This is a genomic window from Hamadaea sp. NPDC050747, from assembly GCF_040654195.1.
In the GTDB taxonomy this organism is placed as follows: domain Bacteria; phylum Actinomycetota; class Actinomycetes; order Mycobacteriales; family Micromonosporaceae; genus Hamadaea.
On record NZ_JBFAHM010000024.1, the window covers coordinates 1 to 55829 of the forward strand.

The window sequence follows — 55829 nt, forward strand, 5'->3', positions numbered from 1 at the left end:
ACCAACGACGTCTACGTCGCCCTGTCCACCGGAACCACCTTCACCGCCAGCACAAAATGGCACGACTTCTTCGGCCTCACCGGCGAAACCACCCTCTGATCTCCTCGGCCGGAGCCGCGACCAGCGGCTCCGGCCCGCAGGCCAAGGCTGATCTCCTCATTCCGCCGTCGCGGAGGTGGCTGCATGCTGCGCCGTCACTCGCCATCCGTAGCGCCGCATGCCCGGATAGCGTATTGGCGGTACAGTGCAGACGGTGCGGATTGAGGAGCACCTGACCACCATCCCCGATGCCACCGACGTGGTGCTCGATCTGTCGAACGTGGTCCGCCGGACGGGATTGTGCAGCGATCGGAAGGCCGATCTGGCGCGCCTGCCCGCACTGATCGAGGGTCTGCGAACGTTTCTCGGCGACGCCACGGTCAAGGTGCACGCGGTGACCGATTGGTCGCTGTGGCGCAATCGTGATCTGCTCAGCGAGCCCGAACGCGCCACGCTCCTGCGCTGGATCAAGTCGGGGCGCATCGAGGCACGCGACGGCGCCGACGACCGGGTGCTGGAGATCGCCGACGTGACCGGGGCGAAAGTCGTCAGCCACGACAACTACAAGGACAAGCATCGGATCTTTCCCTGGATCCCGGGCAACACCGACCGTTTCCTCGGCATGCAGCCCGACGGCGCGGGCATCAGGGTCATCGCGCGCGAGATCCCGGTCTTCCCGGAACATCAGCTGTCCAGCGCGGAGGAGCACGACCTGCTGCGGGCGGCCGGTCTGTACGACAGGGAACGCCGCCTGCGCCGGGAACCGCTGACGCGGGCGTGGCGATGTCCTGAGCCGGAGTGCCCGCTCTTCGGCGCCGAACGCACCCACGACCAGCCACTACCCGCATACCGCAGCGGGAAGGTGTGCTGCCCCACCCACCGTCGCACGATGGTCGAGCTGGGCCCGCTCATCCGCCCGATCCAGGTGAAGGTCTCAGTGAGCGGCAAGGTCGTCCAGCGCCTTCTCGTGAGCCCTGACAAGTCGTTGATCGTCGGCCGGCCGCTGCTGGCCGGACACGTGCCGCCGGGCCTGCTGAACGAGATCAGCCGCCGCCACGCGGAGGTCGCCTGGGACGGGGTGACGTTGACGGTGATGGATCTGCAGAGCAGCAACGGTGTACGCGTCAAGGGCCGGAAGCTGACTCCCGGCGTATCCGAGCGGTGGAACCCACGGGACGCGGTCGCCCTGCACGACAAGGTGAAGCTGGTGGTGAGCGGGAGGCATTATGTCTTCGACGAGTCGCCCGAGCCGCGTCCGGCGCCGGTGCCAGGGCCGCCGCTGGACGCACAGACCAGAGTTGTGCGAGTACGCCGATGAAAGGCACCTGTCTGGACGACCGCTATCTGCTCGGGGAGTCTCTTGGCGCGGGCGGGCACGGTCAGGTCTTCCTGGCCCGGGACACGAAACTCGGCCGCGACGTGGCGATCAAGATGCTCAAGGAGGAGCCGCATCCGGCGTCCCTAGCCCGGCTGCGGCGCGAGGCTGCGGTCCTGGCCGACATCCAGCACCCCAACGTGGTGTTCATCCTGGACGTCGGGGCCGACTACGTCGTCATGCAGCGACTGAGTGGGCCGAGCCTGGCCCAGCTCGCGTACGACCGCCGACCGTTCCCGTTCGACGAGGCGGCCCGGCACGGCGTTGCGATCGCTGGTGCGCTCACCGTGCTGCACACGCGGCCGGACCCGATCGTGCATCGCGACATCAAACCCGGCAACCTCGTCCTCGACGGGGACGTGATCAAGCTCTGCGACTTCGGCCTGGCCCGCAAGCCGCTCGGCGGGCTGACTCCGGTCACCCAGACCGGGCACGTCCTGGGCACGCCCGGGTACATGTCACCGGAGCAGCTCGACGATCTGGATCCGGCGCCGCCGGCTGACGTCTATGCGCTGGGCGCGACGCTTTACAACGTCCTGTGCGGCAAGCCGCCGTTCGGCCTGGAGGACGGTCTCAACGCCTACCTCCAGCGGGTCACCGCCGAGGAACCACCGTCGCTGCTCGATCGCCGGCCCGATGTGCCCCGAGACCTGGCGAACCTGATCCACCGGATGCTCGCGATCGACCCGGCCGACCGGCCCGACTCCGCTCAGGTCCGCGACGCGCTGGCAGACCTTGGTGGGGCCGGTGCGGCGGCGGAGGCGGTCACGGCCCGGCTCACCGAGCAGTTCGCCCAGGTTCAGGCCCTGTTCGCCGAGGGCAAGGAGGCCCGCGCGGCGTTCGCGCTGGTCCGGTTGCTCGGGCGGGCTCAGGCCGCGTTGGGTTCCGAGCATCAGCTGGTACGCCGGATGAACGCCTACGCCGATCTCAGGCGAACTCGGTAGTCGCCCAGACCGTCGCAGTCGCGGTGTCCCCGTAGGTGAAGCCGCCGGTGATCTTGGTAATGGTGGCGATGCCGAGCAGACCCCTGTCCGTCTTGAAGCACAGGGTCGAGCCCTTGCGGACCTGGACACGGTCGGTTCCGACGGTGGAGATCAGGTCGTTGCACGTGCGTGGACTCGCCGGGGTGCCGTCCGGCAGGATCGCCACGCTCGTGTAGTTCCCGCTGCTGATGCCGTCGATGGTGGACTCGGTCGCGTTGGTCAGCCCGAGAACAAGATCGATCGTGCCGCCATTGGGATCCACCACGGGTGGCACGACGTCCAGGTCGACGCCTTCTCTGTTGATCCGGATGGTGCCGGTCCATTGCACAGTGTCCGTCGCCGGCGAGGGCGACGCTGACGGCGAGGACGACGGCTGCCCGGACGTGGCCGCGCTGGCAGTGGCCTGCGAGGCCGGTGTCGGCGAGGGGGTAGCCGTCACGCCGGTTCCGGTGCCGGATGTCTGCTGGGCCGCCGAGCCCGAACCTAGCTTCACGCCGACGAGCAACGCGGCGGCGAGCGCCACCACCACTCCCCCGGCGATCAGCCACCGCCACGAACCGTTGCGTTGTCTGGACAACCCCACAGTCGTGCCCGCCGACGGCGCGGGCTGAGCCGCGATATGCGCCAGCTCGGCCGCACGCGCGGCGATGTCCATCGTGATCGTAGGCGGCAGCCAGCCTTCCGCCGGCCGTGGCGTGCCGCCGCAGGCGGTGACGATCTCGTGCGTACCCGGCCGATCGAGGGGATTCACCGAAAGACATCGCTGGACCAGGTCGCGGAGCTCGGGCGGGCAGCCGGCCAAGTCTGCCTCGCCCCTGGTGACCCGCAGCAACTGGCTGGCGAACGTCCCGTCCCCGTACGCTGATCGCCCGGTCGCGGCGAAGAACGCGATCCCGCCCAGGGCGAACACGTCGGAGGCGGGTAATGCGGGCTGCCCGAGTGCCACCTCGGGCGCCATGAAGCCGGGCGTGCCGAGCGGCGTACGCGAGACGACCGACTGGGTGACGTCGGTTGCCCGGGCGATGCCGAAGTCGATGACCTTCGGTCCGTCGGCGGTGAGGATGACGTTGCCCGGCGAGAGGTCGCGGTGGACGACGTCGCAGGCGTGGATCGTCTGCAGGGCGGTGGCGACCGCGGCCACCAGCGATCGCACGGTGGACAGGGGCAACGGTCCATGGGAACGCACGGCGTCGAGCAGCGTCGGGCCGGTTACGTACGCCGTCGCCAGCCACGGCACCGGTGCGTCCGGCCCCGCTTCAAGCACCGGCGCGGTGAATCTGCCGGAGACGTCCTGGGCCGCCCTGATCTCCTGGGCGAACCGGGCGCGGAAGGCCGGATCGTCGGCGTACTCACGGCGGACCACCTTGATCGCCAGCGGCCGCCCGCCCGGGGCGAAGCTGAGATAGACCTCGCCCATGCCGCCGACCCCGAGCCGGGCCCGCAGTCGGTAGCCGCCGATCTCCGCCGGGTCGCGATCGCTCAAAGTGGACACCACGCGCAGCAGTTTAGAGCACGGTCGCCTGGTGGCAGTGTTCGCAGGGATGGGCCGGTTGACCGGCTGGATGGTGTGGGAGATTCGTTCCTGAAGGCGCCCACTGTGAGATGCGCTATCCCATACCAGACATTGCTCTTATAACCGACCTAGCGGCCAACGCTCCATCCGCACGATTGTTAGCGTTGACGGCTGAGCGTTACCAGGGGAAAGGTAGGGGATTGGTGAGGTTCGCGGAGCACGTGGGTTCGCTGGCGGCGCCGGCGGTCACGGTGCCGGCGACGATGACCGCTCGGCAGCTGGCCTCTGTCTTTCGGCTGCGAGCCGAGGCCTCGGCTGCGGTCGTGCGCGACGGCGATCGCTTCGGGATCGTCCCCCGCGCGCATCTCAGTGAGGCATATTCCGACGTTGAGCCTGTCGGGGACGCCGCCGCGTGGGACGTCCTGCGCGTGGCTTGGGACACCAGCCTGGCGACGACGGCCCAGCTGGTGCTGGCCGACCCCGCCGCCGACCGACATGACGATCTGCTCGTCGAGCTGCCCGATGGTGAGATCGGAATACTGCCGATCAGCAAGCTGTTCGGCGAGCTCGCTGAGCGCGCCGCTCGCCCCGGTAGGTCTGGTCGCCTGGACGACGCGAGCTTTCACGAAGCCGCCGACATCACGATCGACACCGGGCAGCTGCGCGTCTATTACCAGCCGATCATGAGCACGCGCGACGGTTCGATCGTGTCAGCGGAGGCGTTGGTGCGCTGGGAGCATCCGACTCAGGGTTTGCTGACGCCGGACCGGTTCATGCCCGCGTTCGCTCGCGAAGGCAGTCTTCCGACGCTCGATCGGTGGGTTCTCGGCCAGGCGTGCCAGGACCTCGCCGCGCTACGCACCAAACTCGGCGCGCAGGCGCCGCAGTGGATCAACGTCAACCTCTCCCGCGCGTCCCTACGCACCGACTTCGACGCCATGATCGGCGATACGCTCGCCGCCACCGGCCTCGCACCGGACCGGCTGCGCATGGAACTGCCCGAGGACGCCGATCTCCCGGCGTTGGTCGAGGTGGCCAACCGGCTGACGCGGCTCGGAGCCGACGGAGTCCGGTTCACCCTGGACGACATGGGCACCGGCGCCACGAACCTGCGGTACATGTCGACATTGCCCATCCACGGCCTCAAGATCGACCGCATGTTCGTCGCCGGGATGGCCGACAGTCACCGGGATCGCACGATCGTCGAGTTGCTGGCCGATCTGGGTCAGCGCCTCGATATCCGGGTGACCGCCGAAGGCGTCGAACACCCCCGGCAGCTGGCGATGCTCGCCGAACTGGGCGTCGCGTACGTGCAGGGGTATCACATCTCGCAGCCGCTGCCACGCCACGAACTCGCCGAGTTCCTCACGCGTCACCCCGTGCCGCAGCCGGCTTGACACCCGCCACGACACGGTCGTCGGAGACCGTCCAGCTATCAGCTCATCCTGCTGTGACAGCCTTCGCTCGGGCGCTGCGGATCCACCCGTACGCGGTGTGCCGTGGGACGCCGTAGTGGTCGGCGATCACCGCGGCGCTCTCCCCCGCCTGACGGGTCACCTCGGCGAAGTCTTCCGGCATTCTGCGGTACGTCCGGCTGCCCGACTTCGCCGCATCAGCCGCCTTCGTCGCCGCCGTCTTCTTCTTCGCAGCTCGTTTCGCACCTGGAGCTGTGTCGACAACGGTCTTCGCGGCCGTAACCGATGCAGCTGGGCCGGCTGCGGATCCGGTGGCCGCCGACTTCTTCCGGAGGGCCGGGGGAGCGACATCTTCAGAGGTGGATCGACCCTTACGCTTTCGCATGCCACCGCCCGCGTCAGCCCTTCTCGGCTGCGCCTTCCGCGTCTGTGGCGCTACTGAGGTCTGACCAGCCACCGAGCTTGGTGCGACTGCGGCGACCACTGCCGCGACAAGCTGATTCATGTCCAGCACCGGCAACTCGCCGGGCGTCAGACCGCCCGCCGTGCCGGGAATCAGCCGCAGTTCGCGGATCGACGCCGCGGCACCCGCCACATCCAAGCGGATGGTCGTCGTCGGCAGATCAGCATCGTCCGGCGCGATCGTCACGGTGTACGAAGTCATCGAAGAAGCCTTCCCTCGGGTGGCAAGCCTGTGCGCGGCCACAACAGCAGCCCCCGTGGCACACAAGCTAACCCATCACCAATTCACCCGACCCGGCAGGGCGGCTGCCTTGATCGCCACACGCGTCGGCCCGCGCGCTGACCCCGCAGTCGATCACGACTACCAACGACTTCGTCTACAATCCTTGCACCTCAACGGATCCGAACCTGAGCAGCGGCTGGTACAGCCTCACCTTCACCGCCGTCTTCTCCTGCCTTCGGTGGCAGTGAATCAATGCTCGGCGTGGCTCAGGACCAGCGCGGTCATTGCGCGTACCGCTTGTGCTTGCGTGAGCCCTTGACCTACGCACAGGGAGCGCCACGTCCAGAACGACGTGGCATGACCGATGAGCGCGCGGACCAGGCGGCGGTCGGCGGCCGGTCCAGTGAACGGCTGCGCGATCAGATCGGCGAGGGCCTCATCGCGCGTTTCGAGGCCGACGCGAAAGGCAGCGGGCACCGAGGCCTTGTCGCGATAGATGTTGGTGAGCATCGGCTCGCCGTCGGCATAGAAGCGGTAGAGGTCGGCCAGTGCCGTCTGCAATCGTTGCGCCGGGTCCTCGATGGCGGTCCAGATGCCGGGGTTGGGTGGGACACGGCTGGCCAGCCAATGCTCGGAGCAGGCGGCGAACAGGGCCTCGTCGTCAGCGAAGTGGCGGTAGACCGTCAAGCGGGTGACGCCGGCCCGCTCGGCGATGGCCGAGATGCCGCCCGCGGCCGGACCAACGGTGCCGTGGACCTCGACTGCGGCTTCGACGATGCGCTGCCGCGTCTGGTCGACCTGCTCGGCTCGCTTCGTCATCCGGTACCCACGCGATTTCGGAGAACGCGCCTGTTCACTCAACTCTTGACACCTCGACCTGGCACGGAGGATGCTTTCACTAAACACCACTGTATCTCGAAATTCAGAGGACAGGTGATCATCATGACCCAGATGCAAACGCCTCCGCTGACCGTCGTACCGCCCGGTCAAGGTCAGACTGGCGACCTTGGCACCATCGGCGTGGAGTTCAAACTGTGGGGTCGCGACACCGGTGGCCAGATCGCAATCGTGGAGCATCCGTTCCCGGTCGGCGCGCTCGTCCCAGCCCACTTGCACACGCGCGAAGACGAGTTCTCGATCGTCACGGAAGGCGAAATCGGATTCCGGTCCGGCGACAGGGAGGTCGTCCTCGGCCCTGGCGGCTACATCACGAAGCCGCGCAATGAGATCCACACGATGTGGAATGCCGGCAAGGAGCCCGCGCGCATGATCGAGGTCATCACACCGGCCGGGTTCGAGGAGTTCTTTCACGCCATGGCCGACCTCGTCTCGGCCGGGCCACCACCGGTGCCGACGATGATGGAGCTCGCCGAACAGTTCGGCCTCGAGCTGCACCGCCCGGAGTGGATGTCCAGCCTGATCGACCGCTACGACCTGCGCGACCCGTTCGCCTAACCGACATCGCGTCGCGCCCGAGGCACGTTCGCGCGCCATGCCTCGCCGCAACGACCGCGGCGGCGGCGTGGCCACGAAGGAAATTCCTCGTCACGTAGGATCGCCGCGTGTTCCGCGTCGCCGGCCCCAACGACTTCAGAGACGTGTTGAGGCTCTATCAGCAGCTGCAGCCGAGCGATCCCGTCTTGGACGATGGCGCGTATGAGGCGGCGTGGGCCGCCGGCTGTTACAAGGTGACGCCGATGACCGGCTCGAGCAACGCGCAGTTCACGCCTTCTATCGGGCCTGCGGCTTCTCCGGCGACGCCAAGACGGCGTACGTCGCTCGCCCGTAGTGCGTGGCTGAGAAGGTCAGGCGGCACGCAGACGACGACGTCCGGCATCGTCACCGGACGTCGTCTACGCCGAGGCACATGATCAGAATCGGCTCATCGAATACCAGGTGGGGGCGAACACCAGGAGGACCAGCAGGGCGACGATCACCAGCGACAGAACTACTCGGCCACGGGTCAGGGGCGCCGGCGCGATGGGACGCTTGGTCCAGCGGCCGACCGCGACGACGGCGGCCACCGCGCCCAGCACGATGTTGTACGGCAGCAGGTCGAACTCACCGCGTACGACGTGGAAGCCACCGGCGAGGATCATCGTGAGCGTCAGGCCGGCCGCGGCGAGGGGCGTGAGGCTCGGCCGCACGCGGGTCATCGCCGGCAGGAGCACACCGACGCCGCCCAGCACCTCGGCGACGCCGATGAAGACGATCAAAGGCTGCGACACGGCGGCGTACCAGGCGACGGCCTGCGGCGCTGCGGCGTACAGGGCGTCGTCGTAGAGCAGCACCTTGCCGAACCCGCTCCCGGCGAAGAAGACACCCAGCAGCGCCTGGAGCGCCCAGAGCACGCCGTTTCCGGTGATCCGCGTACGCCGCCGCTCAGTGCCGACGGCGAGCACATCCGCGCTGATCTGAGAAGTCATGTCCGATCACTCCTTGAGTCGTGGGCTGGGGTGGCCCGATGTGTTCAAGGATCTCGACAGGGCGGCGGTCCTACATCCGTGACGGATACGGATCCGGTCACGGAACCGGCCACGGAGCCACCCCGCACACGGCCCATAGCGAGACGATGGTCAGGCGGCCTGGTCCTCGTCGTCGACGACCTTGGCGCCCAGGGACATCGCCAGCGCCGTCATCCGGCGCACCGTCGGCTCGTCGGCGTGCCGTACCTCGATCACATCGTCGTCAAAGAAGAACGGCCTCGGCCGGCCCGCTCGCCCGTGTCGGATCCGACGCGGGCGGGCGATGACGGGAAGAACGGGCGGGCTCCGGCCCGCGGCCCATCGTGCGGCGATGAGCGGGGCGGCGGCCAGGATCACGATCCGCGACCGGTGGTCCAGTCAGCGCGGCCTAGCGACCGAGTCGTAGATCTTCTCCAGTTCGGCGGTCTGCCGGACGAGGTCGAAGTGCTCAGTGACGAAAGCGTGGGCAGCTTCACCCATTGTCGCGCACAACCCGGGGTCGGCGAGCAGCCGCCGCAGGTTGGCCGCCAGCGCGACCGGGTCGCCTTCGGGACCGAGGAGGCCGGTTTCCTGGTGCCGCACTGCTTCGGGGATGCCACTGTGCAGAGTGGACACGGTGGGGAGCCCGTGGGAGGCGGCTTCGAGGATGGTCGTCGGCAGGCCTTCGCTGTCGCCGTCGGCCGCGGTCTTCGACGGGGCGACGAAGATCCGTGACTCGGCCATGCTGCGGCGGACGACCTCGGGCGGCTGAGCGCCGAGGAAGGTCGCGTCGAGCCCGAGATCGACCGCACGCTGCCGTAGCGAGTCCTCCAGGGGGCCGCCGCCGATCAGCAGCAGCCGGGGCTTGGTGTCGAGCAGCGACATCGCGGTGAGCAGGTCGTCGGCACCTTTCTTCTCGACGAGCCGGCCGACGAACAACAGGTCCCACCGCTTCTCCGCTGAATCGGTGTGCGGTGCGGGATCGAGCGCGACCCCGGTGTGGTGTACGCGTACCTTCCGTGGATCGGCTCCCAACTCGACCGCCTTGTCGCGGATGAAGCCGGAGACGGCGAGGATCACCGACGCGCGGGCGAACACCGTACGCAGATGCAGGCGGTAGCGGACGCCGCGTGGCCCGGCTTCCCGGGGTAGCCGGGTCACGTCGTACCCGTGGACGGTGACGATCAGCGGGATCCCCGCCTCCGCTGCGGCGCCGCTGATCATCCAGCCGTCTCCGGCGAAGTGCGCGTGCACGAGGTCGGGTTGCAGGCGCCGCAGCGCGGCACGTAGCAGCGCCGAGCGTCCGGTGAGCTTCAGCGCCACCAGCGCGCGGCGACCTACCGACGTCTCCGGGAACACGATCAGATCCGAGTCGGCCGCGACCGGCGAGTCGACCTTCACCGCACCGCCGAAAGTCGGCCGCCAGGAGGTCAGGGCGAGACCCTGCGCGCGGACGAAGGTTTCCGAGGCGGGCAGCATGCTGCTGCGCCAGATGAGGACCGAACCGCTCACACCAACTCTGCCTGAGGACTGGACGTTCTGGACAAGGCCTTGTCGCGGAGCGTACGCCGAAGGCCGGGCGGGATCAGCCAGATCTGCAGGAACGTCACGTAGTCGATGAATCCCGGGCGGCCCCTGCACTGGGCCTCGCGGAGCAGCAGCCAGAACACTTTGGGGCTGCGCGTCTGCGCCGCCATGGAACTGACGACGCTCAGCACGATCGCGGCGTACGCCTTCTTCGTCACCAGCGACTCGTTGCGCCGCAGCCAGTCCAGCGACTGCTGCCATTTCGCCTCGAAGCTGATCCGCGGCCGGTCCTCGTCCTGATGCCAGATCACCAGCGGCTCTTCGACGTAGAGCAGCTCGGTGCCCTCGACGGCCAGCGCCCGCAGGGTCCAGTCCAGCTCCTGCATCCTGGGCACTTTCGGGGCGAACGGAACCTGCCGCAACACCTCGGTCGGCGCCATGATCGTCGAGGTCTGGATGAAGCCCTCACCGTGGAACAGCCCCCGGCGTACGGTGAAGTACTCGCTCCAAGGCTCGCCCGGCTGCCGCAACCGGCGCGGCATGGCGTACTCGGCTCGCGGGGTTCGGTTCAGCAGCCGGCTCGCCACGATCGGGCGGGATGCGCCACTCGCCTCCGCGGCGGCGAGCTGCTTGGCCAGTTTCTCCGGCAACCACTCGTCGTCGTCGTCCAACATGGCCGTCCACGGCGCTCGCGCCTCGCGTACGCCGGTGTTGCGGGCGTTCTGCGCGCCAGCCTTCTCCGGCAGTTCGATCACCCGCACCCGGGGATCGCCGAGCCCGGCCAGCGCTCGGCCGGTCGCCTCGTCCGGGCCGTCGACGACCACGACGACCTCCAGGTCGGCCATCGTCTGGGCCAGGACGCTGCGCACCGCGCGCACCACCAGCTCGGGGCGGCCGAACGTCGGAATGACGGCGCTCACCCGTGGACTGACCTGCATTCGGCCGACGCTAGGGTCCGATCACGTCGCGAAGGTGAACGACAGGCTGCCCCGCGGCGTACGCGGTGCTGCTAAAGCGTGGCAAGCATCAGCGCGCTTCGCACATACTCCCAGGAGGCTTGCGACAGCAGACCCTTCGACGCCTCCGGCGCACCCCGGCCGTCGAGTTTGGCGTACATGCGCGCGACTATCGCCCGGTCGCCGCCGCTCATCTCGGCCATCACGGCGTTCCACCGCCGGACCAGCTCGCGCGCCTCCTCCGCGCTCGGATCGACTCCGGCCGCCGTGAGTTCGGCGGCCCGCTCGTCGAGGGCCGCGATCGACGCCATCCACTCGCCGAATCCGGCCGAGTGCCGCTGCTTCATCCGCGCCAGCTGCTCGTCGCTGAAGTACCGCTCCCGCACGATGACCTCCATGGTGTCCAGCAGCTCCTGTACCGGCAGGTCCGCCTGCCGAAGCGCCGCGTCGAGCGCGACCAGCCGGCGTCGCACGCGCTCCCAGCGGGTCAGCTCGGCTTCCGCGTGCTCCAGCTGCCGGCTCACCGCGTACGCGAGATCGTCGGGCTCGCCGTCCAGCGAGTGGCCGATGTCGGTCAGCGGGATGCCGAGCTGCCGCAGGGCGACGATCCGATACAGCCGGCGTACGTCGGCGGGGGTATAGAGCCGGTGTCCGGCCGACGATCGCTCGGCCGGACACAACAGCCCGATCTCGTCGAAGTGATGCAGGGCCCGCACGGTCAGGCCCGTGGCGGCGGCCAGTTCGCCGACTCGCCACCGACGTTGCTCCATGCCTCGGACGCTATGCCCTGACGCCGCGTCAGGTGCAAGACATCGGCGCGGCCACGTGGGCCGCGCCGACGGGCGTACGAGCGGATGTCAGGCCTTGAGGAAGGCCAGCAGGTCGGCGTTGAACTCGTCCTGGTGCGTCGCGGTCAACCCGTGCGGCGCGCCCTTATAGACCTTCAGCTCGCTGTTCTTGATGAGCTTGGACGACTTGTTCGCCGACGCCACGATCGGCACGATCTGGTCGTCGTCGCCGTGGATGATCAGCGTCGGCACGTCGATCTTCTTGCAGTCCTCGGTCAGGTCGGTCTCGGAGAACGCCTTGATGCAGTCGTATGCGCCCTTGAAGCCGACCGTCATGCCCTGGAGCCAGAAGTGGTCCCGAAGGCCTTGGCTGACCTGGGCGCCGTCGCGGTTCGCACCGTAGAACGGGATGCTCAGGTCGTGCCAGTACTGCGAGCGGTCGCGTTCCACTCCGGCGCGGATTTCGTCGAAGGCGCTGCGCGGCGTCCCTTCGGGGTTCGCGTCGGTTTGGAGCATCAGCGGCGGGATCGCGCCGACGAGGACCGCCTTCGCCACCCGGTCGGTGCCGTGGCGGGCCATGTAGCGGGTGATCTCACCGCCACCGGTCGAGTGCCCGACGAGCACGACGTCGCGCAGGTCGAGGTCGTTGATCACGGTGGCCAGGTCGTCGGCGTACGTGTCGAGGTCGTTGCCTTCCCACGGTTGGCTCGAGCGGCCGTGGCCGCGCCGGTCGTGGGCGACTGCCCGGAAGCCGTTGGAGACGACGTACCACATCTGGTCGTCCCAGGCGTCCGCCGTCAGGGGCCAGCCGTGGCTGAAGACCACCGGCTGCCCGGTCCCCCAATCCTTGTAGAAGATCTTCGTGCCGTCTTGGGTGGTGACCGTTCCGGTACTCATTCGGTTGAGCGTATTCGCAGGTCAGAAGGCATGTGGCGGGTTTGTGAGATCCTCGTCCGGTGGTTGATCTGCTGCTGATGGTCAACGGGCTGCCGGGCTCGGGAAAGTCGACGCTGGCGACCGGACTGGGCGCTGCGCTGGGCGTACAAGTGATCTCGAAGGACGTCGTGAAGGACGGCCTGCAGGCGCTCTTCCCGGCGGTTCCGGCGCGAGCCTTGGGCGCGGCCGCGATGGAGGCGGCCTACACGCTGATCGCGGGCATGGCCGGAACGGTGGTGCTGGAGTCGTGGTGGTTCCGGCCACGCGACCTTGAGTTCGCGCGGGCCGGGCTGCGCGGCGCCGCGGTGGTCGAGCTGTGGTGTGACGTCCCGGTCGAGATCGCCAGGCGGCGGTACGCGAGCCGCGAGCGACCGGCGCACTATGAGGACGACCGGCGTCTGGCGGAGTCGTGGCCCGATTGGGCGCTGCGCGCCGAACCGCTGGCGCTCGGCCCGGTCCTGCGGGTCGACACTTCGTCCGATGTGGACTTCGTGGCGCTGGCGAGCCGGATCGCGTCAGTCCGGCCAGGCCGGTGACCGGCCGAGATGCGCGACGATCCGATCCAGCGGCGCGGCCTGCGGATCGGCGGCCACGGCTCGGCTGAAGAACGTGCCGCGGTTGTCACCATCGGGAATGGACTCGGCGATCGCGAGTGACTCGGCGAGCACGTCGTCGTCCAGCTCGTACGACACGCCCAAGGTACGCGCGACGTCCCAGCCGTGCACGACGGCGTCGATCAGGTGGGCCCGGACGGCGTTGGGTCCCTTGATCGGCTGGCCCGTGGTGAACTCGGGGATCACGAAGTCGCGCTCCAGCACGCCGTCTTCGGCGATCGCCCGCTCGACGTCTGCGGCGGCCTCGGCGTAGCGGTTGATCGCCTCGTCGCCGTGATCCACCGGATGCCAGTCGTCGACCGTGGTGACCGCGCCGCGCGCGGCGCCGGCGAACCCGCGGTCCTGCACCGTCATGTGGGCGAGCAGGTCGGCCAGCGTCCAGCCCGCGCACGGCGTCGGGCGGCCCAGATCGGCCGGGGTCGCCTGCGCGACCGCACCGGCGCAGGCACGCATCGCCCGGCTGTGCAGGTCCTGGAGCTTCTTGATCGCCATGCGCCGAATGCTATCCGGGACATCCGACACGCAACGCCCCAGCGCGGCCGAGACCGGGCTGGGGCGTTGCGCAAACGGAACGGACTATCGGTCGAGTTCCTGGTCGGCGAGGACGAACTGGATCTCGCCGCCGTCGGTCATCGTGGCGTCGATCATCTTCTCGTCCAGCAGGAGCGTGGCATCGGAGTCCAGGAACAGCAGGGCGTCCCCGCTGGACAGGATCTGGTCTCCGTCGGCGGGCGCGGCGACGAGGCTGAGCTGCAGCGTGCCCGCACCCTCTCCGGACGAGATACGCAGCCCGGACCCGTCCGGGATCTGGGGTGCGTCGGTCAGCGCGCGGATGGCGTCCGCGGCGCGCTCGGTTACGGCAAGCATGTGGAGAGCCCTTCTTGTGACGACTCTGGGCAAAGCTCCAACGTGCCCGCATCCGGCCACCTATTCAAGCGTTTCGCCGGGTTTATCCGCCTAGCATCGGGGTAGGCAGCGCGGCTTTCACTTCAAGACGTCGTCCAGGAAGTCGATGCCGGCGTCGATCAGCCCGCCGATGTCGGCGTATCCGACGAAGCAGTGGTCACCGCCCTCGGCGGCCAGGAGGTCGCAGCGTACGCCGACCCCGCGCAGCGCCTCGGCCAGCGCGACCGACTGTGCGAACGGCACGACCTGGTCGTCGGTGCCGTGCACGGCGAGGAACGGCGGCGCGCCCGCGTGCACCCGATGCACCGGGCTGGCCGCCCGGGCGGTCTCGGTCACCGTCTTGAGCGCTCCGCCGAGATACATCGCGACGTTGTCGCCGGGATCGTCGCGGCCCCGCAAGGCGACGAAGTCGGAGACGCCGTACCAGTCGACGACCGCCTGCACTGCGGTGTCCCCGCTGCCCAGCAGCCCGGCGAGCGCGGCGAGCTGACCGCCGGCGGACTCGCCCAGCGTCGCGAACCGGTCCGCGTCCAGCCCGAACCGGCCGGCGTACGCCCGGACCCAGCGGATGGCCGCCTGGACGTCGTCGAGCTGCCCCGGGAAGGAGATCTCGCGGCCGAGCCGGTAGTCGACGTCGGCGACGGCGTAGCCCCGGTCCACCAGGCGCTGGTGGAAGCCGAACGGTGAGATCGAGTCCGGCAGCCAGACCCGGCTGCCGGACATCCACCCGCCCCCATGCACCCAGAACACCACCGGGAAGGGCCCCTCACCCGCCGGAATGTGCAGATCCAGCTGGAGCGGGCGGTACCCAGGCGGGTCGGCGACCACGATGCCCGGGTGCGTCACCGTAGGTCGGGGCATGAACGGCAGAAGATCCATGCCCCCAACCTACGCCCGGCAAGTCTCCCCAGTAGGTGGTGGCGGGCGCGGCGGCACGCACCGCACCGACACGCCCGCCGTGGCGGGGCACGGCCGCCGAGGGGAGTCGAACCGGAGTCTTCACCGAAGGAGCTACGGGGCGTAGAAATCACGTGTCATGCGGCGAACGCTAGCGGGATGATCGCCGGGCCGAGAGTTGTCACGGAGGTCTTATCGCGCGGGATAAGGCTCCGGATGATGCCGCAGCCATCGGGTGTACGCCGTGCTCCGGGCCACCGCGTCGGCGTACGCGGAGCGCGCGTGACCCACGACCTGATCGGCCGCAGCCGAGGCCGCCGACCCCGGTCGCCACCCGATCAGGTGACGCCACCGCAGCCCGTCGGAGCGCAGCGGCACCACCGCGACACCCGGCGAACCCCGGAAGGTCGGCTGGCACAGGGCGACCGCGTCCCCCGTACGCACGAGGTCGATGCAGCCGCCGACGTCGGTCTCGAAGATCGGGCGGGGAGCGAACCCGGCACGGGCGCAGGCGGCCGCGAAACAGTCGGCGAAGCAGCCGTCCCCGGGGGTGGCCGCCCAGAACGCGTCGGCCAGCTGAGCGAGATCGACCTCGTCGGACGCGGCCAGCGGATGGTCTGCCGACAACAGGATGAACACGGGCGCGTCGGCGATCAGCTCCCAGGACAGCCGGGCGCTCAGCTCGGACCGCGCCTCGCCGAGCGCGCCGCCGCACATGCCGACCAGGGCGAAGTCCAGTTTGTCGCCGAGCAGCATCTCCTGGAGTTCTACCGTGGACCACGACGGGTGGGAGGTGATCCGCGCGGCCGGCTGATCGGCGCTGAGCCGGGCGACGAGCCCGCCGATCAGCGGCCCGTTCACCGCCCCGAGCCGGTACGCCGCCGGTTCGGCCGGCTGCGACAGGCTCTCGGCAAGCCGGGTCGCCTCCTCCTCCAGCCCTTGCGCCGCCGGGAGCAGCACCCGGGCGCGAGCCAGCACCAGCTCGCCCAGCTCGGTCGGGCGTACGCCGGTGTGGTCGCGGTCGAACAGCCGGCCGCCGAAGATGCGCTCGATCCGTTGCAGCTGCGTGGTCAACGCGGGCGTGGCCAGCCCCAGCCGGGCCGCGGCCTTGGTGACACTGCCCGCGTCGGCGATTTCGCACACCGCCCGGAGGTGGCGGAGTTCCACCCGCATTGGATGATGCTACGACTCCAGCCACGGCCAGTACCAGGTCGCCGTTCACTATCGTGGGCACGTGGACTTCACGGACTTCGTCGTCATCCTCGCCGGGACGCTGACCGCGCTCACCGGCGGTCTCCTCTTCTGCTTCGCCGTCGCGAACAACCTCGCGCTGAAGCTCGTCGACGACCGCACCTATGTGACGGTCGTGCAGAAGACGAACCTGCGGATCGTGAACCCCGTCTTCCTGCCCGCCTTCCTCGGGCCGGTCCTGCTGCTGCCGCTCGCGACGATCCTGGCCGCCGGGACGGGCGCGTTCGGCTGGCTGCTCGCCGCGTCGATCGCGTACGTCGTGGGGCCGTTCGGCGTCACCGTCAGCCAGAACATCCCGCTGAACAAGCGGCTCGACGCGGTCGACGTGCCGACCGCGTCCGATGAGGAGTTGGCCGCCGCTCGTGGCTGGTTCGAGCAGCCGTGGATCGCCCGCCACACCGCGCGTACGGTGCTGGGCGTGATCGCGATCGTCCTGGTCTTCGTCGCCGCTGTCCGCCTCTAGCGGCCCCGGCTTGGCGCTGGATCAGGGTTCCGGGCCGAATCTTGAGCCAAGATTCGACCGAGAACCCTGATCCAGCGCCCAACGCGGCGAGCCGAGCTACTCGATGACGATCTGGACGGGGATGTTGCCCCGGGTCGCGTTCGAGTACGGGCACACCTGGTGGGCGGCCGCGACGAGTTCCTCGCCCGGTGCACCGGCGAGGTGGTCGGGCAGCTCGACACGCATCACCACGGACAGCGAGAAGCTGCCGTCCTCGTGGTGGTGCAGCCCGACTTCGGCGGTGGCGGCGCTGCCTCCGGCGTCGATCCGGCGGCGCCGGGCGGTCGCCTGGAGCGCGGAGATGAAGCAGGCCGCGTAACCGGCGGCGAACAGTTGCTCCGGGTTGGTGCCGTCGCCGTCGCCGCCGAACTCCTTCTGCAGGGCCAGCTTGACGTCGAGGCGGCCGTCGCTGGTCACCGCGCGGGTGTCCCGGCCGGCGGAGGTGGCGACCGCGGTGTACACGCTCATGAGACGCACCTTTCGGGAGAGGAACCAGACAGACCTGTCTGTTCGATGTTGGGCCGAGAATAGACAGACCTGTCTGGTAAAGTCAAGCCATGACGACCGTCAAGGAGAGCCCCGCCCGCCGGCGCATCCTCGACACCGCGACCGCGCTCTTCTACGGCGAGGGCGTCCACGCCGTCGGCGTCGACCGGATCATCGCCGAGGCGGGCGTGGCGAAAGCGACCTTCTACCACCACTTCCCCGCCAAGGACGACCTCGTCCGGTCCTATCTGGACGAGCAATACGCCCGCCAGCGGGAGTCGTTCGGCGTCGTCCGCGCCCGTGCGCTGACGCCACAGGAGACGATCGCCGAGATCTTCGAATACATGATCAAGTTCGGCACGGATCCGGGCTACCGGGGGTGCCCGTTCATCAACGTCGCGGCCGAGTATCCCGATCCGCGCGATCCCGTCCGCCAGATCGTGGAGCAGCAGCGCGCGTGGACCCGCGCGACCTTCCGCGAGCTGCTGGCCGCGGCCGGCGATCCGGACCCGGACCGGGGGGCGGGCGTCCTGATGCTGCTGCGCGACGGTGTCGCCGTGGGCAGCGATCTCGACGACACCGAAGCGCTGCGAGCCGTCACGCGAGACGCCGTCACGCGCGTACTGAATTAGGCTGACTCGGGTGGACCTGATCACCGTCGAGATCGACGGCGCCGCTCCGACGCCCGCCCAGCTTCAGACGCTGGCGTTGGCACCGTATGGGCACTTCACCGCGATGCAGGTCCGCGACGGTCGCGTGCGGGGTCTCGAGCTGCATCTGGACCGGCTCACCCAGGCCAACGCCGAGATGTTCGACGCCGGGCTCGACGGCGACCATGTCCGGGCGCTCATCCGGCACGCGCTCGGCGACCTCGCCGACGCGTCGGTGCGCGTACTGATCTTCGGTGAACAGCCAGGCGATCCGGTCACCACGGTGGTCACCGTCCGCCCGCCGTTCCACTCCCCCGCGACGACCAGCCTGCTGCCCGTCGACTACTCGCGTACCGTGGCGCATCTCAAGCGCACCAACGACTTCGGGCAGGCGTACTGGGGTCGGCACGCGGCGCGCGCGGGCTTCGGCGACGCACTGCTCGTCACCCCCGGCGGCGCGGTGGCCGAGGCCGGCATCGCCAACGTCGGCTTCTGGGACGGCGCGCGCATCGTCTGGCCGGAGGCCCCCATGCTGCGGGGGATCACGCTCCAGGTGGTCCAGCCCCGGCTCGCGCCTCCCCAGCTGCATCAAGTGATACGCCTGACGCAGTGCACCGATTTCACCAGTGCGTTCGTCACCAACTCGCGTGGTATCTCGGCGGTGACGCGGATCGGCGACCACGAGTACGCCGTGGACGCCGAGCTGATGCGCGAACTGCACCGGGCCTACGAGTCGGCGCCGGCCGATCCGATCTAGGTCAGGCGCCCTCGGCCCTGCCCTGCCGCCAGTAGCCCATGAACGCCACCGAGCCCCGGTCGAGGCCGAACTCGGTGACCAGCGCTCGACGCAGGGTCTTGATGACCCCGGCCTCGCCGGCGAGCCAGGCGTACCGGCCGTCCGGGACGACCTCGGGGACCTCCCAGAGCAGCTGCTGATCGACGTCGACATCCTCCAACGTGGACGCACCGGCGCCGACCGGCACCGGGAGCATCCGCTCCGCGGCCGCGCGGACCGCCGCGATCAGCCGTACGCCGTGCGCCGCGCCGTCGCGGGGCAGCCACGTCACGGACACTCCGGCCGGGGCGGCGATCGGCAAGTGGTCGCCGGAGACCGGCACCTCCATCAGCGCGACGCCTTGCGCGTCGGCGGGCAGCCGTTCGAGGATCCCCGCGATCGCCGGTACGGCGGTTTCGTCCCCGGCCAGCAGCACGCTGCCGAGCACGGCCGGCGGGTGGAAGTCGATCCCGCCGTGGACGCCGCCGTACAACGCGTCCGGGCCGTAGACGGCCAGTTCGTCGCCCGGCTGGACCTCGCCGGCCCAGCGGGACGCCGGACCGGTCACACCGTGCAGCGCGACGTCGAAGTCCACCTCCGCCGGCTCCGTACGCACGGCGCGAACCGTATAGGTGCGGATCGGATTCTGCCGCTCCGCCGGCAGGGCACGCCATTGCGCGTACCAGTCGTCTGTGACCGGAAGATCGCGCACCCCCCGGCCGGGCAGCGGCAGGATGAGCTTGAACCGCTGGTCGTAGCCGTTGTCGGCGAAGTCGCGCAGCGACTCGCCGCCGAGCGTGACCCGGACGAAGGAGGGGCTGAGGGGCGTGACCCGGACGACGCGGACCGGGAAGAGGCGGAACGGCACACGGTGAGGATAGGTTAGGCTACCCTCACCGTGTCAAGCGCCTCCGGTCAGATCGACTTCTGATAGCCGCGGAAGCTGCGGATCGACAGGCCGACCAGTGCCAGCGCGAGGACGAGCAGCCCGCCGCCGAGCCGCGCGGTCGCCGCCCAGTCTGGACTCGCGCTCAGCGCAGTGCGGCCGATCTCGACCGCCCAGTTCACCGGGTTCGCCGCCGCGGCGTGCTGGATCCAGCCGGGCATCAGATCCCGAGCCATGAACGCCGTCGACAGGAAGGTCAGCGGCAGCAGCAGGAAGATGCTGAGGCCTATGATGGTCTCGCGCTGGCGCACGGCCAAGCCCATCGCGGTCGACAAGCCGTTGAACACCGTCCCGAGCAGTACGCACGCCGCCAGCAGCGCCGCGACGCCGCCGACGCCGCCCGGGAACTGCGCCCCGGCGAGCCACCCGAGCAGCACGATGATCAGCGACTGGACGATCGTGCTGACCGCCGCCTCGATGACTCCCGCGTTGACGATGGCGCTCCGGCGGATCGGGGCGACCAGGAAGCGGTTCAGCGTGCCGCGATCGATCTCGTCGATGGCGGCCATGCCGGACCACATGTTCGCCGAGACCGCGTTCATCACGACGACCCCCGGGATCAAATAGTCCAGATAGGACGACGAGCCGAAGCCGGGCAGTTCGACGATCCGCTTGAACAACGCCCCGAACAGGAACAGCCACACAGCCGGTTGCACCAGCGTGATGACGAGCACCGCGGGCTGCCGGAACAGCGCCTTGAGCCGCCGGTGCGTCATCCACCAGGTCTGCGTCAGCAGGTTCATGCCGCCACCTCCAGCGTCTGCTCGCCCACGTGCTCGTCCGTCTGCCCGGCCGTTTTCGCGCCGGTCTTCTCCGCGTCGAACCGGCGTCCGGTGTAGCGCAGGTAGACGTCGTCCAGCGACGGACGGGCGACGGTCACCGCCGCCACCGGTACGCCCGCCCGGTCGAGCGCGGCGAGGATGCCGGGCACGGCTGCCGCGCCGTCGTCGGCGCGGGCGCTGACCGTCGCACCGTCCACGGTGGTCTCGCGCACGCCGGGCAGCTCGCCGAGCACCGTCGCCACCTCGTTTCCGGCGGGCTGCCGCAGCCGCAGGTGAACGGCGTCGCCACGGAGTTCGCCCTTGAGCGCCTCCGGTTCGCCTTCGGCGACGACGCGCCCGTCGTCGACGATCGCCAGCCGGGCGGCCAGCCGGTCCGCCTCGTCCAGGTAGTGCGTCGTGAGGACCACAGCCAGCGAGTCGTCGGCGGCCAGCCGGGCGATCTCGGCCCAGAGGGCGGCCCGCGCCTCGGGGTCGAGCCCGGTGGTGGGCTCGTCGAGGAACAGCACCTGCGGGCGGTGCACCAGGCCCAGCGCCACGTCCAGCCGTCGCTGCATCCCGCCCGAGTACGCCTTGACCGGCCGCCCCGCCGCCTCGGTCAGCCCGAACCGATCCAGGAGTTCGGCGACCCGCTTCTTCAGGCCGGCGCCGGACAGCCCGTAGAGGCGGCCCTGCAGCATCAGGTTGTCCCGGCCGGTGGCGGCCGGATCGGCGCCCGAGCGCTGCGCCACCACCCCGATCACCCGGCGTACGCGATCGGGCTCGCGCAGCACGTCGAACCCGGCGACCGTGGCCGTCCCGCTGTCGGGACGTGCGAGCGTGGTCAGAATCTTGATCGTGGTGGACTTGCCGGCGCCGTTCGGGCCCAGCAGCCCGAACACCTCGCCCGGCTGGACGGTCAACGACAGCCCGTCCAGCGCCCGGACGTCGCCGGGATAGGTTTTGACGAGGGCCTCGGCCACGACGGCCGGCCCTGCGGTGTCTCGCATCTTCTCCTCCGGTGGGTACGCGTACCGGCACCGGCGAGACGGTTATCCTTGCTGGTGCGACCGGGCAATCGGGCCGCCTCGCGGTTCGGTTCGCTCTGGTTTGCCCCGGCGAGGTGTTGCAGCACCGCGCCGGGGCGCTTTTCGTCAGGCCGCCGGTCTCCCTTCGGCCGTCAATTCCTCCATGACGCTCAGCAGCTTGCTCGGGTCGGCTCCGTTCTCGTGCCACTCCCGCCACTGCTTCGCGCCCGGCAGCGTGCCGTCACGCAGTTCGCCGAGCAGCCCTTCGATCCAATCGGCCTCGGCTCGGCGTACGGCGAGGTCGTATTCGGCCTCCAGCAGGAAGATCCGGGGAACGGGCGCGGCGTCGAGTGTGGCCTGCGCCGCCGCGAGCTGCTCGGTCAAGTCGGCCAGCCGCTGCTCCAGCAATGCGACCACCTCGTCCGGCGGCAGTACGCCGATCAGCGACAGCCCCGCCTCGAACCGCGGGATCTCCCGCTCGGCGACGCCGACGATCTCCCGCAGCCAGTCGGTCAGCTCCGCCCGGCCGGCGTCGGTGATCTCGTAGACCGTCCGCTCCGGCCGCAGGCCCTGCCGCTCACTGTGGACCGCGCGGATGAAGTCGTGCTTCTCCAGGTTGCCGACGACGGTGTAGAGCGAGCCCCACTTGATCGGCATGTCCCGGTCCTTGCCGCGTTCCCGCAACTCGGTCGCCAGCTCGTAAGGGTGCATGGGCTTGGCGAGCAGGTTGGCCAGGATCGCCAGGGCCAGCATGTTGCCGACCTTGCGCCGCTTCGCCATCGCCCGCCCCCTGCTCTCGGGATACTCGTTGGCGAGTATACGTTGGCGAGTAAGAGTGAGCAACATTGGCGAATCCCTGGACGTTTGAGCCCGGCGGGACGAGGCTACGGGTGGAGATCACACTTCGACTGGAGACCACGACCATGACCTCAGGACCCGGCCAGCCGCCGGCGACCAAGCACAGCCCGTGGCTCATTCTCGGCGTACTCTGCCTCGGGTTCTTCATGATCCTGCTGGACACGACGATCGTGAACATCGCGATCCCGGACATGATCGACCGGCTCGGCGCCTCGCTCGATCAGATCCTCTGGATCCTCAACGCGTACATCTTGGTCTATGCGGTGCTGCTCATCACCGCGGGCCGCCTCGGCGACCTCTACGGTGCGAAACGGCTGTTCATCCTCGGCCTGATCATCTTCACGCTGGCCTCGGCGGCGTGTGGTCTCGCGCAGAACCCGGGTCAGCTCATCGCGTTCCGGGTGATCCAGGGCGTCGGCGGCGCGCTGCTGACACCACAGACCCTGTCCGTGCTGACCGTGATCTTCCCGCCGGAGCGACGCGGCGCCGCCTTCGGCATCTGGGGCGCGGTCGCCGGCGTCGCCACCATCACCGGCCCGACCCTCGGCGGCTGGCTCGTCACCAACTGGGACTGGCGCTGGATCTTCTACGTCAACGTCCCGGTCGGCATCATCGCCCTGATCATGGCCGTCATCGTCATGCCCGACCTGCGGCTGAACCGCAAACACCAGCTCGACTGGGTCGGCACCCTGCTGATCACCCTCGCCCTGTTCCTCATCTGTTACGGCCTCATCGAAGGCCAGTCGCACGACTGGGGCGCGGCCTGGGGCCCGATCACCATCCCGGAGATCATCGGCGCCGGCGTCATCGTCCTGGCCGTCTTCCTGTGGCAGCAGTACGCCCAGCGCGACCGGGAGCCGCTGGTCCCGTTCCGGATCTTCGCCGACCGCAACTTCTCGCTGATGAACTGGGTCGTGGCGGCGATCGCGTTCGGCATGCTCGGCCTGTTCCTGCCGCTGATCATCTACTTGCAGTCGGTGCTCGGCCTCACCGCGCTCCAAGCGGGCCTCGCCGTCGCGCCGATGTCGCTGGTCTCGATGGTCGTCGCGCCGTTCGCCGGGCGGCTGTCGGACAAGACCGGCGGCAAATGGGTGCTCTTCTTCGGCCTGAGCCTGTGGGTCGTCGGCCTGAGCATCGTGGTCTTCTCCGCCCAGGTGAACTCCAACCGCGGCGACCTGATCCCGGGCCTGCTCGTCGCCGGGCTCGGCCTCGGCTGCACGTTCGCGCCGCTGCAGACCATCGCGATGCGCAACATCCAGCCGCAGGTGGCCGGAGCGGCCTCCGGCATGATCAACACCACCCGCCAGCTCGGCGGCGTCATCGGCTCCGCGGCCGTCGGCGCGCTGCTGCAGAACCAGCTGGTCACCCAGCTCACCAGCAGCGCCGAGGAGAACGCGACCGCGCTGCCGGCGGAGCAGCAGAGCCGGTTCATCGACGCCTTCAAGGACGCCAGCTCCGGCAGCCTCGAAGTGGGAGCCGGCCAGAGCGGAGCCTCGTTGCCGCCCAACACTCCGCAGGCCATCGTCGAGCTGGCCCTCAAGACGTTCCACGAGGGCTTCACCGCGGCCATGAAGAGCACCATGGTGCTGCCGCTGATCGTGCTCGGCTTGGCGGCGCTGACCGTGTTGTTCGTCCGCAACAACGGCAAGGCGGTGACTCCACCCGCTCCTACGGCGACCGGCGCGGCCTCGCCCGAGACGACCCGCGTCGACTCCTGAGAAATCTTCTTCCGGCGGGGCGATGAGTTTTCGTCGCCCCGCCGGTATATCCGGACGTCCACTTTCACCGGCCCACCCCGGGCCACCGTGGCGTACCGGAAGGATCATCACGATGACCACCACGACTGTCGCGACCGACGAGGCCGCGATCCGTTCCGTGCTCGGCCGGATGTACGAGGCGTGGTCGGCGCACGACGCCGACGCGTTCGCCGACCTCTACACCGCCGACGCCACCGTCGTCATGCCCGGCCTGCTGAACGACGGCCGGGAGGCGATCCGCGAGTTCATGGCGGCCGCGTTCGCCGGCCGGCTCGCCGGTACGCAGGGCGTCGACGTGCCGCAGAAGATCCGGATCACCGGCGACACCGCTATCGTGGTCAGCCACGCGGGCACGCTGATGCCGGGCGAGACCACGCTGGCCGCCGAGCGGGAACGCCACGCCACCTGGGTTTTCGTCCGCGACGGCGGCGACTGGAAGATCGCGGCGTACGCCAACGCGCCGGTCCACCTGTAGGGAGTGAGCACGTGCCGGACTTCGAGACACGGGCCGAGCCGCATCGCCGGGAGCTGCTGGTGCACTGCTACCGGATGCTCGGCTCGATGCCGGAGGCCGAGGACGCGGTGCAGGAGACGTTCCTGCGGGCCTGGAAAGCCTGGGACCGCTACGACGAGCGCACCGCGTCCGTCCGCACGTGGCTCTACAAGATCGCGACGAACACCTGCCTCACCTTGCTCGAGGGCCGGTCCCGGCGGCCGTTGCCGGCCGGGCTCGGCGCACCGGGCGACGATCCGCGGGCGCCGCTGATCCCCGCGTTCGACGTCCCCTGGCTGCAGCCGTTCCCGGACGCCCGGCTGGGCGATCCGGCCGGAAACGATCCGGCCGGCGCGGTGGTCCGCCGGGGGACGCTGCGGCTGGCGCTGGTCGCCGCGCTGCAGCTGCTCCCGGCGCGCCAGCGGGCGGTGCTGGTGCTGCGGGACGTGCTCGACTTCAGCGCCGACGAGACCGCCCGGCTGCTCGACACCTCACCGGCGGCGGTCAACAGCGCGTTGCAGCGCGCCCGCGCCGGGTTGTCGGCCGCCGGGCCGGTCGCCGAGGAGATGGCCGAACCGGCGGACGGCGTACGCCGGACCGTCGACCGCTATGTCGAGGCGTTCGAGGCGGCCGACGTCGACCGGCTGATCGAGCTGCTCAGCGCGGACGTCGTCCTGGAGATGCCGCCGGTGCCGCTGTGGTTCCGCGGGGCCGCCGACTACGGCCGGTTCATGGCGCGCGTCTACGACATGCGCGGCCGGGTGTGGCGGATGGCGCCGGTGGGCGCGAACACCCAACCGGCGATGGCCGCGTACTGCGCCGACGAGGAGGGTGTGCTGCGGCTGCACACCTTGCAGGTCTTCACCGTCCGGGACGGGCGGATCGCGCACACCTACGTCTTCCAGCATCCGGAGGTGTTCGCGGCGTTCGACCTGCCGCCCGTCCTCGCCGGGTGACAGCGCCGATTCCGATGATCTCCGGAAGCTGACGTACGCAACCGGTGCCCGGTGAGGTACGTCAGCCTCCGGAGATCACGCGGCCAGCCTCAGTGGACGATGAACGTAAAGGTGTGTGCCGACTCCCCCGCCGGCGCGGTCACCGGCACGAGCACCCGGTACGCCGTGTCCGGCCGCCCGTGATGGTCGGTCGCCTCGACGACGTCGACCTCCACCGGCCCGGACGCCGGCCGAGCCCGCCCAGCCGAAGCGCGCTCCGAGCCCGACGCCGGGTCCGAGCCCGACCCGCGGTCCGAGTCCGACCCGCGGTCCGAGTCCGAGCCCGACGCCGAGTCGGGGCCGAGCGACAGCGTCACCGCGTCGTTCCAGGTGACCGCGTTGTCGGCGACGGCCGGGGCGTATCGGCTGACGAACACCTCGGTCAGCGGCAGCGGGCGGTCGGCGACGACCTCGTCGGTCAGCTCCAGCCGCCCGGTACGCCACCACCGGAACCGGCGGACCAGCCGCCGCAACCCGTCGACCTCGTACGCCGCCGTCAGGTCGAGGTCGAAGGCTATCCCGTCGGGCAGCACCTCGTGCCGGACGACTGTCGCGAGCCGGGCTCGGCCGGGTAGTTGCAGCTGTCCGTCGACGACGGGGATCGAGTGCGCACGCGCCGACGGATGAAGGTGGTCGTAGCGGGTCTCGCTGAAGTACGACCGGGTGTACTCCCCCGCGCCGAGGTCGGCCAGCACGGTGCGGCCGCGTACGTGCAGCAGGAACGCGCCGAGGTCGACGTGGTTGTGCGGCTCGTCGTTGTGCCCGCCCTTGGCGGCGAACACGGCGGTCGGACCACGGTCCACCGCCCAGGCCAGGTCGGGGAGGAAGTCCGAGTCGGCCGGCGGCGAGACCACGTCCGAAGGCCGATACCAAGCGAAGGTGCGGGCCAGGTGCGCCCATCGGTAGCAGTGGTCGTCGTGGAACGACGGGATCACCGTCGCGGGCGCGGTGCCGAACCGGTCGGCGAGCAGGCTGAGCAGGCCGGCGGGCAGCCAGGGGTGCTCGTCCGCGTCGGAGAACGGGGCGTACGCCCCACCGCCGAGCGCGGCGCGCGGCGGGAACCCGGCGATCTGCGCGACTTTGGGATCGTCCAGCAGGTCGACGCCGGTCTGCTCGTGGAGCATCGCGGCGTAGTAGACGAAGTAGCCGAATCCGTAGACCCAGTAGTTGACGCCTTCGGGGCAGCCGCCGTCGTCGCCGTAGCCGGCGAGGAACCGGTCCATCGCCTTCCCGCAGCGGTCCAGGATCAGCGTCCGGCGATCGGAGGGCGGCAGCAGCAGCATCGCCGCCATGCCGGCCGCTCCGGCGCAGACGGATTCCCAGTTGTTGCCGAATCCCTCCCACGCCAGCGGCCGCGGATCGGCCAACGGGACCAGCACACGACGCTCGACCTCTGTGCGTACCCGGTGGGCGACCAGCGGATCCAGGCGCGGACCGAGACCGGTGACGATCTCCGCGAGCGCGTGGGCGGTCTCGGCGGCGAACAGGTCGAGGGTCTGGTCAGGGCCGAAGCCCTGACCGTAGTGAATGTGCGCGGGCAGCGCCCACGTGTACTCGTCGCAGACCGCCCACAGCACGTCGGCGAGCCGGCTCACGTCGGCCGCCGGGTCGAGCAGCGCCTGCACGGCCAGCGCGTTGAGCCGCGCGCGCCGCTGGAAGTAGAGCTTCTCGTACCGCATGCGGTTGCCGGTCAGGAAGAAGTCGTTGTACGCCGCGAAGCCGAGCACCGGCAGCGGCGACTCGTCGCGCGTGGCCGCCTCGATGTCGCGCAGCAGGGACGCGAGCTGGCCGGGTACCGGTTGGAAAACGCTTTCCGCCATGCGGACGGACTCTACACCTCGATCGTGATGCGTATGGTGGGCACATGGCGGCGTCGCAGACGTTGGAGATCCAGGTCGGCTCGGTCGGGCGCGAGGTGACGATCACCCATCCCGACAAGGTGGTCTTCCCCGAACCCGGCCTCACCAAGCTCGACCTCGTGCGCTACTACCTGACGGTCGCCGACGGCGCCCTGCGGGGCGTACGCGGCCGGCCGATGATCCTCAAACGTTTCGTCAAAGGCCTCGATCAGGAGGCGTTCTTCCAGAAGCGGGCGCCGTCCACCCGGCCGGACTGGATCGAGGTCGCCGAACTCAAGTACGCCTCCGGCACCTCCGCTGAAGAAGTCGTCGTCCGCGACGCGGCCGGCCTCGCCTGGGTGATCAACCTCGGCTGCGTCGACCTGAACCCGCATCCGGTGCTGGCCGAGGACCTCGACCACCCAGACGAGCTGCGCATCGACCTGGATCCGGTGCCGGGCGTCGAATGGGGCCAGATCGTCGACGTGGCCCTGGTCGCCCGGGAGGTGCTCGCCGACCACGGGCTGACGGCGTGGCCGAAGACCTCCGGCTCCCGCGGCTTCCACGTGTACGCCCGCATCCGCCCGGACTGGCCGTACCCGAAGGTGCGTCTCGCCGCCGAGACGGTGGCCCGCGAGGTGGAGAACCGAGTACCCGACCTGGCCACCAGCAAGTGGTGGAAGGAAGACCGCGAAGGCGTCTTCGTCGACTTCAACCAGAACGCCAAGGACCGCACGGTGGCTTCGGCGTACTCGGTGCGCCCGACGCCGGACGCGCGGGTTTCGACCCCGCTGACCTGGGACGAGGTGCCCGGCTGCCGCCCGTCGGACTTCACCGTCGCCACCGTCGGCCCGCGCTTCGCCGAACGCGGCGACCCCTGGACGGGCATCGAGGACACCGCCGGCGGCCTCGACGGGCTGCTCGACCTGGCGAAGAAGCTCGGCCCGGCCGAGAAACCGCCGCGCGGCGCGTCGAAGGACGGCCGTCGCCAGTCCACGATGCCGCTGATCGAGATCGCGCGCGCCAAGACCAAGGACGAGGCACTGGCCGGATTCGAGCGGTGGAAGGAACGGCACGCCGACGTCGCCGCGCTCCTCGAACCGCCGGACGTGCTGGTCGACGGGATGCGCGGCCGCAGCTCGGTCTGGTACCGCATCCGCGTCAACCTCCAGCACGTTCCCGAGGCGCAACGCCCGGAGCAGGAGCCTCTCGAGGTCGACTACAACCCGTGGGCCGGGCTGGTCGATCCGCGCCGGACCGCCACCGACTGAAACGGCTTCTTGGGCGCTGGATCAGGGATCTGGGTCGAATCTTGCGCCATGATTCGACCGGGATCCCTGATCCAGCGCCCAAAGCGGAAAAGCGCCAAAAGCGGAAAGCGCCCGAAGCGGAAAGCGCCCAAGGCGGAAAGCGCGGCGTCATACCAGAGGACTAGGGCCGCGTGGCTCCCGGGTGTGACGCCGGTGCGGGCGGGCGACGGTTAACCTGCGGGTGATGAGCAGTTTCCTCGCCCGTGCGGCCCGTGACCTGCTGCGGACGGTGTGGGGCCCGGACCCGTCCGCGGCGCCGATCCGGCGGCCCGTGAAGCGTCGCTGGTTCACCCCACTGCTCAGGCCGGTCGGCCTGCTGGCCTGGATCGGGTTGACCGCGGTCACTCAGCGGTTCTATCAGGACAATCGTCATCTGGAAGGGCTGGTGGCCGCCGGGCTGGCCCTCCTTGTCATGGCGCCGATCCTGCTGGTTCGGGTCAAGCCGGTGTGGGCGTGGCGGCTGACCGCCGTCGGACTGGTCCTCGGCACCTATGCCCGGGCCGGCAATGAGGCCTGGCCCTGGGTGGTGACGCAGGTCCTGGTCGCGCTGATCGTGCTGTTCTATGTGTCGCTGCGCGCGCCGTTCGGCGTCACCCTCTGGTCCACCGTGATCACCTGCGTCCTCTTGTGGTCGCTGGTGCCCACCGCCAACGGCGCGAGCGCCACCCTGCTGGTGGTGGCCGTCGTCATCCTCGGCGAGCAGGTCCAGGTCCGCCGCCGCGCCCAGGCCGAGCTGCACGTCCAGGAGGAGCGCAGCGAGCTGGCCGAAGCTCGGCGCGCGCTGCTCGAGGAACGTGCCCGCATCGCCCGCGAGCTGCACGACGTGGTCGCGCATTCGATGTCGCTGCTGGCGGTGCGCGCCGAGACCGCCCCATACCGGCTGCCGGAGCTGCCCGACTCGGCCCGCGCGGAGTTCATCGAGGTCGCGGCGTCGGCCCGGCAGACTCTGGTCGAGTTGCGGCGGATGCTGGGCGCCCTGCGTACCAGTCCGGGCGAGCCGGAACGCGCCCCGCAGCCCGCGCTGACCGACCTGCCCGAGCTGATCGGCACCGCGCGGAACGCGGGCCTGCGCATCGAGGCGGACCTCACGCTCGACGGCGACGTGTCGCCCGCGACCGGCCTCGCCGCCTACCGCATCGTCCAGGAGGCGCTGTCCAACGCGGCCCGCCACGCCGCGGGCACTCAGGTCCACGTGACCGTCCAGGTCCACGGTGGTCTTCTCGATCTCCTGATACGCAATGAGCCGGGGTCGGAGCCCGCGACGCTCGGCGGCAGCGGCCACGGCCTGCTGGGCATGCGCGAGCGGGCGCTGGTGCTGGGCGGCACGTTGCGGGCCGAGCCGACCGCCGACGGCGGTTTCGAGGTGGCGGCGACGCTGCCGGTGGGGGAGGCGGAGTGACGGTACGCGTGATGGTGGTCGACGACCAGCAGATGGTGCGCGAAGGGTTCGCGGCGCTGCTGGGCGCGCAGCCGGACATCGAGGTCGTCGGGCAGGCGGCCGACGGCGTGGAGGCGGTGGCGCTCGTCCGCTCCCAGCGCCCCGACCTGGTGCTGATGGACATCCGGATGCCCCGGATGGACGGGCTCGCCGCGACACCGCTGGTCGTCGCGGAGGGCACGCGGGTGCTCATGCTGACGACGTTCGACCTCGACGAATACGTGTACGCCGCGCTGCGCGCCGGAGCGAGCGGGTTCCTGCTCAAGGACGCTCCGGCGGCCGAACTCGTCCACGCCGTACGCGTCGTCGCCGCCGGCGAGGCGCTGCTGGCCCCGTCGGTGACGCGCAAACTCATCGAGGAGTTCGCCCGGCGACCCGACCAGCAGCGCACCGCTCCCCCGTCGTTGGGCGGCCTGACCGCCCGGGAGACCGAGGTGCTGGCCCTGATCGCCCAAGGACTGTCCAATCAGGAGATCGCGGCTCGGCTCGTCGTGGCGGAGCAGACGGTGAAGACGCACGTCGGCCGGATCCTGGCCAAACTGGATCTGCGCGACCGGGCGCAGGCCGTCGTGGTGGCGTACGAGTCGGGCCTGGTCACCCCCGGCTCGGCGTGACCCTCCTCTCCCTTTGGCGTGATCATTGCGCCAGCCATGCTGTTTCGCGTGGCAAAATGTCCGGCGTAACGACATGGCTGACGCAACGATCAACACCCCCGCAGGGGATCCGGGTAGCACTGCGGGACTACAGCGCAGTTGGCTCCGGGGTGTGACGCACCCGGCCGGGGTCGACGGCGATCGTCAGCCGCATGCCAGTCGTCAAGACCCTCACCCTCACCCTGACCGCGCTCGGCGTACCGGTGCTGTCGGCGCTCGGCGCTCCCCTGCTGACCGCCGAGGAGGCGACGCTGCCCGCGCCCGACACCGCCGGGTGGCGGGCCGACGCGGCCACTCTAGGGCTCGATCCCGCGACCGCCAGTCCTCGGGAGGTCGCCGAGTTCTTCGCCGCGCTCAACCCGGCTCAGCGCACCGCCCTGGCCCTACGCCATCCCGAAGTGGTCGCCGCGCTCGACGGCGCGCCCGCGTCCCTGCGGTTCACCGCCACCTCGGCCCTGCGACGCTCGGCCGACCAGCGCACCTTCCTCGCGTACGACCCGGCCGGTGACGGCCGCGCGGTCGAGGTCGTCGGCGACCTCGTGAACGCCCGGCGCATCGTCGTCATCGTGCCGGGCAGCGACACCACGCTGGCCGACTTCGACCGGGGTCTGGGCGGAGTCGCCCGGCGTGCGCCCGCCGTCCAGGCCCGGACCGTGGCCGACGCGGTCGACGATCCCGGCACGGCCGTGGTCGCCTGGCTCGGATACGACCCACCGGAGGGCTTCGGCAAGGCCGCCGTCCGCGAGGACCGGGCCGAAGCGGGAGCGGCCGCGTTGACGAAGTTCGTCGAAGGGCTGGCCGTGACGAATCCGGCCGCGAAGGTGATCCTCGTAGGGCACAGCTACGGCACTGTCGTGATCGGACTGGCCGCACCGCACCTCGGTCCCACCGTCACCGACATCGCCGTCCTCGCCTCGCCGGGCCTCGGCGACGGCTTCCACACCACCGCCCGGCTCTGGGCCGCCCGCGCCGACAGCGACTGGATCGGCTGGATCCCCGGCATCCGGGTGGCCGGGCTCGGCCACGGCGCCGACCCGACCGGCGACGCCTACGGCGCCCGGCTGCTGCCCACCGGCAACGTCGACGGGCACGACGGCTACCTCGTGCCGGGGTCGCTGACGCTGGTCGCGCTGGCGGAGGTGATCAGAAACGCCTGAACCCCGGGCACACGGCCCGGGGTTCAGGATCGCACGTCGTCGACAGGCCGACCCGGCTTAGTCGGCTGAGTCGGGTCAGTCGAAGAGCTCCTCGAAGAAGCTGTGCTTTTTCTTCTTCTTGTGGTGGTAGTCGTGGCCGTAGCCGTCGCTGCCGTATCGGCGCTCCTCGTATCGCGGCTGCTGGTAGTGCTGCTGCTGATACTGCTGCTGGTGCTGAGGAGCCTGCTGATACTGCGGCGGTTGCGGTTGGGTCTGCGCGGGCTGCGGGGCCTGGCCGTAGAACGAGTTCTCCGCGTCGACGAGCTTCTCCAGCTCACCGCGGTCGAGGAAGATTCCCCGGCACTCGGAGCACTGATCCACCACCACCCCGCTGCGCTCGTATTGGCGCATCGCGCCTTGGCACTTCGGGCAGGTCATCTGCTGCATCCAAGTCACCCTAGCGGCCCGGCCTGGGAGTCGCCTGTGAAATCAGCGCCTGGCGTCGGCCTGCTCGCCCAGGACCAGCCAGGTGTGCGTGGTCCCGCTCAGGAAGGCCACCCAGTTCGCCCCGGCGTGCCGGGCGGTGACGACGAACCGTCCTCCGCCCAGGTGCACCGGCGTGGTGTCGCCGTCGGCGCCGACCTGCCAGCGCTGCTCGGTCGCCAGGTTGTAGCCGTAGACCCGCAGCGGGCTCGGGTCGGGCTGGTCGATGACGTCCTCCTGCTGCGTCCAGAACAACTTGCGGGAGTCGCCGCTGAACCGGGGCGTGGTGGCGAACCCGGACAGTTCCGCACCGCCGCCGCCCCAGGCGACGATGGTCGTCTCCTTGTTCGCCGCCAGGTCCAGCACCGTCAGGCAGTCGTCGTAGATGCCCCAGCAGTCGCCACCCGGGAAGGCGATCGACTTGCCGTCCGGCGACCAGTCCAGCGTGTTGGCCAGCCGGAGCTGGTCGAAGCCGGCCCGCGGGGCGGCCTTGGTCTCCCGGCCCGCCACGGTGAGGCGCCCGCTCTCGGCCGACGCCAGGCGCAGGATCGTCAGCATTCCGCTGTAGACACCCCCGGCCCGGTACGCCAGAAACCGCCCGTCCGGTGACCAGGCGGGACCGCCCGCGTCCAAGCCATGCGTCAATTCCGTGCGGTAGACGTTCTCCGGCCCGGCCCCGATGTACGCGACCGTGACGTTGCCGCTCTCGGCGTACGCTATCTCCGTCTTGTCGGGCGAGAGCCGCGGCCAGGCGGCGTGCCCCTGGCTGGAGACCTGGAAGGTCTTCGCCGCGGTACGCACCCAGACGTCGCCGCCGCGGATGAAGGCGATCGGGTCCGGCGGCGAGGCGGCGAACGCCTGAGCCGGCGTGATGGCGATGAGGCTGGCGACGGCCAGCGTGACGGCGCGGATGCGCATGAGGACCCCCGTGGCACAGATTGCGGCGTGACCTGCGGATCTCGCAGGTTACGCCGCATTCTTCCGGAGAGGACGGAAGGATCAGGAGCAGGCCACGCCGTTGAGCTTGAATCCGGTCGGCGTGCCGTTGGTGCCGCTGTAGGTCGCTTGGAAGCCGAAGCTCGCGGTGCCGCCGGTGGCCAGCGAGCCGTTCCAGCCGGCGTCCTTCGCGGTGACCGCGGTGCCCGACTGGGTCACCCCGGCGTTCCACGAGTTCGTGATGATCTGGCTGCCGGTGAACGTGAAGGTCAGCGTCCAGCCGTTGATGGCCGGGCCGCGGTTGGTGATCGTCACCGTGGCGGTGAAACCGTTGTTCCACTGGCTGTCCACCCGGTAGGCGACCGAGCAGGAGGTGCTCCCGGTGGGACTGGTGCTGGCGCTCGGGCTGGCGCTCGGGCTGGTGCTCGCGCTCGGGCTCGTGCTGGCGCTCGGGCTCGCGCTGGCACTGCGGCTCGAACTCGGGCTGGTCGTCGCGGTCGCGGTCGGGACCACCCCGTTCAGAGCCAGCTGGTACGCCAGATCGGGCACGAACGTCCCGGCGGACGCGGCGCACCCGTCGGCCTCGCCCGGCGGCTTGGCCCACACGAACGCGTCGACGGTCGCCTCACCGGTGTTGGTGGTCGGCGGCACGCCGACGCCCCGGCCGGACGGGTCGCACCACTCGCTGCCGTTCGGGCCCTTGCCGTTGCGGCTGACGTCGATCACCTGGTGCAGGTTCGCCGACCCGATCGCGTTCAGGACGTTCTTGCCGTACGCGATCTCGTCGGCGGTCCAGCGGAAGTTGGACACGTTGCTGTAGAAGCCGTCCGCACTGCGTACGCCGGCGTTGACGAGCCGCTGTGCCTGATCGGCGGCGCTGTTCCAGGCCGAGTGCCCGGCGTCCAGGTAGACCTTCGCGCTCGGGTTGTTCGCCTTGATCGTGCTGATCGCGTACGCCAGCGCCGAGTTGCGGTTGGCCAGTTCGGTGCTGCTGAGGCAGGTCTGCAGGGCGAGCGAGTCCGGCTCGAGCAGCACCACCGCCGTACGCGTGCCGAGCCCACGGGCGAACGAGTCGACCCACGAGCGGTACTGGGTGAAGTCCGGCGCACCACCGGCGCTGGCGCCACCGCAGTCGCGGTTGGGGATCTCGTAGACGATCGCCAGCGGGATCTGGTTGGCCGAGGCGGCCCCGGCCACGTACGCCGAGACCTCGGACTGGATCGTGCTGGGGTTCCAGCTGGCGAACCATCTGCCCTGCGGCTGGGCGCCGATCCGGTCCCGGATCAGGGCCGCCCGGGAATCGTTGGGGTTGGCCGCCAGCCACTGCAGGACCTTGCTGTTCGGGTCCTTGTAGAAGGTGCCGGTGAGCGTACCGGCGTAGGACGGTTCACCGCCGGCCAGCAGGCCGACGGCGGTGGCCGCGAGGGCGGCCGTCGCGGCGGCGATGATCGCCGCGAGCCTCGTGCGGGGGGACGAGTGCACGGGATTCTCCTTCATGGACGGACACTCCCATGGGCGTGGGAGCGCTCCCGGACCAATCTAAAGGCAACATCGAGATTGGGAAAGAGTCAACTCCCTCAATAACCTGCGATGTGAGATACCTAACCGACCGGTCGGTCTTATTTATTGCTACGCTCCGCGCATGACCCCCGCGATCAAGCTCACCGGCCGTCTGCTCGACGCCCTGTCGGTGACCGCGCCGCCGCTGGCCCGGCGACTGGCCTGGGAACTGTTCCGCCGGCCCGTCCGCCGCGCCCGCGTGCACCCCCATGAGCAGGCCGCCCACGCCGCCGCCGTCCGTGAGGACTACACGGTGGACGGCCTACGCGTCGCCGGGTATCGCTGGGGCGACGGCGACCGGCCCGTCCTGCTCCTGCACGGCTGGTCCTCCCGGGGCAGCCGATTCGCCGCCCTCGCCACCGAACTGGCCAAACGTGGCCACACCGCGATCGCCGTTGACGCACCCGGACACGGCGACTCCGGCGGCGACAGCACCACCGTCCCGCAGTACGCCCGCCTCGTCCACGCGATCCAGCAACGCCACGGCGACTTCCGCGGCATCGCCGGGCACTCCCTCGGCGTCCTCACCGCCTTCCACGCCCTGCGCACCGGCGTACGCGCCGACGCGATCGTCACGGTCAGCGGCATCGCCGACTTCGGCCACCTGCTCACGGAGTTCGCCCGGCGACTCCGGCTCCGCCCGCCGGTGACCGACGACGTCCGGCGACGGCTGGAGAAGCTCCTCGGCGACGACGACATCTGGACCCGGCTCAGCAGCGACCACCAGCCCGAACACGTCACCCAGCCGCTGCTGATCCTCCACGACGCCGACGACGACTTCGTCGGCGTCGACCACGCACACCGGCTGCACCAGGCCTACCCGCACTCCGAACTGGTCATCACCGAAGGCCTGGGCCACCGGGGCGTCCTCGCCGACCCGCGCATCTTCGGGCCGGCCGCCGAGTGGCTCAGCGCGCGAGCCGGCGCAGCACCACTCCGACGACCCCCAACAGCACCAGCGCCAGCCCGGTGATCCCCACGGCGAACATCAGCCGATTCCCCGGCCGGCCACCGTCGTCGCCCGCCAGCGTCTGCTCCTGATCACCGGACTTCTGATCCTCCGGCGGAGACGGCGACGGCCGCGCCGCCGGAACATACCGGCGCAGCGTCGTCGGGCCCGCCGGCTCGTCGCACGCCGTCACGAACGCCGACCCGTCCGGCGTGTACGCGATCGCCTCGCCCTGCTGCTCGTCGGGCAACGGAGTCGCCCGCGGCTCCTGGTCGGTCAGCGTCTTGACGATGTCGCCGTCGACCACGTCCCACTCGAACGCGTCGGCGTAAGTGCGCAGAACGACGTGCCGGCCGTCCGGGGACACCGCTCCCCCGGTCACCAGCCGTCGGCCGATGCTGTCCAGGAAGTTCGGCGTCTGCGAATCCGGCAGACGCACCGACCCCACCCGCTTCAACGGCACACCGTCCGCCGCCTTCGCCACCAGCGGCCCCGTCGGCACGAAGATCTCCGACCGCCCACTCAACTCCTTCGTCACGATGATCGGCGTACCGTCCGCAGCCAGCAGCAACGTCTCCGCGTCATGCGGCCCGTCCGGGTACGCCAACCGATGGATCACAGGGCTCTTCGCCCCCGGCGCCAGCTTCCAGAGCGCGACCGTCTTCCGGCGTACCGAGGCGTTGTAGTTGTCCCCGACGTCGGCGACCCACACCGTGCCGTCCTTCGCCAGGGTCAGATCCTCCGGATCACGCGCCGCCGCCGGATAGCCGATCGACTTCGTGAGCTTGCATTTCTTGTCCAGGTAGAAGATCCGGATCGCCGAGGGATCCCAGTTCGAGTCGTTGATCGCGATGTACCCCGACGCGGTCACCACCAGGCCGGACAGCTCGCTGACCCGGTCGTCGTTCACGACGCACGCAACCGACATCTCCCCCGGCTCGGCGTACGCCACCCCCGGGACGAGCGCCGCCGCCCCGGGAACGAGGGCCGTCAGCAGGAAGGTCAGGAGAGCCGCCGTGATCCGCACCCGACCAGTGTGGCAGCTCGGCTTGCGACCGGCCCGTACCGTGAGGGCGAGCCCTCCGGAGGCCACCATGATCACGTTCTATCGGGATGCGACGGTCGTGGTGACCTCCGCGTACCTGCAGATCGAGGACCGGCGCTGGCGCCTGTCCGACCTCGACTACGTGTGGCATGCCGAAAGCGCGGCGACCTGGCGCGTACGCAGTCGCACCGCCGGTCGCGGCGTCCTCAACACGATCATGACGCTGGCCGGGATCATCGGGCTCGTCATCCTCATCGCCTTCGTGTCGGCCGCGTACACGGAGGCGAACGTCGGCGGCGTCCACCTCCCCCGCAACACCCTCCTACTGCTGGCCTTCGTGCTCATGCTGGGCGGCTTCGGCTGGGCGATCTGGGAGTGGATGCTGCACCGCGTCGACGACAGCTACGACAAGGGCGACGCGGTGTACGAGATCTGGGCCTCCGCCGCCGGAACTGAGCTGCTGCTCCTACGCCTCGAGGACTACACCCGCTACGCCAAGATCTATCGCGCGATCGAGCGCGCCGTGGAGTATCAGCAGGAATGAGGACAGGGAGGGGCGGGACAGGGAGCGGTCAGCGGGGGGTGCGGCGGCGGAGGGTGGGGAGTTTGTCGAACGCGGCGGCCAGGCGGGCCGCCTGACCGAACGCCGCCTCCGGCCGGCTGGAGTCGCCGTCGAGGTGTGTCAGCGTCTGCATGCCCAGGTAGTACGCGACGGCGGCGCGGGCGGCGGTCGGCACGTTCACCAGGCGCCCCAACGGTTTGCCGCGCAGCAGCCGGCTCAGGATCTCCTCCGCGAGCAGTTCCCACTGCCGCGTCTGCGCCGCCATCGCGGCCGCCAGCGGGGATCCCGGGCGGGCGGCCGCGACGAGTTCCTGGACCGCCTCGATGTGCCCGGATTCGGCGTCTTCGGCGTACAGGGTGCGCAGTTTCTCGATGAGGGGCACCGCCTTGGTCACGTCGGCCAGCGCCGTGCGGTAGCGCTCCTCGCGCTGTTCGCTGGTGTACGCCGCGGTCGCCGTGAACACCTCGTCGAGGTCGGCGAAGTGGTAGTAGATGACGCCGGGGGCGAACCCGCCGAGGGCGGCGATCGACCGGGCGGTCGTCCCGGCGTACCCGTGGCTGGACAGCGCGAGGATCGCGGCTCGCAGGATGCGCTCCCGGGCCGCGATCCGGGGACCTGAGCTCATGGCACCGCCACCGGTTGAACGCCCGCGCGGGCCAGGTACGGGTCGAGGCGGCGCGCGAGTTCCGGCAGGTGATGACTCGGCACCTGCGGATACAGATGGTGTTCGAGGTGGTAGGTCAGTTCGAGGAAGATCGCGGGGATGATCCGGCCGCGCAGCGTGCGGGTCTGCTGGACCGGTTCGTCGCCGTAGCCGTGGTGCGGCAGGTAGACCGTGAGCAGCGGATACACCCAGCTCCCCACGATCGCCAGGATCGCGTAGACGAGCAGTCCGGGCGTGACCGGCCAGAGCAGGACTCCACCTACGACCGCGGCGACCGGGACGGCGGCTTCGACGAGCAGCCACATCCGGTCGCGCCGGCCCGACCGGCCGTACGCCCAGAGCCACAGCCGGACCAGGAAGACCGGTCCATACAGGACCGCGCCGAGGAACGACAGGTTCGCCGGGTAGCCCTCGGGGTCGTCCGGGCTCGGGAAGAGCCGGTGATGCTGCCGGTGCGTGATCCGGTACGCGTGCCCCGACTCCAGCAGCACCAGGCCGAGCGCGAACAGCCAGCGATCGGTCTCGGTCTCGGTCAGGCCGAGCGTCCGGTGCACGACGTCGTGCGTGACCGTGACCACGGCGACGAAGATCCCGAAGACGATCAGCGGCGTCAGCCACCACAGCCCCAGCCACACCGCGGCGGCGAAGGCGGCCACCCCCACATAGGGCCGGGCCAGGGCGAGCATGCGCTGGGACGGCGTCGTCACCAGCAGATCTTCGCCCAGCTCTCGCATCGTGGGCAACTTCATCTACCGCCGCCTTTCCCGGAGGATTCCGTCCGCGACGATCCGGCTGCCCAGGACGCAGGCGACGGTGCCGAGGCCGGGCCACGTCGAGTCGCCGGCCAGCCACAGTCCCCGGCCGCCCAGGTCGTGCGGGATCGCGTACTGGTTGCTGTTGCGCAGGCTCTGATGCGGGCCGCCGACCGCGCCGCCGGGGCGGAAGGCGTACCGCTCGAAGGCGCGCGGGGTGCCGACCTCGGCCACCACCGCCCGCTGCCCCAACGCCGGGTAGGCCCGCCGCGCCAGAGTGATCAACCGCTCGCCGATCTCCTTCTTGCGCTGGGCGTACCCCTCGGTGTCGAGACTGGACCAGGCGGACAGCGAGGTGTGCGTGGAGATCATGACGGCGCGGTGCCCCGGCGGCGCGCTGAGCGTGTCGCCGGGCGCGGACACCGAGACGAACATGTTCGTGCCGTCCCCGAACGGCCGCGCGTAGTCGTCGCAGAACTGGTGATGGGTGAGGCGGTGGCCGCCGACCTCCGCCTCGGGGACCCCCAGGAAGACGATCACCGCCCCTCCCAGCTCCCCCCGGTCCCGCTCCAGGTAGCGGGTCAGCCGCCGGGCCACCGGCAGGCCGCCGCACAGCGCCTGCGCGGTCGGCGCCGGCACCGCGAGCACCACCTGGTCTGCGCGGGTGACCCCCCGGCTCGTCTCGATCTGGAAACCCTGGCGCACGCGGTGGACCCGCGTCCCGGTCCGGTCCCGGCCGCCGAGCTGGCGATAGCGCGCCACGAGGGTACGCCAGAAGCCGTGCATGCCACCGTGATGCCTGGTCAGGCCGGCCCCGCGGATCGTGATGCCGAGCGCGGCATTGATGAGCGGTGCGCGCTCGACGGTGCTGTGCACAGTGTCCTCGACGAGCATGCCCAGCAGGGTCGTCAACGCCTGGTCCTGGTCGACCCGATGCCGCCGCATCGCCTGCGCGAGCGTCTCCCGCAGGCGCCGCGCCTCGCCGACGTTACGCAGCCCGACCGCCCTCAGGTTGTGCAGCACGTCGGCCGGTCGGCGCATGGGCAGCTTGACGCCGGCCCGGCTGGCCCGCCAGAAGACGTCGGCGAGGCGGTCCAGTTCGGCCCAGAACGCCTGGTGGTCCGCGTCGTCGCCGAACTTGGCGAGGCGTTCGGCGTGCCACTGGGCGGGATCACGATGGAGGGTGACCGTCCGGTCCGGCAGCCAGACCTCGTAGCCGGGCAGGTGCTCGCCCTCGATCGCCGGTACGCCGACGCTGTCGAGCAGTTCCGCGCCGACCCCACCGGGTTCGAAGTCGACCAGCGTGGTCGCGCCGACGTCGAACGAGAAGCCCCGATGCCGCCAGTAGCCCGCGCAGCCGCCGAGGTGGCCGTGCGCCTCGAAGAGCACCGTGGACAGACCGCTCGCCTGGAGCCGTAACGCGGTCGCCATGCCGGCCAGCCCACCGCCCACAATGGCCACATCGGTGTTCTGAACATCCGTTCTGAACATGTGTTCAGAGTGACCTCACGGCTGTGCCTTTGTCAATATCAGGCCTCCCGAGCGGCCGGTTCTTCGGTGGGAGGCTATGGTCGGGGCATGCGGCTGACCGTTCTCGGAGGTTGCGGCGCGTGGCCCGAACCGGCCTCCGCCTGCAGCGGGTTCCTCGTGGAGCACGACGGCTTCCGGCTGTTGCTCGACCTCGGCTACGCCACGCTGCCGCAGTTGCTCACCCACATCGCGGCCGACCAGGTCGACGCCGTGTACATCACGCACGGGCATCCCGACCACTGCTCGGACCTCAACCCGTTGCTGCGGGCGCGAGCGATCGGCAGCCCGGCCGCCGCCCCGCTGCCGATCTACACGCAACCGGGCGCGATCGACGCGGTGATGGCGTTGGACCGGCCCGGCTGGCTCGACGAGTACGCCGACATCCGCGAATTCACCGCCGGGGACGCCTTCGAGATCGGCCCGTTCCACGCCGTCACCGCGTTGCTGCCGCACTGGGTGCCCAACGCGGGCGTACGCCTGACCGCCGACGACCGCGCCCTCGTCTACACCGGCGACGGCGGTCCCGGTCAAGCCGTCGTCGACCTGGCCCGGGAGGCTCAGCTGCTGGTCGCCGAGGCGACGTACGCCGAAGCCGTGCCGGACGACGCGAAAGGCATGCTCACCAGTGCCGCCGAAGCGGCCGCGCAGGCGACCGAGGCGGGCGTCCGCGGCATGCTGCTCACGCACCTCGAACCGGGGACCGACCCGTACGCCGCCCGGGCGGCGGCCCGGCAGAACTTCTCCGGCCCGATCGGCGTCGCCACCCCGGGACTGGCGATCGAGTTCTGACCGGTCCCTAGCGGCTGGTCCAGCCGCCGTCGATGACGACGGTCTCCCCGGTGATGAGGGAGGCGGCCGGGGAGGCGAGGAAGACCACGACCCCGGCGACCTCGATCGGCTCGCCGATGCGATGCAACGCCGCCACCCGTTCCAGCACATCCGCCCGGAACTTCTCGTCGGCCAGCACCTCGGCGGTGCCCGGCGTACGCACGAAGGTCGGCGCCACCGCGTTGACGGTGATCCCGTACCGCCCCCATTCCACGGCGAGGCATTTCGTCAAGTGCGCGATGGCCGCCTTGGTCATGCAGTAGATCGCCTCGCCCGGCAGCGCCACGATGCCCGCCTGCGAGCCGAGGTTGACGATGCGCCCGTAGCCCTGCCGGATCATCACCCGGCCCGCGGCCTGGCTCGCGAAGAAGGTGCCCTTGAGGTTCACCGCGAGCGTCCGGTCGAAGTCGGCCTCGACGACGTTCTCGGCGAGATTCTCCGGCGCGATCCCGGCGTTGTTGACGAGGATGTCCAATCGGCCGAACTCTGCGACGGCTGCGGCCACGGCCGGTTCGATCTGGTCGATCCGCGCCACGTCCATCTGCACCCGCAGCGCACGCCGCCCGCGAGCGGCGATCTCCTCGGCCAGCCCGCCGTCGGCGGTCACGTCCCGCAGCCCGAGCACCACGTCGGCGCCGGCCTCGGCGAGCGCGAGCGAGATCGCCCGGCCGAGGCCTCGGGCCGCACCGGTGACGAGGGCGACCTGATCGCGTACGTCGAAGCGAGGAAGAGCGGCGTCCGTCATGGACCTCAGCCTAGAGGTCCAGCCGTCAGCGCTTCTTCGCCCGCTCCTCACGACGCGTACGCACCGAGATGTCGATCGGGCTGCCTTCGAAGCCGAACTCCTCGCGCAGCCGCCGCTCGATGAACCGGACATATCCGGCGTCCAGCGGTCCAGTGGAGAAGACGACGAAGCGCGGCGGAGCCACCCCCGCCTGCGTCGCGAAAAGCACTCGCGGCGCCTTGCCACCTCGCACCGGGTGCGGCGTGGCCTGCACCAGCGCGGTCAGCCACTGGTTGAGCTGCCCGGTCGGGATGCGCTGCTCCCAACTGGCCAACGCCGTCCGCAGCGCAGGAGCGAGCTTCTCGACGGCTCGCCCGGTCCGCGCGGAGACGTTGATCCGGGCCGCCCACGGGATGCGCTTGAGCTCCCGCTCGATCTCCTTGTCGAGGTACCAGCGACGGTCGGCGTCGACGAGGTCCCACTTGTTGAACGCGATGACCAGCGCCCGACCGGCCTCGACCACCATGGTGAGCAGTCGTTGATCCTGCTCGCTGATGACCTCGCTCGAGTCGAGCAGCACGATGGCGACCTCGGCGGCCTCGATGGCGGCCTGCGTCCGCAGTGAGGCGAAGTACTCGGTGCCGCTCGCCTGCCCGGCTCGCTTGCGCAGCCCGGCGGTGTCGACGAACTGCCACACCTCGCCGCCCACGGTGACCAGCGAGTCGACGGGGTCCACAGTGGTCCCGGCGACCGAGTCGACGACCGAGCGCTCTTCGCCCGACAACTTGTTGAGCAGGCTCGACTTGCCGACGTTGGGCCGCCCGACGAGGGCCACCCGGCGCGGGCCGCGCGGACGGTCCTCGACGATCGCCGGCGCCTCCGGGATCGCGGCGAGGATGGCGTCGAGCAGGTCGCCCGATCCCCGGCCGTGCAGGGCGGAGACCGGCTGCGGCTCGCCGAGGCCCAGCGACCACAGACTGGTCGCCTCGACCTCGATCGCGTTGTTGTCGGCCTTGTTCGCGACCAGGATCACCGGCTTGCGGCTGGCCCGGAGCATGCGGACGGCGGCCTCGTCGACGTCGGTGGCCCCGACGGTCGCGTCGACCACGAACACCACGACGTCGGCCGTCTCGACGGCGATCTCCGCCTGCCGGGCGACCGCGGCCGCGCGGTCCTTCGCGTCGGGCTCCCAGCCGCCGGTGTCCACCACGGTGAACTGACGGCCGTTCCAGTACGCGTCGTAGGCCACCCGGTCCCGGGTGACCCCTGGCTTGTCCTCGACGACCGCCTGGCGACGGCCGATGAAGCGGTTGACCAGCGTCGACTTGCCGACGTTGGGGCGGCCGACGACGGCGACCACCGGGTTCACCGGCGCGGGACCGTCAGCGGAGCCGACGTCCTCGACCCACTCGAAATCTTCGGACACAGTTGTCACTCCAGGAGCCTTCACTTGTCGAGGAGGCGCAGCAGCTCGGCGACGACCTCGTCGATGCCCAGCTCGGTGCTGTCCAGGACGACCGCGTCGGCGGCCTGCTTGAGCGGGTCGGTCTTGCGGGTCGAGTCGAGGTGGTCGCGGCGGCGCAGGTCGGCGGCGGTCGCGGCGTGGTCGGCGGCGTGCTCGGCACTGCGCCGGGCGGCCCGCGCGTGCTCGGAGGCGGTCAGGTAGACCTTCAGGTCGGCCGTGGGCGCGACCACGGTGCCGATGTCCCGGCCCTCGACCACGATGCGGCCCGCCTCGGCGATGATCTGCCGCTGCAGGTCCACGAGGAGCTGGCGGACGGCGGGGACGGCTGCGACGGCGGAGACCGCCTGGGTGACCTCCTGCCCCCGGATCGGGCCGTCGACGTTCACTCCGTCGACGCTGATCGACGGAGCGGCCGGATCGGTGACGATCTCCAGGGCGGCCGCGCTCACGATCTTGTAGATGCCGTCCGGGTCGGTCAGCTGCGCGTCCGCCTGCAGCACGGCCCAGGTGGCGGCCCGGTACATCGCCCCGGTGTCCAGGTAGCGGGCGTCCAGCTTCGTCGCGAGCCGGCGCGACACCGTCGACTTGCCCGATCCGGACGGTCCGTCCACCGCCACGACCAGCGTCTGCGTCACGCCTGCCTCCCGCTTCCGCTCGCGGCCCATCGCCGCTCCACCGTCCCATTCTGCCCGGTCCCGGCCGCGAGGTCCGCGTCAGGCCACCGGAACGTGCCGGACATCTCCTCATGTCCCTTTCTGATACGCCGAAAGCAGCGCTCGGACGGGTCAGCTGCGTCCCACCGCCACTCCATCCCAAGGTCGTCGGCAGCCGACGTTCTTGGGGCATTTGGCAAGCTGGTCGTCGGCAGCCGACGATCTTGCGACGTCCAGCGGCCGGCGACCAGCCGCCGGACCGGCCGCCGAAAGGGCCGCGTCGGTCAGGACGGGTGCTGGGCGAGGTCGGAGTCCGGAACCGGGCGCGGGCGGGGTCCGGGGATCGGCCGTGGACGGCCGACGGCGAGCGTAGCGGCGCCGACGGCGAGCGCGAGGAGGCCGCCGACCGGCCAGACGAGGGCCGCCGAGTGCGCGTACAGGGCGGTGCCGAGCGCCGGGCTCAAGGTCATGCCGGCGATCGACGCCGCACCGTAGAGGCTCTGGTAGCGCCCGGCCATCCCGTCGGGGGCGGCGTCGGCGGCGTACGCGGTCGCAGTGGGCTTGTAGAGCATCTCCCCCACCGTCACGACGATCATCATGGCGACCGCCGCGATCAAGCCCAGTCCCGTACCGAGCAGCAGGTAGCCGGCTCCGACGAGCAGGAAGCCGACCCCGATGACGGCGACCGCCGAGTGCGCGCGCAGGCGTACCGCCAGAGCCGCCTCGGCGAGCACGATGAGCACGCAGTTGAGCGAGATCAGCAATCCGTAGGCGGCCGTCGGCTGGCCGTGGTCGCGGAGCCAGAGTGGCAGCACGGTGTATTGCAGCCGGTAGACGGAGTCGATGGCGACGATCGCCGCGAGCAGCGCGAGGATCCCGGGCCGGGCGCGCAGAGCCTCGATGAGGCCGCCGCGCGGCCGGGACGCCCCGGCGGCGACGGCCGGGCGCGGCACTCGGCTGAAGATGACGACCCAGAGGATCGCGCTGGTCACGGCGTCGAAGACGAACAGCAGCCCGAAGTCGTACGCCGCGAACAGCGCGCCGAGCGGCGGGCCGACGATGGTCCCCGCGTTGGAGACCGAGCGGGACAGGGCGATGCCGACCCGGCGCAGCTCGGCCGGGATGGCGGTGGCGACCAGGGCGCTGCCGACCGGCCGGTTGATCCCGCCGATGGCCCCGGCGACCGCGATCAGCACCGGCAGCGCCGCGACCGGCGTGATCGGCACCAGCGCGCAGCACACGACCCAGCCGCCGACCGCGATCAGCATCGTGCGCCGCAGCCCGAATCGGTCGCCGATCCAGCCGCCGCCGAGATTGCCGGCGATCACCCCGACCCCGTACGCCGCCGTGACGAGCCCGGCGGTCGGCGCGCTCATGCCGCGGTCGACGACCAGGTAGAGGGTCATGTAGAGCCAGGCCAGCGACCCGGCGGCGCTGACGAACTGGCCGATCATCAGGACGCGCAGCCAGCCGGGCAGGCGGCGGAGGGTGTGGACGACGTCGCGCACGGCAGCCTCCCCAGGCCATCTTTGAGTTCCCAATGGGAACTTACCAGACCGCCCGGCTACCGGCCCGCCCGCAGGTACGCGTTCGACAAGGCCAGCGCGGTGACGCTGAAGACGACGCCCAGGTAGACCGGGAAGAGGTGCTCGAAGGAGGTGTATCCGATTCCCTTGTGGATGATGAGGGCCGGGGCGAAGCCGGCGGTCGCCGCGCCGGCGAGCGTCCACCACACCCACGCCTCGCCCCGCCGCCAGCCCCACAGGCTGAGCAGCACGATCGACGCCGCCGTGGCCATCAGCAGCCCGCCGAACCCGGCCCGGTCGTGGGCGATGAACGGGGCCAGGCGCGGATTCGCCGCGTCCAGGAACGCCGGATCGGTCCCCAGGAAGACCAGGTCGGTGTCGACGAAGACGCCGGTGAGCCCGACGATCGACACGGTGGCGCCGCCGGCGAACAAGCCGATGCCCGTGACGATCAGCAGCAGCTGTCCAGCCAGCGCCCGGCGGCGTTCCGGCTCCGGGCCCTCCGGCGCGACCGTCCAGCGGGCCACCGCCGGACGCCGCCAGGTGGCGAGCAGGAACATCGGGAAGAGCACGATCGCCAGCGCGGTGTGCAGGGGCTCGACGAATCCGGTGCCGAGGAAGTAGAGCAGCGTGGGGAAGCCGATGAGCCCCGAGATCAGGTACGCCGCCCGCGCCCACGGCCAGCCGCGCCGGATGCCGCCCCAGGCGAGCCCGGTGTAGAGGATGCCGATCGCGACCATGCCGCCCGCCATCGTGATCCGGTCGTGTTGCAGGAAATGGGCGAGCCGGGCGTTCACAGCGTCCACATCAGATAGATTCATACCGAGGAAGTCCTGGTCGTACCAGAGCAGCACCGGACCGAGCGTGATCCCCGCCGCCACCAGCCCGCCACCGGTCATGGCCAGCCCGACGATCAGCCCCCACACCCAGGCCGGCCAGCGGCGCGGGTCGAGCCCGGCGTCTCGCAACCCGGGTGCGGGCGAAGTGGGCTGGCGGGCCTCGATCACCCGCTGGAACCAGCCCGGCCCGGCTTCGAGCAGGACGGCCGGGGGCGCCAGCACAGTCGCCGACTCGTCGGCCAGGGCGGTCAGCGCCCCGTCGATCGACGGCTCGGTGAGGCGTACGAGGTCGGGCGGGTCGCCGACGATCACGCGGTCGACCAGCGGCGCGAGCTGCTCGGCCACCTCCGCCGTGGTGGCCCGGCCGATAACCTCACAGCGGCGGCCGGTCAGCGCTGCGCGTACGGCTGGAAGATCTGCGGCCTCGACGGGACCGATCTCGATCACCGAGGCCCCCTGCACCGGCAGCGCCCTGATCGCGTCCCGGGCCACGCTCACCGGCACGCTGGCCCCGAACCGGCCGGCCAGATCAGCCGGAACCGCAGGGTGGTCGAAGACCGCCGAGACGGCCCTGGCCCCGCCCGGCAGTGAGACGAGCGTGGCCAAGCCGTGCAACGCTGCGCGCTGCGATCTGCGTACGCCCAGCACAGCGGCCGCGAGCGGGCGCAGAGGATGGTAGGTCCAGTCCGGCATGCGCCAGATGGTCACACATCCCAGCGCAGCACGGGGGCCAGCCCTCGCAAGGTCAGCGCGGGCGGGATCAGCCGGGCGACCAGGTTGCGGCCCAGCACGCCCGCCGGCGAAGCCAGTTGACCGACCTGGCCCAGCCGCCGGGACCGCCGCACGATCATCTGCGTACGCCGTCGCCGCAGCCCGTCGTAGCGGGCCAGCGCGGTGGGCACGTCCTCGGCGGCGGTCACACAGCGGGCGAGCGTGACCGCGTCCTCCAGCGCCTGGCACGCGCCCTGTCCCAGGTTGGGCGTCATGGCGTGGGCGGCGTCGCCCAGGTACGCGACCCGGCCGCTGACGAAGCTGGGCAGGTCCGGCAGGTCGGTGATGTCGTGGCGCAGCACCGCCTCCGGGCCGGTCGCCGCCAGCAGCGCCGGAATGGGCTCGGGCCAGTCGCCGAAGCGCCGCAGCAGCTCGGCGTACTCGCCGTCCGGGGACCGTCCACCGGCCGGGACGGTGGCCGTGGCGAAGCAGTAGAACCGGCCGCCGGTCATCGGCGCGAAGCCGAACCGTTCGCCGCGGCCCCAGGTGACCGCGCCGTCGGCGGGCGCGTCGTACGCCGTGATCATCCGCCAGGCGGTGTAGCCGGCGTATCGGGGCTCGTAGCCGGGCAGCAGACGCCGGCGCAGCGTACTGGTGGCTCCGTCGGCCGCGACGACCAGCGGGGCGGCCGGCACGTCGTCGACCTCGGTCCCCAGCTGGAGCACACCGTCCGGCAGCGCGTCGCGCAGTAGGCGTACCAGGTCGGCTCGATGCACGACGACCATCGGATACCCGTACGCCCGGCTGATCTCGGCCGCCGACGACCGGGACAGCCATCGTCCCCACCGATCCCGGATGCCGCCCTGGGCCTCGACCGCACCGAGCCCAAGCACCTCGTCTGCCAGGCCCAAGGCGGCCAGCGCGCGGATCGCGTTCGGCCACAGCGACAGGCCGGCGCCGATCTCGGTGATCTGCGGCGCACGCTCGAAGACGCGTACGCCCCAGCCCGCCCGATGCAGGGCGAGCGCCGCGGCCAGGCCGCCGATGCCGCCGCCGACGACGGCCGCCTCGCCGGACGGCGTCATCGCGAGTACAGGGTGGACCGGAACCGGGGTTCGAACCCGGCGGCGAGGTAGATCCGTTCGGCCACCGTGTCCGGCTCGACCTGCAGGGTCAGCCGCTCGTCGCCCCGGGCGTACGCGTCGGCCCGGATGCGGTCGAGCAGCCGGGCGGCGTAGCCGCGGCGGCGGAACTCCGGCCGGGTGGCGACCGCGTACACCCCGCAGACGCCGTCGGTCACGACGGTGAGCGCCACAGCCGCCGGTACGCCCCCGGATCGCAGGACGTAGAAGGTCTGTGCCGGATCGGCGTAGTTGCCCCGGGCCTCCTCCGCGAGGAACTGCCGCCACCAGGCGAGGTCCTCCTCGGAATCCCCGGGCTCGGCGAAGCCGGCCGTCTGGGCGGCGGCGAACGCGTCCGCGTCGGCGTCCGAGGCGACGACGTCCACCGTGACGCCGCCGGGCAGGGCCGCCGCAGCGCCGGGCCGCACCGGGGCATCCAGGTAGGACAGCTCACTCGACAGGCGGAAGCCGAGGTCGGCGAGCCGGGGCGGCCAGGACTCGTCGCTCCAGGAGAAGAGCCGCACGGTCGTCACCTCCGGCGGGACCTCCGTGTCCGGCATCAGCGGCGCCCACCACGACAGGAAGTCGGCCCGCCCGGCCAGCTCGATGGCCGCACCCTTGCGGTGCAGTACGCCCCGCTGCGCCCCCATGAAGGCGAAGTGGTTCTCGGCCAGCGCGCTGTCGGCGTAATCAGGGAACAAGGAGAGCCTCCGCTCCGACCGGTTCATAGCCGGCGGCCAGGAACGCCCGGACCGAGGCGGCGTTGCCGGGCGCGATCTGCGCCCACACCGGCCGCTCCCCGGGCACGAGATGCCGGGCGGCCAGCGCCAGCGTCCGGCCCAGACCCCGGTCGCGGGCCTGCGGTTCGACCTCCACCGCCACCTCCCAGCGCCCGGCCAGGCCCCGGCCGACGACCAGGACACCCCGCCCGGACTCCGTCTCCCAGACGCGTACCTCATCACGGTAGCGGTGCGCCCGGCGTACCCGTGGGTGGTCCGAATCAGAAACTTCGCGCAGCGTGAGCGGCGGCGGGCCCGGCAGGTGCGCGGACATCAGCACGATGTCGATGTTGTTGACGCGGCGCGCGAGCTTGTCCTCCAGCGCGCGCAGGAAGGGCGGGTTGAGCGGCGCGGACAGGTCCTCCTCGGGCAGCTCCGCCGCGACCCAGGCCGGGTCCACGTCGGCCGCGACGATGGACACGCCGGGGAAGGCGACCACGGCCGCCGCGCGAGGGCCGGGTTGCGGCGCGGTCAGGTACCACCGGTCGGCCGGGATCCAGTCCCCGGCCTCGACCAGCGCGATGGCGTCTGCGAGATCCATCGCGTCACCGTAGACGACGAGGCCGCCGCGACACGTGATCGGGTCTTCGGTGGAGCGTGGTGATCATTGTGGAGGGTTAGTTTGTTTAACGTCCGTCCCAATTAACTCATCTCGATGGAGTGAGCTGATGAGAGCAAAGACGCTCGTGGGCGGGGTGGCGAGCCTGACCCTGCTCGCCGCGCTCGCCGTGACCGCGCCCGCTCAAGCCGCCGTCCCGTCCACCCCGTACGCCTGGAAGAACGCGCAGATCGTCGGAGGAGGCTTCATCCCCGGGATCGTCTACTCCCCCTCCGTGTCCGGGCTGGCCTATGTCCGCACCGACATCGGCGGTGCCTACCGGCGCGACCCCGGCAGCAGTGTCTGGACCCCGATCACCGACTCGATCGGCTGGGACGACTGGGGCCTGACCGGCATCGCCAGCCTTGCGCTCGACCCGAACGACGGGAACAAGGTCTACCTGGCGGCCGGCACCTACACCAACAGCTGGGACCCGAACAACGGCGCCATCCTGCGCTCCGGCGACCGCGGCGCGAGCTGGGCCCGCACCACCTTGCCGTTCAAGCTCGGCGGCAACATGCCGGGGCGCGGCATGGGCGAACGGCTGGCCGTCGACCCCAACAAGGGCAGCGTCCTCTATCTCGGCGCGCCCAGCGGCAACGGCCTTTGGCGCAGCACCGACAGCGGGGTGACCTGGGCCAAGGTGACCGCGTTCCCCAACCCCGGCACCTACGCGCAGGACCCGAACGACCCCAACGGCTACCTCAACGACCTCCAGGGAGTCGTCTGGGTGACGTTCGATCCGCGTACGGGCACTGCGGGAAACACGACCCAGACGATCTACGTCGGCGTGGCCGACCTGCAGAACACCGTGTACCGGAGCACCGACGGCGGCACGACCTGGACTCGGCTGGCCGGGCAGCCGACCGGCTTCCTCGCGCACAAGGGCGTCCTCGACAGCGTCAACGGCTACCTCTACCTCGCCACCAGCGACACCGGCGGACCCTACGACGGCGGGCACGGCGACGTCTGGCGGTACGCCACCGCCACCGGAACCTGGACGCAGATCAGCCCCATCCCGTCCAGCGACGTCGACAACAACTACTTCGGCTACAGCGGCCTGTCCGTCGACCGGCAGCACCCCGGCACGCTCATGGTCACGGCGTACAGCTCGTGGTGGCCCGACACCATCATCTGGCGCAGCACCGACAACGGCGCGACCTGGTCGAAGATCTGGGACTGGACGCGTTACCCCAGCCGCAGCTTCCGCTACACGATGGACATCTCCGCCTCACCCTGGCTGGACCTGAAGGACCCGGGCGCCCGGGACGCGGAGGTCTCCCCCAAACTCGGCTGGATGACCGAGGCGCTGGAGATCAACCCGTTCAACTCCGCCGAGTTCCTCTACGGCACCGGCGCGACCCTGTTCGGCTCGGACAACCTCACCAACTGGGACTCCGGCGGCACCTTCACGATCTCGGTCAAGGCCAAGGGCATCGAGGAGACCTCGGTGCAGGACCTGGTCAGCCCGCCGTCCGGAGCACCGCTGCTGTCGGCGCTCGGCGACATCACCGGCTTCCGGCACGACTCGCTCACCACCGTCCCGGCCGCCACCTTCAACAGCAACGACTGGCCGACCAGCACCGACATCGACTTCGCCGAATCCGCCCCGGCCACCGTCGTGCGCGTCGGCAACTGCGACGTCAGCACGCAGAAGTGCCTGTCCTACTCGACGAACGGCGGCACCAGCTGGACCGCGCCCGCCAAGCAACCCACCGGGGTCACCGGCGGCGGCACGGTCGCCGTCAGCGCCGACGGCACGCGGTACCTCTGGAGCCCGGCCGGCGCGAGCGTCTCGGTCACCGCCAACAACGGCAAGACCTGGACGACGTCCACCGGCGTCCCGGCCGGCGCCCGCGTCATCTCCGACCGGGTCACCGCCACGACGTTCTACGCGTACGCCAACGGCACGTTCTATCGCAGCACCAACGGTGGCACGTCGTTCACGGCGTCGGCGGCGACCGGGCTGCCGACCGAGTCGGTACGCATGTCGGCCGTCTTCGGGCGAGCCGGCGACGTCTGGCTCGCCGGTGGCACTGCGACCGGGGCGTACGGGTTGTGGCACTCCACCGACGGCGGAGTCACCTTCACCAAACTGTCCACCGTCGAGCAGGCCGACGCGGTCGGCTTCGGCAAGGCCGCCACCGGCGCGACCTACCCGGCGATCTACACCAGCGCCAAGATCGGCGGCGTACGCGGCATCTTCCGCTCCGACGACGCCGGGGCGACCTGGGTCCGCATCAACGACGACCAGCACCAGTACGGCTGGACCGGCGCGGTCGTGATCGGCGACCCGCGGGTCTACGGCCGGGTGTACGTGGGGACGAACGGGCGCGGCATCGTCTACGCCGACCCCGCCTGACGGCTCACCCCTTCAGCGCTGGATCAGGGTTCTCGGTCGAATCTTGGCGCAAGATTCGACCCGGAACCCTGATCCAGCGCCCTACGAGGCAGCGGGACCGGAGCGGGGCCGCCGGTACCCCGAGGTCGACCCGGCCGGCGCGAACCCGAGCGACGCGTACAAAGCGGCGGCAGCGGAGTTCTCGGCGTTGTGGTTGACCGTCACCGTGCTCATGCCGGCCTCGGCCATCTCGTGCACCGCGTACGCCATCACCGCCTTGCCGAGCCCCCGGCGCTGGAAGTCCGGATGCGTGCCGACCGGTTCGAAGTGGCCGAGCTTGTTCAGCGCGTCGGTCCAGTAGACGCAGAACGCGGCGATCCGGCCGTCCGGCGCGACCGCCACGATCTCGTGCGTCGGGTCGTATCCGGGCTTGACCATGACCTCGGCCCGGTACTGCTCGCCGGTCCAGCTGTCACCGAACGCACCGTTGTGGGCGACCGCCAGCGCCTTGGCGTCCGCGAAGACGGCCGGGCGGATCTCGAACCCCTCGACGTCCGGCAGAACCACGGCGTCGGCGGAAGGGAGGGACAGCTCGTTGACCGTGTCCCAAGTGCGGAAGCGCTCGAAGCCCAGCTCCTCCAGCAGCTTGGCGCGGACGGTGTCGCAGTCGAAGCAGTCGGTGAGCACGAACTCCTCGTCCTCGTCGGCCGCGTGCTCGGTCACGTACGCCGCGTGCCGCAGCATCGCCTCCTCGGCGGCGGTCCCGCGCAGCGCCGGGGCGGTGAACACGTCGAAGGCGCAGCCGAACCGGAGGTTGATCGTGACCCCCATGACGGCGCCGCGTTCCTCCCACACCTGGACCAGTTCGCCGATCGGCCGGCGGCCGCGCAGATTCTCGTAGATCCGATGGGGCAGTTCGCCGATGTGGTCGTACGCGCACCGCCCGGCGACCGCGATCCAGCCGGCGACGATGTCCTGCAGCACCGGGAGGTCCTCGTCGGCGTACGGGCGAGGTTGGAGATCACTCACCCCCTTTGTGTATCAAAGTCCGGACCGATCGGCCGTGCAATTAGCCCAGGCGCTCCGGAGTAGGGTGTGATCATGATCGAGATCACGTCCCCCGAGGAACTGCGCGATCTGCTCGGGGCACCGATGCCCCGGGCCGTGGCCAAGGAGCGCGCCGCTCTGCACCCGCGCGACCGCGATTGGCTCGCCGCCTCGCCGTTCGTCCTCGTGGCCACCTCTGACGCCGAGGGCAACTGCGACGTCTCCCCCAAGGGCGATCCGGCCGGCTTCACCCACGTCATCGACGACCACACGATCGCCATCCCGGAGCGCAAGGGCAACCGGCGGGCCGACGGCTTCCACAACATCCTGGCCAACCCGCACGTCGGGCTGATCTACCTCATCCCGGGCCGTACCGAGACGCTCCGGATCAACGGCCGCGCGCGACTGGTCCGCGAGGCGCCGTTCTTCGACGAGATGGTCGTCAAGGGCCACCGCCCGCAGCTCGCCGTCGTGGTCGACATCGACACGATCTTCTTCCACTGCGCCAAGGCGTTCCTGCGCTCGCAGCTGTGGCAGACCGACACCTGGAACCCCGACGTTCTGCCGTCGCACGCCTGCCTGGTCAAGGAGGTCCAGCCGACCAAGGAGAGCCTCGCCGAGCTGGAGGAGTACTACCGGCCGGAGAACTACACCAAGCAGCTCTACGCGGTGTGAATCCTGGCCAGCGCGTTCCGGAGGACGCGGTCGACGTCGGTCCCCCGCGGTGACGGCAGGTCGTCCACGGAGAACCAGCCCAGCGCCAGCGACTCGTCGCTGATGTGTTCGGCCGCGCCCGCCGGGGCGTACATCAGGAACATGACGTCGTGGTGCAGCAGCCGGCGACCGGCGCAGTTCGGCACCTCGTGCACGTCCACGTCGACCGGCACCGGGTCCACGACCAGGTCCGCGATGCCGCCCTCCTCGGTCGCCTCGCGCAGCGCGGCCCCGGCCAGCGTCTCGTCCGTGGCGTCGAGGTGCCCGCCGAGCTGCACCCAGATGCCGAACTTGCGGTGCAGGCTCAACAGGAACGCGTCCCGCTCGCGCGAGTAGACCAACGCGCTCGCGGTGACATGTCCGCCGTCCCGCTCCCGCCGCAACGCTTCCGGCCCGCTCTCCACCAATTCCCGAGTGGTACGCCAATCGGCCTGGCCGTCGTCGGCGGGTCGCATCGCCGCGAGCGCCTCGCGTGCGCTCTCGTAGAGGCTCACTTCCCGTCGACCAGCTTGAACAGCGCCGCGATCTCGCCCGCGTTGAGCCGGCGGTGCCGCCCCGCCCGCAGGTCGCCGAGCCGGATCGGCCCGATCGCCGTCCGTACCAGCCGCGACACCGGGAAGCCGAGCGCGTCGAACATGCGCCGGACGATCCGGTTGCGTCCCTCGTGCAGCACGACCTCGCAGAGGGCGGTGTTGCCGATCGCGTCGACGAGCCGGAACGAGTCCACCCGGGCCAGGCCGTCCTCCAGCTCGACGCCGGCCCGCAACGACCGGCCGACGCTGCGGGGCAGCGGCCCGGCGACCTCGGCGAGGTAGGTCTTCGGGACCTCGTACGACGGGTGCATCAGCTTGTGCGCGAGCGCCCCGTCGTTGGTCAGCAGCAGGAGGCCTTCGGACTCCTGGTCCAGCCGCCCGACGTGATAGACGCGGACGCCCAGGTCGCCGATGTAGTCCGCGATCGCCTCCCGGCCCTCCTCGTCGGACATCGTCGAGACGACCCCCCGCGGCTTGTTCATGGCCAGGTAGACGAGGCGGTTGTCGACCACGACCCGCTGACCGTCCACATAGATCTCGGCGGTGACGGGGTCGACCTTGTCGCCCAGCCGGGCCACCTTCCCGTCGACGACGACGCGCCCACGGTCGATCAGCTCCTCGGAGGCGCGGCGCGACCCCACCCCCGCCGAAGCCAGCACCTTCTGCAGGCGCTCCCGTCCGTCAGCGCTCGGCATCGGCGATCTCCTCGACGTTGTCGGGCAGGAAGGGGGCAAGCGGAGGCAGCTGGTCCAGCCCGTCGAGGCCCAGCTTCTCCAGGAACAGCGAGGTCGTGCGGTAGAGGTGCGCGCCGGAGTCGGGCTCGGCCCCGCACTCCTCGATCAGTCCCCGGCTGACGAGCGTACGCACCACGCCGTCGCAGTTGACACCCCGGATGGCCGAAATGCGGGACCGCGTCACAGGCTGCTTGTACGCGACGACGGCCAGCGTCTCCAGCGCGGCCTGGGTGAGCCGGACCGACTGCCCGTCCAGGACGAAACGCTCCACATAGGAGGCGTACGCGTCGCGGGTGTAGAAGCGCCAGCCCCCGGCGGCCCGCCGCAGCTCGAAGCCCCGATTCTCGGCCGTGTACGCCGCCGCCAGCGTCAGCAGGGCGTCGGCGACCACCTCGGTCGGCTGTTCGAGCACCTGGGCCAGCATGATCTCGCCCACCGGCTCGTCGACGACCATCAGAATGGCCTCCAACGCCGAGCGCAGCTCGCCTGGGTCGAGCGCGGCGAGCTGGGTCTCGTCTTCCGCCCGCTCCGCCACCGTCGCCGCGTACGCCCGGCTCGCCTGAGCGGGCACCGAAGGCGCACCGGCCGGCGGTGCGCTGGTCTGCGGTGCACTGGTCAGCGGCGCACTGAGCTGGGGCGACGGCAGGGTGTGACGCGGCTCGGCGAGGGGCTCGGCGTCGTACTTCGGCATTTCGACGAGCGCGGCGAGACGACCGGCGGCAGCGGCGAACGCGTCCGCCGCGTCGCCCTCGGCCTCGGTCGCACTCGCCTGGGCCTGACTCG

The 55829-nt window shown here is 70.6% G+C and carries 57 protein-coding genes and 1 pseudogene; 20 read left to right on the forward strand and 38 right to left on the reverse strand.

All coding sequences use genetic code 11. The annotated features are described in order from the left end of the window. Positions 1-253 precede the first annotated feature (253 nt). Positions 254-1357: an FHA domain-containing protein gene (locus tag AB0H43_RS37355; RefSeq protein WP_360007936.1), complete on the forward strand. Its 1104-nt coding sequence runs from the start codon at positions 254-256 to the stop codon at positions 1355-1357. Further along, positions 1354-2358 (forward strand): serine/threonine-protein kinase, encoded by a 1005-nt coding sequence (locus tag AB0H43_RS37360; protein WP_360007938.1) that lies wholly within the window; start codon positions 1354-1356, stop codon positions 2356-2358. The genes AB0H43_RS37355 and AB0H43_RS37360 overlap by 4 nt, the downstream gene beginning before the upstream one ends. Here AB0H43_RS37360 and AB0H43_RS37365 read toward each other — a convergent pair. Continuing rightward, the gene (locus AB0H43_RS37365; protein ID WP_360007940.1) at positions 2342-3892 is read right to left on the reverse strand and encodes a serine/threonine-protein kinase; all 1551 of its coding nucleotides are present in this window, start codon (positions 3890-3892) and stop codon (positions 2342-2344) included. The genes AB0H43_RS37360 and AB0H43_RS37365 overlap by 17 nt on opposite strands. Before the next feature lie 107 nt (positions 3893-3999). Here AB0H43_RS37365 and AB0H43_RS37370 point away from each other — a divergent pair, with 107 nt between their 5' ends. Then, entirely contained in the window at positions 4000-5307 is a 1308-nt protein-coding gene (locus AB0H43_RS37370; protein ID WP_360007942.1) for an EAL domain-containing protein, read from the forward strand. A gap of 43 nt (positions 5308-5350) precedes the next feature. Here the strand turns inward: AB0H43_RS37370 and AB0H43_RS37375 are convergent, their stop codons facing one another. Together AB0H43_RS37375 and AB0H43_RS37380 are read right to left on the reverse strand one after the other, a co-directional pair. Next, positions 5351-5974 (reverse strand): hypothetical protein, encoded by a 624-nt coding sequence (locus tag AB0H43_RS37375; protein ID WP_360007944.1) that lies wholly within the window; start codon positions 5972-5974, stop codon positions 5351-5353. Positions 5975-6259: 285 nt separating this feature from the next. Beyond that, positions 6260-6871: a helix-turn-helix domain-containing protein gene (locus tag AB0H43_RS37380; RefSeq protein WP_360007947.1), complete on the reverse strand. Its 612-nt coding sequence runs from the start codon at positions 6869-6871 to the stop codon at positions 6260-6262. Positions 6872-6952: 81 nt separating this feature from the next. Between AB0H43_RS37380 and AB0H43_RS37385 the strand changes: the two genes are divergently transcribed. Beyond that, entirely contained in the window at positions 6953-7465 is a 513-nt protein-coding gene (locus AB0H43_RS37385) for a cupin domain-containing protein (protein WP_360008114.1), read from the forward strand. A gap of 226 nt (positions 7466-7691) precedes the next feature. Here AB0H43_RS37385 and AB0H43_RS37390 read toward each other — a convergent pair whose 3' ends face one another. The 6 genes from AB0H43_RS37390 to AB0H43_RS37415 all read right to left on the reverse strand — a co-directional run bounded on the left by AB0H43_RS37390 (position 7692) and on the right by AB0H43_RS37415 (position 12622). Beyond that, positions 7692-7853 (reverse strand): hypothetical protein, encoded by a 162-nt coding sequence (locus AB0H43_RS37390; RefSeq protein WP_360007948.1) that lies wholly within the window; start codon positions 7851-7853, stop codon positions 7692-7694. 28 nt (positions 7854-7881) lie between these two features. Then, positions 7882-8436 (reverse strand): DoxX family protein, encoded by a 555-nt coding sequence (locus tag AB0H43_RS37395; RefSeq protein ID WP_360007951.1) that lies wholly within the window; start codon positions 8434-8436, stop codon positions 7882-7884. Between the two features lie 417 nt (positions 8437-8853). Further along, positions 8854-9966, reverse strand: coding sequence for a glycosyltransferase (locus tag AB0H43_RS37400; protein WP_360007952.1), 1113 nt, complete (start codon positions 9964-9966; stop codon positions 8854-8856). Further along, complete coding sequence (locus tag AB0H43_RS37405) at positions 9963-10919, reverse strand: glycosyltransferase family 2 protein (protein ID WP_360007954.1); 957 nt, start codon at positions 10917-10919, stop codon at positions 9963-9965. Before AB0H43_RS37405 ends, AB0H43_RS37400 begins: the two co-directional genes overlap by 4 nt. A 71-nt stretch (positions 10920-10990) precedes the next feature. Beyond that, positions 10991-11707 carry a MerR family transcriptional regulator gene (locus AB0H43_RS37410; protein WP_360007956.1) on the reverse strand — a complete coding sequence of 239 codons (717 nt, stop codon included), beginning with the start codon at positions 11705-11707 and terminating at the stop codon, positions 10991-10993. A gap of 87 nt (positions 11708-11794) precedes the next feature. Beyond that, positions 11795-12622: an alpha/beta hydrolase gene (locus AB0H43_RS37415; protein ID WP_360007959.1), complete on the reverse strand. Its 828-nt coding sequence runs from the start codon at positions 12620-12622 to the stop codon at positions 11795-11797. A 59-nt stretch (positions 12623-12681) separates the two neighbouring features. Between AB0H43_RS37415 and AB0H43_RS37420 the strand changes: the two genes are divergently transcribed. Beyond that, complete coding sequence (locus AB0H43_RS37420) at positions 12682-13197, forward strand: AAA family ATPase (protein ID WP_360007962.1); 516 nt, start codon at positions 12682-12684, stop codon at positions 13195-13197. On the opposite strand, the gene AB0H43_RS37425 is transcribed toward AB0H43_RS37420, so the two are convergent. The 4 genes from AB0H43_RS37425 to AB0H43_RS37440 form a co-directional block, all read right to left on the reverse strand. Beyond that, positions 13177-13767, reverse strand: coding sequence for a TIGR03086 family metal-binding protein (locus AB0H43_RS37425; protein ID WP_360007965.1), 591 nt, complete (start codon positions 13765-13767; stop codon positions 13177-13179). The genes AB0H43_RS37420 and AB0H43_RS37425 overlap by 21 nt on opposite strands. An 84-nt stretch (positions 13768-13851) precedes the next feature. Then, positions 13852-14142: an adhesin gene (locus tag AB0H43_RS37430; protein WP_360007967.1), complete on the reverse strand. Its 291-nt coding sequence runs from the start codon at positions 14140-14142 to the stop codon at positions 13852-13854. A 117-nt stretch (positions 14143-14259) separates the two neighbouring features. Then, positions 14260-15060: an alpha/beta hydrolase gene (locus tag AB0H43_RS37435; RefSeq protein WP_360007970.1), complete on the reverse strand. Its 801-nt coding sequence runs from the start codon at positions 15058-15060 to the stop codon at positions 14260-14262. Between the two features lie 210 nt (positions 15061-15270). Continuing rightward, a complete protein-coding gene (locus AB0H43_RS37440) occupies positions 15271-16251 on the reverse strand; it encodes a LysR family transcriptional regulator (protein ID WP_360007973.1) in 981 nt (326 codons plus the stop codon). A 61-nt stretch (positions 16252-16312) separates the two neighbouring features. Between AB0H43_RS37440 and AB0H43_RS37445 the strand changes: the two genes are divergently transcribed. Then, positions 16313-16792, forward strand: a complete 480-nt coding sequence (locus AB0H43_RS37445; RefSeq protein WP_360007976.1) for an anthrone oxygenase family protein — start codon at positions 16313-16315, stop codon at positions 16790-16792. Between the two features lie 96 nt (positions 16793-16888). On the opposite strand, the gene AB0H43_RS37450 is transcribed toward AB0H43_RS37445, so the two are convergent. Then, positions 16889-17299, reverse strand: coding sequence for an organic hydroperoxide resistance protein (locus AB0H43_RS37450; protein ID WP_360007978.1), 411 nt, complete (start codon positions 17297-17299; stop codon positions 16889-16891). A gap of 89 nt (positions 17300-17388) precedes the next feature. Between AB0H43_RS37450 and AB0H43_RS37455 the strand changes: the two genes are divergently transcribed. Beyond that, complete coding sequence (locus AB0H43_RS37455) at positions 17389-17949, forward strand: TetR/AcrR family transcriptional regulator (protein ID WP_360007981.1); 561 nt, start codon at positions 17389-17391, stop codon at positions 17947-17949. Between the two features lie 10 nt (positions 17950-17959). Beyond that, positions 17960-18724 carry an aminotransferase class IV gene (locus tag AB0H43_RS37460; protein ID WP_360007984.1) on the forward strand — a complete coding sequence of 255 codons (765 nt, stop codon included), beginning with the start codon at positions 17960-17962 and terminating at the stop codon, positions 18722-18724. A gap of 1 nt (position 18725) precedes the next feature. Here the strand turns inward: AB0H43_RS37460 and AB0H43_RS37465 are convergent, their stop codons facing one another. The 4 genes from AB0H43_RS37465 to AB0H43_RS37480 all read right to left on the reverse strand — a co-directional run bounded on the left by AB0H43_RS37465 (position 18726) and on the right by AB0H43_RS37480 (position 22254). After that, positions 18726-19610: a siderophore-interacting protein gene (locus AB0H43_RS37465; protein ID WP_360007987.1), complete on the reverse strand. Its 885-nt coding sequence runs from the start codon at positions 19608-19610 to the stop codon at positions 18726-18728. Between the two features lie 47 nt (positions 19611-19657). Continuing rightward, the gene (locus AB0H43_RS37470) at positions 19658-20431 is read right to left on the reverse strand and encodes an ABC transporter permease (protein WP_360007990.1); all 774 of its coding nucleotides are present in this window, start codon (positions 20429-20431) and stop codon (positions 19658-19660) included. Continuing rightward, entirely contained in the window at positions 20428-21456 is a 1029-nt protein-coding gene (locus AB0H43_RS37475) for an ATP-binding cassette domain-containing protein (RefSeq protein WP_360007993.1), read from the reverse strand. The genes AB0H43_RS37470 and AB0H43_RS37475 overlap by 4 nt, the downstream gene beginning before the upstream one ends. 144 nt (positions 21457-21600) lie before the next feature. Beyond that, positions 21601-22254 (reverse strand): PadR family transcriptional regulator, encoded by a 654-nt coding sequence (locus AB0H43_RS37480; RefSeq protein ID WP_360007995.1) that lies wholly within the window; start codon positions 22252-22254, stop codon positions 21601-21603. Between the two features lie 110 nt (positions 22255-22364). Between AB0H43_RS37480 and AB0H43_RS37485 the strand changes: the two genes are divergently transcribed. From AB0H43_RS37485 to AB0H43_RS37495, 3 genes are all read left to right on the forward strand, one after another. Then, the gene (locus AB0H43_RS37485; protein ID WP_360007998.1) at positions 22365-24050 is read left to right on the forward strand and encodes a DHA2 family efflux MFS transporter permease subunit; all 1686 of its coding nucleotides are present in this window, start codon (positions 22365-22367) and stop codon (positions 24048-24050) included. Positions 24051-24162: 112 nt separating this feature from the next. Beyond that, entirely contained in the window at positions 24163-24564 is a 402-nt protein-coding gene (locus AB0H43_RS37490; protein WP_360008001.1) for an SgcJ/EcaC family oxidoreductase, read from the forward strand. Between the two features lie 11 nt (positions 24565-24575). Next, positions 24576-25538, forward strand: coding sequence for an RNA polymerase subunit sigma-70 (locus AB0H43_RS37495; RefSeq protein WP_360008004.1), 963 nt, complete (start codon positions 24576-24578; stop codon positions 25536-25538). Positions 25539-25627: 89 nt separating this feature from the next. Here AB0H43_RS37495 and AB0H43_RS37500 read toward each other — a convergent pair whose 3' ends face one another. Further along, positions 25628-27397, reverse strand: a complete 1770-nt coding sequence (locus AB0H43_RS37500) for a heparinase II/III family protein (protein ID WP_360008007.1) — start codon at positions 27395-27397, stop codon at positions 25628-25630. A gap of 44 nt (positions 27398-27441) precedes the next feature. Between AB0H43_RS37500 and ligD the strand changes: the two genes are divergently transcribed. The 4 genes from ligD (at position 27442) to AB0H43_RS37520 (ending at position 31973) form a co-directional block, all read left to right on the forward strand. Continuing rightward, positions 27442-28686 carry a non-homologous end-joining DNA ligase gene (gene ligD, locus AB0H43_RS37505; protein ID WP_360008010.1) on the forward strand — a complete coding sequence of 415 codons (1245 nt, stop codon included), beginning with the start codon at positions 27442-27444 and terminating at the stop codon, positions 28684-28686. A 223-nt stretch (positions 28687-28909) separates the two neighbouring features. Beyond that, the gene (locus tag AB0H43_RS37510; RefSeq protein WP_360008013.1) at positions 28910-30124 is read left to right on the forward strand and encodes a histidine kinase; all 1215 of its coding nucleotides are present in this window, start codon (positions 28910-28912) and stop codon (positions 30122-30124) included. Between the two features lie 11 nt (positions 30125-30135). Next, positions 30136-30777, forward strand: a complete 642-nt coding sequence (locus AB0H43_RS37515) for a response regulator transcription factor (protein WP_360008117.1) — start codon at positions 30136-30138, stop codon at positions 30775-30777. Between the two features lie 191 nt (positions 30778-30968). Further along, positions 30969-31973 (forward strand): alpha/beta hydrolase, encoded by a 1005-nt coding sequence (locus AB0H43_RS37520; protein ID WP_360008016.1) that lies wholly within the window; start codon positions 30969-30971, stop codon positions 31971-31973. Between the two features lie 75 nt (positions 31974-32048). Here the strand turns inward: AB0H43_RS37520 and AB0H43_RS37525 are convergent, their stop codons facing one another. The 3 genes from AB0H43_RS37525 to AB0H43_RS37535 all read right to left on the reverse strand — a co-directional run bounded on the left by AB0H43_RS37525 (position 32049) and on the right by AB0H43_RS37535 (position 34853). After that, on the reverse strand, positions 32049-32399 hold the full coding sequence (locus AB0H43_RS37525; RefSeq protein WP_360008018.1) for a zf-TFIIB domain-containing protein: 351 nt from the start codon (positions 32397-32399) through the stop codon (positions 32049-32051). Positions 32400-32441: 42 nt separating this feature from the next. Continuing rightward, a complete protein-coding gene (locus tag AB0H43_RS37530) occupies positions 32442-33353 on the reverse strand; it encodes a hypothetical protein (protein ID WP_360008021.1) in 912 nt (303 codons plus the stop codon). A gap of 81 nt (positions 33354-33434) precedes the next feature. Continuing rightward, positions 33435-34853 (reverse strand): glycoside hydrolase family 6 protein, encoded by a 1419-nt coding sequence (locus AB0H43_RS37535; protein WP_360008023.1) that lies wholly within the window; start codon positions 34851-34853, stop codon positions 33435-33437. Positions 34854-35013: 160 nt separating this feature from the next. On the opposite strand from AB0H43_RS37535, the gene AB0H43_RS37540 reads away from it, so the two are divergent. After that, entirely contained in the window at positions 35014-35904 is an 891-nt protein-coding gene (locus tag AB0H43_RS37540) for an alpha/beta hydrolase (protein WP_360008025.1), read from the forward strand. Here the strand turns inward: AB0H43_RS37540 and AB0H43_RS37545 are convergent. Then, a complete protein-coding gene (locus tag AB0H43_RS37545) occupies positions 35840-36907 on the reverse strand; it encodes a hypothetical protein (RefSeq protein ID WP_360008028.1) in 1068 nt (355 codons plus the stop codon). The two genes, AB0H43_RS37540 and AB0H43_RS37545, sit on opposite strands and share 65 nt — an antisense overlap. Positions 36908-36974: 67 nt before the next feature. Between AB0H43_RS37545 and AB0H43_RS37550 the strand changes: the two genes are divergently transcribed. Next, positions 36975-37469 carry a DUF6232 family protein gene (locus tag AB0H43_RS37550; protein ID WP_360008031.1) on the forward strand — a complete coding sequence of 165 codons (495 nt, stop codon included), beginning with the start codon at positions 36975-36977 and terminating at the stop codon, positions 37467-37469. A gap of 28 nt (positions 37470-37497) precedes the next feature. Here the strand turns inward: AB0H43_RS37550 and AB0H43_RS37555 are convergent, their stop codons facing one another. Genes AB0H43_RS37555 through AB0H43_RS37565 form a run of 3 tightly spaced genes read right to left on the reverse strand, consistent with a single transcriptional unit; the run spans position 37498 to position 40394 of the window. Beyond that, positions 37498-38112 (reverse strand): TetR/AcrR family transcriptional regulator, encoded by a 615-nt coding sequence (locus tag AB0H43_RS37555; RefSeq protein ID WP_360008034.1) that lies wholly within the window; start codon positions 38110-38112, stop codon positions 37498-37500. Next, positions 38109-38900, reverse strand: a complete 792-nt coding sequence (locus AB0H43_RS37560; protein ID WP_360008037.1) for a fatty acid desaturase — start codon at positions 38898-38900, stop codon at positions 38109-38111. Before AB0H43_RS37560 ends, AB0H43_RS37555 begins: the two co-directional genes overlap by 4 nt. Further along, positions 38901-40394: an NAD(P)/FAD-dependent oxidoreductase gene (locus AB0H43_RS37565; RefSeq protein ID WP_360008040.1), complete on the reverse strand. Its 1494-nt coding sequence runs from the start codon at positions 40392-40394 to the stop codon at positions 38901-38903. A gap of 87 nt (positions 40395-40481) precedes the next feature. On the opposite strand from AB0H43_RS37565, the gene AB0H43_RS37570 reads away from it, so the two are divergent. Then, on the forward strand, positions 40482-41222 hold the full coding sequence (locus AB0H43_RS37570; RefSeq protein ID WP_360008042.1) for an MBL fold metallo-hydrolase: 741 nt from the start codon (positions 40482-40484) through the stop codon (positions 41220-41222). A 7-nt stretch (positions 41223-41229) separates the two neighbouring features. Here the strand turns inward: AB0H43_RS37570 and AB0H43_RS37575 are convergent, their stop codons facing one another. From AB0H43_RS37575 to AB0H43_RS37610, 8 genes are all read right to left on the reverse strand, one after another. Next, positions 41230-42006: a glucose 1-dehydrogenase gene (locus AB0H43_RS37575; RefSeq protein ID WP_360008045.1), complete on the reverse strand. Its 777-nt coding sequence runs from the start codon at positions 42004-42006 to the stop codon at positions 41230-41232. Positions 42007-42031: 25 nt separating this feature from the next. After that, entirely contained in the window at positions 42032-43354 is a 1323-nt protein-coding gene (der, locus tag AB0H43_RS37580; protein WP_360008120.1) for a ribosome biogenesis GTPase Der, read from the reverse strand. A 77-nt stretch (positions 43355-43431) separates the two neighbouring features. Next, positions 43432-44085 (reverse strand): (d)CMP kinase, encoded by a 654-nt coding sequence (gene cmk / locus AB0H43_RS37585; RefSeq protein ID WP_360008048.1) that lies wholly within the window; start codon positions 44083-44085, stop codon positions 43432-43434. Positions 44086-44387: 302 nt separating this feature from the next. Next, positions 44388-45611 carry an MFS transporter gene (locus AB0H43_RS37590; protein ID WP_360008050.1) on the reverse strand — a complete coding sequence of 408 codons (1224 nt, stop codon included), beginning with the start codon at positions 45609-45611 and terminating at the stop codon, positions 44388-44390. Positions 45612-45667: 56 nt separating this feature from the next. Beyond that, the gene (locus AB0H43_RS37595; protein WP_360008052.1) at positions 45668-47161 is read right to left on the reverse strand and encodes a hypothetical protein; all 1494 of its coding nucleotides are present in this window, start codon (positions 47159-47161) and stop codon (positions 45668-45670) included. Between the two features lie 11 nt (positions 47162-47172). Further along, entirely contained in the window at positions 47173-48264 is a 1092-nt protein-coding gene (locus tag AB0H43_RS37600) for an FAD-dependent monooxygenase (protein WP_360008054.1), read from the reverse strand. Continuing rightward, a complete protein-coding gene (locus AB0H43_RS37605; RefSeq protein ID WP_360008057.1) occupies positions 48261-49001 on the reverse strand; it encodes a GNAT family N-acetyltransferase in 741 nt (246 codons plus the stop codon). Before AB0H43_RS37605 ends, AB0H43_RS37600 begins: the two co-directional genes overlap by 4 nt. Then, entirely contained in the window at positions 48991-49620 is a 630-nt protein-coding gene (locus AB0H43_RS37610; protein WP_360008060.1) for a GNAT family N-acetyltransferase, read from the reverse strand. The genes AB0H43_RS37605 and AB0H43_RS37610 overlap by 11 nt, the downstream gene beginning before the upstream one ends. A gap of 127 nt (positions 49621-49747) precedes the next feature. Here AB0H43_RS37610 and AB0H43_RS37615 point away from each other — a divergent pair, with 127 nt between their 5' ends. Continuing rightward, the gene (locus AB0H43_RS37615; RefSeq protein ID WP_360008063.1) at positions 49748-52039 is read left to right on the forward strand and encodes a xyloglucanase; all 2292 of its coding nucleotides are present in this window, start codon (positions 49748-49750) and stop codon (positions 52037-52039) included. An 81-nt stretch (positions 52040-52120) separates the two neighbouring features. Here the strand turns inward: AB0H43_RS37615 and AB0H43_RS37620 are convergent, their stop codons facing one another. Beyond that, positions 52121-53047: a GNAT family N-acetyltransferase gene (locus AB0H43_RS37620; protein ID WP_360008066.1), complete on the reverse strand. Its 927-nt coding sequence runs from the start codon at positions 53045-53047 to the stop codon at positions 52121-52123. Positions 53048-53116: 69 nt separating this feature from the next. On the opposite strand from AB0H43_RS37620, the gene AB0H43_RS37625 reads away from it, so the two are divergent. Then, on the forward strand, positions 53117-53740 hold the full coding sequence (locus AB0H43_RS37625; RefSeq protein ID WP_360008122.1) for a pyridoxamine 5'-phosphate oxidase family protein: 624 nt from the start codon (positions 53117-53119) through the stop codon (positions 53738-53740). Here the strand turns inward: AB0H43_RS37625 and AB0H43_RS37630 are convergent. The 3 genes and pseudogenes from AB0H43_RS37630 to scpB form a co-directional block, all read right to left on the reverse strand. Next, positions 53728-54273 (reverse strand): NUDIX domain-containing protein, encoded by a 546-nt coding sequence (locus tag AB0H43_RS37630; protein ID WP_360008067.1) that lies wholly within the window; start codon positions 54271-54273, stop codon positions 53728-53730. The genes AB0H43_RS37625 and AB0H43_RS37630 overlap by 13 nt on opposite strands. Further along, the gene (locus AB0H43_RS37635; protein WP_360008070.1) at positions 54270-55007 is read right to left on the reverse strand and encodes a pseudouridine synthase; all 738 of its coding nucleotides are present in this window, start codon (positions 55005-55007) and stop codon (positions 54270-54272) included. Before AB0H43_RS37635 ends, AB0H43_RS37630 begins: the two co-directional genes overlap by 4 nt. Beyond that, positions 54994-55542 (reverse strand): annotated as a pseudogene (gene scpB, locus AB0H43_RS37640) (SMC-Scp complex subunit ScpB); the annotation flags it as partial. The pseudogene scpB and the gene AB0H43_RS37635, both read right to left, overlap by 14 nt. Between the last annotated feature and the right edge of the window lie 287 nt (positions 55543-55829).

What these genes read in the sequence shown, in the direction of transcription:
- AB0H43_RS37600 (WP_360008054.1), bottom strand. Translation starts at nt 48,264, where the DNA reads ATGACGCCGTCCGGCGAGGCGGCCGTCGTCGGCGGCGGCATCGGCGGC.
- AB0H43_RS37385 (WP_360008114.1), top strand. Translation starts at nt 6,953, where the DNA reads ATGACCCAGATGCAAACGCCTCCGCTGACCGTCGTACCGCCCGGTCAA.
- AB0H43_RS37490 (WP_360008001.1), top strand. Translation starts at nt 24,163, where the DNA reads ATGACCACCACGACTGTCGCGACCGACGAGGCCGCGATCCGTTCCGTG.
- AB0H43_RS37565 (WP_360008040.1), bottom strand. Translation starts at nt 40,394, where the DNA reads ATGTTCAGAACGGATGTTCAGAACACCGATGTGGCCATTGTGGGCGGT.
- AB0H43_RS37520 (WP_360008016.1), top strand. Translation starts at nt 30,969, where the DNA reads ATGCCAGTCGTCAAGACCCTCACCCTCACCCTGACCGCGCTCGGCGTA.
- ligD (WP_360008010.1), top strand. Translation starts at nt 27,442, where the DNA reads ATGGCGGCGTCGCAGACGTTGGAGATCCAGGTCGGCTCGGTCGGGCGC.
- AB0H43_RS37575 (WP_360008045.1), bottom strand. Translation starts at nt 42,006, where the DNA reads ATGACGGACGCCGCTCTTCCTCGCTTCGACGTACGCGATCAGGTCGCC.
- AB0H43_RS37470 (WP_360007990.1), bottom strand. Translation starts at nt 20,431, where the DNA reads ATGAACCTGCTGACGCAGACCTGGTGGATGACGCACCGGCGGCTCAAG.
- AB0H43_RS37455 (WP_360007981.1), top strand. Translation starts at nt 17,389, where the DNA reads ATGACGACCGTCAAGGAGAGCCCCGCCCGCCGGCGCATCCTCGACACC.
- AB0H43_RS37410 (WP_360007956.1), bottom strand. Translation starts at nt 11,707, where the DNA reads ATGGAGCAACGTCGGTGGCGAGTCGGCGAACTGGCCGCCGCCACGGGC.
- AB0H43_RS37395 (WP_360007951.1), bottom strand. Translation starts at nt 8,436, where the DNA reads ATGACTTCTCAGATCAGCGCGGATGTGCTCGCCGTCGGCACTGAGCGG.
- AB0H43_RS37530 (WP_360008021.1), bottom strand. Translation starts at nt 33,353, where the DNA reads ATGCGCATCCGCGCCGTCACGCTGGCCGTCGCCAGCCTCATCGCCATC.
- AB0H43_RS37430 (WP_360007967.1), bottom strand. Translation starts at nt 14,142, where the DNA reads ATGCTTGCCGTAACCGAGCGCGCCGCGGACGCCATCCGCGCGCTGACC.
- AB0H43_RS37440 (WP_360007973.1), bottom strand. Translation starts at nt 16,251, where the DNA reads ATGCGGGTGGAACTCCGCCACCTCCGGGCGGTGTGCGAAATCGCCGAC.
- AB0H43_RS37515 (WP_360008117.1), top strand. Translation starts at nt 30,136, where the DNA reads ATGGTGGTCGACGACCAGCAGATGGTGCGCGAAGGGTTCGCGGCGCTG.
- AB0H43_RS37555 (WP_360008034.1), bottom strand. Translation starts at nt 38,112, where the DNA reads ATGAGCTCAGGTCCCCGGATCGCGGCCCGGGAGCGCATCCTGCGAGCC.
- AB0H43_RS37550 (WP_360008031.1), top strand. Translation starts at nt 36,975, where the DNA reads ATGATCACGTTCTATCGGGATGCGACGGTCGTGGTGACCTCCGCGTAC.
- AB0H43_RS37435 (WP_360007970.1), bottom strand. Translation starts at nt 15,060, where the DNA reads ATGGATCTTCTGCCGTTCATGCCCCGACCTACGGTGACGCACCCGGGC.
- AB0H43_RS37615 (WP_360008063.1), top strand. Translation starts at nt 49,748, where the DNA reads ATGAGAGCAAAGACGCTCGTGGGCGGGGTGGCGAGCCTGACCCTGCTC.
- AB0H43_RS37500 (WP_360008007.1), bottom strand. Translation starts at nt 27,397, where the DNA reads ATGGCGGAAAGCGTTTTCCAACCGGTACCCGGCCAGCTCGCGTCCCTG.
- AB0H43_RS37560 (WP_360008037.1), bottom strand. Translation starts at nt 38,900, where the DNA reads ATGAAGTTGCCCACGATGCGAGAGCTGGGCGAAGATCTGCTGGTGACG.
- AB0H43_RS37635 (WP_360008070.1), bottom strand. Translation starts at nt 55,007, where the DNA reads ATGCCGAGCGCTGACGGACGGGAGCGCCTGCAGAAGGTGCTGGCTTCG.
- AB0H43_RS37450 (WP_360007978.1), bottom strand. Translation starts at nt 17,299, where the DNA reads ATGAGCGTGTACACCGCGGTCGCCACCTCCGCCGGCCGGGACACCCGC.
- AB0H43_RS37525 (WP_360008018.1), bottom strand. Translation starts at nt 32,399, where the DNA reads ATGCAGCAGATGACCTGCCCGAAGTGCCAAGGCGCGATGCGCCAATAC.
- AB0H43_RS37570 (WP_360008042.1), top strand. Translation starts at nt 40,482, where the DNA reads ATGCGGCTGACCGTTCTCGGAGGTTGCGGCGCGTGGCCCGAACCGGCC.
- AB0H43_RS37540 (WP_360008025.1), top strand. Translation starts at nt 35,014, where the DNA reads ATGACCCCCGCGATCAAGCTCACCGGCCGTCTGCTCGACGCCCTGTCG.
- AB0H43_RS37370 (WP_360007942.1), top strand. Translation starts at nt 4,000, where the DNA reads ATGCGCTATCCCATACCAGACATTGCTCTTATAACCGACCTAGCGGCC.
- AB0H43_RS37510 (WP_360008013.1), top strand. Translation starts at nt 28,910, where the DNA reads ATGAGCAGTTTCCTCGCCCGTGCGGCCCGTGACCTGCTGCGGACGGTG.
- AB0H43_RS37415 (WP_360007959.1), bottom strand. Translation starts at nt 12,622, where the DNA reads ATGAGTACCGGAACGGTCACCACCCAAGACGGCACGAAGATCTTCTAC.
- AB0H43_RS37475 (WP_360007993.1), bottom strand. Translation starts at nt 21,456, where the DNA reads ATGCGAGACACCGCAGGGCCGGCCGTCGTGGCCGAGGCCCTCGTCAAA.
- AB0H43_RS37595 (WP_360008052.1), bottom strand. Translation starts at nt 47,161, where the DNA reads ATGCCGGACTGGACCTACCATCCTCTGCGCCCGCTCGCGGCCGCTGTG.
- AB0H43_RS37360 (WP_360007938.1), top strand. Translation starts at nt 1,354, where the DNA reads ATGAAAGGCACCTGTCTGGACGACCGCTATCTGCTCGGGGAGTCTCTT.
- AB0H43_RS37405 (WP_360007954.1), bottom strand. Translation starts at nt 10,919, where the DNA reads ATGCAGGTCAGTCCACGGGTGAGCGCCGTCATTCCGACGTTCGGCCGC.
- AB0H43_RS37610 (WP_360008060.1), bottom strand. Translation starts at nt 49,620, where the DNA reads ATGGATCTCGCAGACGCCATCGCGCTGGTCGAGGCCGGGGACTGGATC.
- AB0H43_RS37480 (WP_360007995.1), bottom strand. Translation starts at nt 22,254, where the DNA reads ATGGCGAAGCGGCGCAAGGTCGGCAACATGCTGGCCCTGGCGATCCTG.
- AB0H43_RS37425 (WP_360007965.1), bottom strand. Translation starts at nt 13,767, where the DNA reads ATGGCGATCAAGAAGCTCCAGGACCTGCACAGCCGGGCGATGCGTGCC.